This is a genomic window from Polaribacter sp. M10, from assembly GCF_054968445.1.
Genome location: NZ_JBSSBG010000014.1, coordinates 57,672 through 113,453, shown reverse-complemented (window position 1 = coordinate 113,453; position 55,782 = coordinate 57,672). Strand labels below are relative to the sequence as shown.

Below are 55,782 nucleotides of genomic sequence, written 5' to 3'. Positions count from 1 at the left end.
TTTATGGCTTACCCTAACCCATCTAAAGGAAATGTAAACTTATTATTATTCAGTGAAACAGATACAGAAGCAACTGTAACTTTAACAGATATTACTGGTAAAGTAATTTACCAAGGTAAAACACAATTGAATGCAGGTAAAAATGAGTTAGACTATAACTTTAAAGTTAAAACAGGGGTTATGTTATTACAAGTAACATCACCAGAAACGGATTATGGAACGTCTAAAATTATTTTTAGATAATAGAAATTTAGTAATAACAATAGCACTTTAATTAAAAAGTGTTTACAAAAAATCAATAGTTAAAATAATTTTTAGGGGTATTAATTTGAAGCTATTGACTCCAAGAGAGCTGATTTTATCAGCTCTCTTTTTATTTACATCACTCCTACCCTTTTTTAAACCTAAAACTATCAACCAAAAAAAATTAAAGAGAAATACGTTTAATTAGTATTTCTATTTTTCGTTTTATAATTTGGTTTTCGATTCAATTAACATTCGTATTTTTGTAAGAACAACAAAAAGAGGATGTCAAAAGATTTAAGTAACTATAGAAAATCGTACGAAAAACAAGAACTGTTAGAAAATAATTGTCCTGAAAATCCCATGGAATTATTTCAGACTTGGTTTCGAAATGCAGATGAATCTGAAAGTGTAGAAGAAACAAATGCCATGCATATTTCTACAATTGGTTTAGATGGTTTTCCTAAAAGTAGAGTTGTACTTTTAAAAAAAATAACTTGGGAAGGTTTTATTTTTTACACCAACTATACATCAGAAAAAGGAAAAGCAATTGCTAATAATAACAACATATGTTTATCTTTTTTTTGGGCGGGTTTAGAGCAACAAATTATAATTAAAGGAAAAGCTGAAAAGTTAGCCGAAAATTTATCTGATGGTTATTTTGAATCTAGACCAGATGGTAGTAAATTAGGTGCTTGGGCATCGAACCAAAGTACAGTAGTTTTGTCTAGAGAAGAGTTAGATAAAAATTTAAAAATGTTCGAAAGAAATTTTAAAGGCAAAGAAATTTTAAGGCCAAAACATTGGGGAGGTTATTTAGTAAAACCAATTTCCATAGAGTTTTGGCAAGGTAGACCAAATAGAATGCACGATAGAATAAGGTATACTTTACAAAAAGATTTTTCATGGAAATTAGAACGATTAGCGCCTTAATTTTTATATTTACATTCATTAACCAAATTAAATGAAAACACTTTATATAGTTCGTCATGCAAAATCTTCTTGGGAATACTCAGGTATAGATGATATAGACAGACCTCTTAAAAAAAGAGGAATTAATGATGCACATTTAATGTCTAAATATTTATCAAAAAAAATAGAAAGACCAGATGTTTTTGTATCTAGTAGTGCAAATAGAGCTTTGCACACATCCATCATCTTTTGTGAAAATCTTGGTTACCCACTAGCCAACTTGCAAATAAATAGACAATTATACAGTTTTAGCGATGGCTATTTGGTAAAAACGGTATGTGCTTTAGATGATGCTTTTAATTCTGCTATAATTTTTAGTCATGATCATGGAATTAATACTTTTGTTAATAAATTTGGTAACAAACCCATATCTCATGTAACTACTTGTGGTATTATCGGAATTAAATTCGAAGATAAACACTGGAAAAACATTAAAAAAGGGAAAACATTTATGATAGAATTCCCTAAAAATCTAAAATAATTTCGGCTTGTTAGAGATCAAAAAATACGGAGCCATAGATATTGGTTCTAACGCAATAAGACTTTTAGTTGCTAACATAATTATTAAAGAAGATAATGATGTTCAATTTAAAAAATCATCATTAGTGCGTGTGCCAATTCGTTTGGGTGCAGATTCTTTTGTAAAAGGTATTATTAGTGATGAAAACATTGTACGCATGATAGATGCCATGGAAGCCTTTAAACTTTTAATGAAAGTGCATAATGTAGAAAGGTACAAAGCTTGCGCAACTTCTGCAATGAGAGAAGCAAAAAACGGAACTGAAGTTGTAAATCAGATTTTTAATAAAACAGGAGTTCAAATCGATATTATTGGTGGTAAAGAAGAAGCTGCAATTATATCATCTACAGATTTAAACCAACTTATAAGTAAAGATAACGCTTATTTATATGTTGATGTTGGTGGAGGTAGCACTGAATTTACCATTTTTTCTGGTGGAAAAATCACTACATCAAAATCTTTTAAAATGGGAACAGTACGTTTGTTAAACAACAAAAAATCTGTGAACAAAGAAATTTTTGCTGATGTAGAAAAATGGATTAAAAAAAATACCAAAGACTTAAAAAAAATAGCATTAATTGGTTCTGGTGGTAACATTAATAAACTATTTAAAATGTCTGGTAGAACCGAAGGAAAACCCATTTCTTACATCTACTTAAACGCACAATATCAGTTCTTAAAAAAAATGACTTATCAACAAAGAGTTTCTGAGTTAAGTTTAAACCCTGATAGAGCAGATGTTATCATTCCTGCCACAAAAATTTACCTTTCTGCAATGAAATGGAGTGGAGCAAGTAAAATATATGTTCCAAAAATTGGTCTTTCAGACGGAATTATTAAAAGTTTATTTTATAATAATATATAATTTCTCGTTTTTACACTCGGTTTTTAAATGTTTTTAGTACATTTGGCTTAATGTTAATCACTTAATTCGAAGTATTTATTAATGTTAAAAATCATGAAAAAAAAATTACTTAGTATCCTTTTGTTAATGGTAGGTGTTTTGGCTTATGGTCAAGACTTACCAGAAAACCCTGAGCCAGGAAAATGTTATGTTCGTTGTAAAACGCCAGACATCTGGAAAAATGAAACAGTTCAGGTGGCTGTTGCTCCAGAATATAAAAAAATAATTACGTATCCTGCTGAATATAAAACAATTCAAGAAAAAGTTTTAATTAAAGAAGCGGGTCAAGAAATTTTAACTGTACCAGCAGTTTGGGGATCTCAAGAAGTTACTTACTACGAAAAAGAAGATGCTACTAAATTAGAAGCAAAAAAAGCAACTTTTGTACAAGGTTTTGAAACTGTAGAAATTAAAGCAGCTTCTGCTAGTTGGCAAATGAGCGAAAAATTACCAAACTGTACTTCAGATAATCCTGATGATTGTAGATATTGGTGTTACAAGCCTTTACCTGCAGAATTTAAAACAATGCCAGTAGAAAAACTTCAAAGTGATGCATCTGTTGTAGAAATTCCTATTCCTGGGGTTAAAAAAACATACCAAAGAAAAGTAATGGTGAAGCCTCCAACTACTTCTATTGTAAAAACAGAACCTGTTTACAAAACAATTGAAAAAACAGTTTTGGTTAGCCCAGCAAGAAAAGAAGAAGTGATTGTACCTGCAGTATACAGATCTATTACTAAAGAAATTTTAGTTAAAAAAGGAGGTTTAACTTCTTGGAAAGCTGTAGACTGTGAGTTAGTAGACAATACTCCATTACCAATTAATTGGGATTTTTCTAGTGCTGTTTTAAACGAAGGTGCTAAGAAAATTATCGATGCTAGATTATTACCTATTTTAAAACAAGGTATGGCTGTATTTATTGAATCTCATACAGACATGAGAGGTACTAAAAAAGACAACCAAGAATTATCTGATAGAAGAGCAAAAGCGGTTACAGATTATTTAATTTCTAAAGGAATTAACTTAAGCCAGTTATATGCTAAAGGTTTTGGAGAATCTAGATTACTAAACAAATGTTCTGATGGAGTTGTTTGTTCAGAAAATGAACACGCTGTAAATAGAAGAACAACTTTTAGAGTGGTAAATCAAAATTAAGAGATTTTACACATTCATATTTAAAAAAACCGAAGCAAATTTGCTTCGGTTTTTTTGTTTTTAATATTTTCTAATAATAGATTCAAAGTACGGATAATAATACTCTGTCATTATCAATCCTTTTTTTTCTCCTAGTTTTTTTCCTCTATAATTTACCATCATTAAATTAGGAAAAGATTTTACTTTATATTTTTTCTGTAAAATCAAATTTTCTTTCATTTTAGCAGGTGCAACTAAATCTTTTCTTCTTGGTATATCTACCTCTAAAAGCACCAATTCTTTATCTGCTAAAGTTTTAAATTTTTCTGTACTAAACAATTCTTGGTCTAAAGTTTTACATGGCCCACACCAATCTGAGCCTGTAAAATAAATCAAAACAATTTTTCGTTCTTTTTTAGCTTTCTTTAAAGCTTCTTTATAAGTAGGTATCCAATTCAGTTTATCTTTACTAAATTCATTAACTTCTATTGTATTATCCGCTATTTCTTGAGAAAAGCTACTTTGTATAGTTAACAAACCAACAATAAATAATCCTATTATTTTATTCATATTACATTTCGTTTCTTCAAAAATATCAAAAATAATACCATTATTAAATATAAACTGTGACTTACTAAATAAAATAGTGTCAAATAATTGTAAAGTAATCTTTTTAAGAATACTTCTAACAAAAATTCAAAAAAATAAACCGGTGTTTTAGCATCGGTTTTGTTGTATATGACTTAAAATTGTTTGATTAAATTTTTCCTTTTGATTTTCTAAAAAAACAGTTTCAATTTCTATATAATAAAGATTCTCAAACGCGTCAGACAAACGTGTATAATCTTTTTCTGTGGTTAAAATTATTTTTTTGGTTGATGTTATTTCATCAAACTTATTCTTTATATCCTTTATTTCTATGGATGAAAAATGATGATGATCTGCATATTTTAAATGATTAAAATAAATCTGATTATCATCTAAATATTGTAAAAGCGGATTTGGGTTTGCAATTCCTGTAATTAATAAAACTTGATATTTCTTTAAATCATCAACAGCAATAAAATTCTTTTTCGATTGAATTCTACCATAAGATATTGCAGTAAAATAAACTTCTTTTTGGTACTTTTTTAGTTTTTTACGGATGAATTCTTGTTGAGTTATATCTAAATTACTTGGACATTTGGTAACAATAATTACATCAGCTCTTTTTGCTCCACTTCTACTTTCTCGCAAATATCCTGTGGGAAGTAAAAAATCATCCACAAACAAATGCTTGTATTTGGTAAGTAAAATATAAAAACTCCCTTTTATTTTTCTATGTTGATAAGCATCATCTAACAAAATAACTTCTGGTGATTTTTCTTGCATCAAATTTTGTACACCTTCTACCCTATTTGCATCAACAGCCACATTAATATTTGTAAACTTTTTAAAGTATTGCAAAGGCTCATCACCCACATCTAAAGCTGTATGCTTATCATTTAACAGCACAAAACCACTTGTTTTACGTTTATAACCTCTGCTTAAAACAGCCACTTTAAAATTGTCTTTTAGCAACCTTATTAAATATTCAATTTGTGGCGTTTTACCTGTACCACCCACACTTAAATTACCTACAACAATAACTGGCGTTTTAAAAGCAGTTTGTTTAAAAACACCAATATCAAAAAATAAATTTCTGATAGATGTTACCACATCATAAATAATTGCAAAAGGAAATAATAAAAAACGGAGAAATTTCATTAACACGAAAATAAGTCATTTTTATGGATTGATGAATTGAAAATAGTAACTTTGAAACTAGAAACAATTTTGTTTTATGATAATTAGAGAGATTACAAATTACATCGAAAAACTAGCGCCTTTAAACTATGCAGAAGATTTTGATAATGTGGGTTTATTAGTTGGCAACTACCATACACAAGTTTCAGGAATACTAGTTACCTTAGATACTTTAGAAGAAACTGTAGATGAAGCTATTGCAAAAAACTGCAATTTAATTGTTAGCTTTCATCCTATAATTTTTAGCGGATTAAAAAAATTAAATGGCAATTCTTATGTAGAAAGAGTGGTTTTAAAAGCCATACAAAACAACATTGCAATTTACGCCACTCACACTGCCTTAGACAATTCTAAAAACGGAGTTTCTGCAAAAATGTGTGAAGTTTTAGGACTAAAAAACAACAAAATTTTAATTCCTAAAAAGGGAATCATAAAAAAACTGACCACTTTTGTACCTGCTGAAAATAAAGAAGAATTAAAGTCTGCATTATTTGCTGCAGGTGCAGGAAATATTGGCAATTATGATCATTGTTCATTCTCTGTTTCTGGAGAAGGTACTTTTAAAGGCAATGAAGAGTCGAATCCGGTTTTGGGTGCAAAAGGCAAGCTAGAAACTGTAAATGAAATAAAACTATCTCTAACTTTTGAAAGTAAAAATGAGAGGAAAATTTTAAACGCGCTGCAAGAAAATCATCCTTATGAAGAGATTGCTTACGAAATTATAACCACAGAAAATGTACATCAAAATATTGGAATGGGAATGATTGGTGAACTGCAAACTGAAATGGATGAGCAAGAATTTTTACTTTATCTAAAAAAAACGATGCAAACAGATTGTGTTCGTCATTCTGCATTCATCAACAAAAAAATTAAAAAAGTGGCAGTTTTAGGTGGCTCAGGAAGTTTTGCAATAAATAATGCTAAAAATGCTGGAGCTGATGCTTATGTAAGTGCCGATTTTAAATATCACGAATTTTTTAAGGCAGAAAATAGTATTCTTTTGGCAGATATTGGGCATTATGAAAGCGAACAGTTTACAAAAAACCTTTTGGTTGATTATCTTACAAAAAAATTTAGTAATTTTGCAGTCATTTTATCAGAAAAAAGTACAAATCCAATATATTATATATAATCATGGCAAAGAAGAAAGAAATTTCGGTTGAAGCAAAATTAAGAGCTTTATATGACTTACAATTAATAGACTCTAGAATTGACGAAATTAGAAATGTTAGAGGTGAATTACCTTTAGAGGTGGAAGATTTAGAAGATGAAGTTGCTGGGTTAAATACTCGTATTGCGAACTTAAATAAAGATGTTACTAACTTAGAAACAGACATTAGCAATAAAAAATTAGCTATTGATGAATCTAAGGCACTTATGAAAAAGTACGAAGAGCAACAGAAAAAAGTTAGAAATAATAGAGAATTTGATTCTTTATCTAAAGAAATTGAATATCAAGATTTAGAGATTCAATTGGCTGAAAAAAGAATTAACGAGTACAAAGCTAAAATTGCTCAGAAAAATGAAGTAATTGATGCTACTAAAGAAAAATTAGCAAAACAAGAAAAACATTTAGGTCATAAAAAATCTGAATTAGATGCTATTTTACAAGAAACTCAAAAAGAAGAAGAGCTTTTAATTCAAAAATCTAAAGAATTTGGTGAGTCTTTAGACGAGCATTTATATGCAGCTTACAACAGAATTAGAACCAAAGTAAAAAATGGTTTAGCAGTAGTTGCCATAGAACGTGGTGCTTCTGGAGGATCTTATTTTACAATTCCACCACAAGTTCAATTAGAAATTGCGAATAGAAAGAAAATAACTATTGACGAGCATAGTGGTCGTATTTTAGTTGATGCAGCTTTAGCAGCAGAAGAAAAAGAAAAAATGGATAAGTTATTTGCTTAATTCGTTTTTAACAATAAAGTATAAAAAAACTCGAAGCAAATGCTTCGAGTTTTTTTGTTTTTTATAATATTAGATTGATTAATAATCTAACTTTTTTAAGTAAGTTAACTTATGTTTCCAGATAGAAAGATCATCCTTAAAATTATTGATTTGCTTTCTAACATTAATCACCAAAGGATTATCTGCTTTTGCATTAGAGAAAAAGCCTAAATTATTTTCTAATTGTTGAATTTCTCTAACAATTTCATCGATCTTTTTTCTTACAAATAATTGTTCAGAATCTAATTTTCTAACATCTTCTTCTGCATAATAACCATCTACTAAAGTGGTAAACTTAAGCATTTCTACTTCAGTTTTGTCCATAGATAACCCAGTTAACAGCTTATCTATTTGTTTATTAAATTTACCTTCTAAATGACGTGAATTTCTTGGCAATCTTCCTAAACCTCTCCAAGTATTAATAGCTTCTAAAATTGCTTCTTTGGTTATGTTTTCTGCATCTTTTAAAGTATTTAAAAACTCTTTTTTAGCAACAACAATTGCTTGTTCTTCTTTACTTGCAGCATTTTTTTCTTGATGATATCTATCAAAATAATGGTTACAAGCAGCTTTAAAACGTTTCCAAATATCATCAGAAAATTTACGAGGTACGTGTCCTATTTTTTTCCAATCAGATTGTACTTTTTTCATGGCATTTGTAGCCATTTCCCAATCATCGCTATCTTTTAAAGATTCTGCCAACTCAATTAAAGCAATCTTTTTCTTTAAGTTTTCTTGTTGCCCGCTTTTTTCTTCTTTGTAAAAAACATTTTTGGCACTATTAAACTTTTTAGTGGCTGCCTTAAATTTTTGCCAAACTTCTTCGCTTTTAGCATAAGGCAATTTACCAGCACTAAAATATTGTTGTCTTATTTTTTCGAACTCAACAATACTTTTTTGCCAATCGCTATGTGTTTTATTTTTAGAGGTATCATAAGCGTTTATCAACGCTATAACCTCTAATTTTTTATCGATTATTTCTTGATGTTTAGAGCGCATTTCTTTAAAATAGTTATGCCTCTTATCGTGAATTTTTTTGGTAGCTGCACTAAATCTTTGCCAAATTTCTTCTCGCATTTCTTTAGCTACAGGTCCAATATCTTCTTTCCACTTTTTATGTAAATCTTGCAATTCTTTAGAAGCATAATTAATATCACTTTCGTTAGCTAATGCTTCTGCTTGCTGAATTATTTTTAGTTTTTCTTCTAAATTATGTTTAAAATCTAATTCTCTTAAATCGTTATTTAGATGCAATAGATCGTAAAAACGTTCTACATGATGATGGTAAATTTTCCAAGTATCATTATAATAAGATTTTGGAACAGGCCCAATAGTTTGCCAAGTATCTTGAATCTCTTTAAAGTTTTTATACATTGTAGAGGCATCTGCTTCTTCAATTAAATTTTTTAAACTTTCTATAACTTCTACTCTTTTTTCTAAATTTTGCTTTAGCTCTTTTTCTAAATTTTTATAATAAGCATCTCTTTGCTTTTTATAGTCTGCCAATAAGCTATTGTACTCAGATTTAATAGGGCTAGAAAATTGAAAATCTATAGAATTACCACCTTCAGCTAAAAAAGCAGCTTTCTTTTCTGCAAGTAAAGCTCCAAATTTTTGATTAAAAGCACTTTTTATGGCATCAACTTGAGACTTAATTTTCTGAACCGGATTTTCGTTTAAAGTCTTTTTTAAACTTGCTACCAATTCTTCTAGAGAAAGTTTTGTGTAATCTACAACAGGTCTATCCGCTTCTTTAGAATTGTCTTTTTCTGCATCTTCTGCTACAGAGTTTTCTACGGCTTCTACAGCTTTTGTAGTTTCGTCATTCACTTTTTTAGTAGCCTCTTCGTTAATTTCTTCAGCTGTCTCTTTAGCACTATCTACAGTGTTATTCACTTCTTCTGGTTTAGAATCGTTCTTTTGAACGTTTTCATCTTTATTTTCTAACATATCTACAATGTTTAAAGGTCTGCATATAACACTACTGTTATAACATCATCAAAAATACTGACAAGTTATATGAATTCCAAGTGAATACGTAAATTTATGGTTTTAATCATTCCAAATTCTCCAAGACTCTTCTGCTTGCAGTTTTAGCATTTCTAAACCGTTTTTAATTGTAGCTCCTTTCTCTTTTCCTTTAGATAAAAAAGTGGTTTCAGCAGGATTATAAATTAAATCGTATAGAATGTGTTTATTGGTAATAAATTGATACGGAATATTTGGACATTTATCTATTTCTGGTGATGTACCAACAGGAGTAGAATTGATGATTATTGTGTATTTTTCAATAACTTCTTGAGTTAAATCATCATAAGAAATTTCCTTTTTGCTTTTTGGTTTTCTTGATACAAATTTAAATTTAATATCATTTCTTTTTAAAGCATAAGCAATGGCTTTAGATGCACCTCCAGTACCTAAAATTAAAGCTCTTTTATGATGTTTTTTTAATAATGGTGATATGGAGTTTTCAAAACCAACTACATCAGAATTATATCCTTTTAAATCTCCTCTTTTGGTAAATTTTATGGTATTCACAGCTCCAATTTCTTCTGCTGTTTTATCTAATTTACTTAAAAAAGGAATTACAGCTTCTTTATAAGGAATGGTAACATTTATCCCTTTTAAGTTTTCATTTTCATCAATAATTGCAGGAAAATCTTTAATTTCTTGTAAATCGAAGTTTACATATTTGTGTTGATTTAAGTTTAATTCTTTAAACTTTTCTGTAAAATATCCTCTAGAAAATGAGTAGGAAATATTTTTACCTAACAATCCGAATAATTTATCTCTTTCTTCTTCTTTCATAATAATCTATGGCTAAAATTAATCCTATACCTACAAAAATATAAAATATAGCTAATACAGTTTCTAAACTTAAGGTATTCGGAAAAAAGCGTTCGTAATTTTCTATAATTTTATGACCTTCTTTATCATATAAAAAAGCTCCATTTTCTTGTGCATAAATCGATTTTTTCCAAGGCCAAACAATGCCCAAAGAACCTGTAATAAAACCAATAATTATGGCGTTTACAATTTTGTTCCATCGTTTTAAAACATAGCCTAATACATGAGATATAGAAACCAAACCAAAAGCAGAACCTGCTGTAAAAACCGAGATAATTTTTAAATATTTTACCTTAACAGGATCTGATAAAACCTGAAAATTACCTGTTAATATATTGGTTAACACTTGTAGCAAAACGTTTACAGAATCTACCAATAGAAGCACATAATTGCCTAATAATATTAAAATAAATGAGCCAGAAAGCCCAGGTAATGTCATGCCAGAAACTCCAATAATTCCACAAAGAAAAACAAACCAAAGGTTATCATTCTCTTTGGCTGGTGGTAAAAAGCTAATTGCCAAACCTAATGTTACCCCAAATAAAATAAAGATGATATTCTTTCTACTCCAATCTTCAAATCCTTTAACAATATATATGATAGAGCCAATAATCATCCCAAAAAACCAACTCCATACAAACAACTCAAAACGTTGCAAAAAGAAATCTAAAATTAAGGAAACACTAAAATAACTAAAAATGCTACCTCCCATTATTAACAGCAGAAACTGAGCATTTGCATACTTAAAAAAACTCTTGAATTTACCACTAATTAATAATTTAAGCGATGTTAAATTTATTCTCTGAAAAGAATAAATTAATTCTTCATAATAGCCTAAAACAAAAGAAACAGTTCCACCAGAAACACCAGGCACTTTATTGGCAGCACCCATTGCTAAACCTTTTAAAAATAAGGTTAGTTTTTGCACAAATGTCCTTTCTTTATGCATTTAGTGTTTTTTTACTGCCAATTTTTCCATTACTAAAATTAGCACAAAACCAATAATTGCTAAAATTACAGCATTTAGAAGTTGAGCATCTCCATCAAAAGAAAAAGGAGAAATACTTTGTTGGTTAAAAGGAACTTTAATTCCATGAGAATTTGTTCTCCAAGTTAAGGTTTCTTTCCAAGGCCAAATTTTATTTAAAGAGCCAATAATAAACCCAGTTAATGCAGCTAAAGTGTAGTTTTTATAATTTGCAAATAACCATTTTAATACTTTAGAAAAAGATAATAAACCTACAACTGCACCTACCATAAAAATTAATATTGTTTTAAAATCTCTATCATTTACAGCATCTAAAACGGGTTTATACGCCCCTAATAAAACCAAAATAAAAGATCCAGAAATTCCTGGTAAAATCATAGCACAAATAGCAATAGCACCTGCAAATAAAATATATAATGATGATGAACCCTCTGAAACCAAAGGATTTAATGTAGTAATATAATAGGCTAAAAAGGCACCTAAAACCAAAGCTATTATAGAAATAACATTCCATTTAGTTATTTGCTTAGCAATATAAATTATACTAGCTAACACCAAACCAAAAAAGAAAGACCACAATAATATAGGTTGATTTTCTAAAAGGTATTTGATGGCTTTTGCTAAAGAAATTATGCTGATAAAAATTCCGATAAAAAGGGCCAATAAAAAATTACCATTCAATTGTTTCCAAGCTTCTTTAAAACCATCATTTTTTAACGTTTTAAATAAACTAAATTTTACATTGCTAATGGAACCTAATAATTCTTCGTAAATACCAGAAATAAAAGCAATTGTACCTCCAGAAACTCCAGGTACAACATCTGCAGCTCCCATAGCCATTCCTTTTAAACTAATAACAATATAATCTTTAATTGTTCTATTCATTTTTCAGTTATATTTTTAAAAAACGAAGGTAAACTAAATTTTAAAAAAAATTTATTTATATGACTGAAATCATCTAATTCTATGCAATTCGCCAGTATTTTTGTAATGAAATTATATATATAAAACTCATATAATCAAATCAAAATTAATAAAATGAGCACAAATAACAAGTTTAAGAAAATTACAGAAAAAAGAAATTTTATCATAGATTGTTATACTGAAATGCTATTAAGAATTAAAGAAAATGAAGTTGTAGAACTCATTAAAAGTAATACTTTCTCTACTCTTGGCAAAGAGCAGTTATCTGATGATAAAGTAGTACAATCTTTAAGCATTTATTTTCAATTAATGACCTTAGTTGAAGAAAACGCAGCAACACAATATCGTAGAGAAAATGAAAATCAAAAAGAAATATATGGCATAAGAGGTAGTTGGGGCGAAGCTTTTAAAATTTGGAAAGATCAAAATGTTTCAGAAGAAGAAATGATTAAAGCTATTGCAGACACTCGTGTTATTCCTGTTTTAACAGCACATCCAACAGAAGCTAAACGTGTAACTGTTATCGAAATTCATAGAGAATTGTATTTACTCTTAGCAAAAAGAGAAAATACAGCAATGAGCAAATTAGAACAAAATAGCACAAGAGAAGAAATTATTAGTCTTTTAGAGCGTTGGTGGAGAACTGGAGAAATATATTTAGAGAAACCACAAATTCAGGATGAAAGAGCTAATGTGATTTACTATTTCAGTAAAATTTTTCCAAAACTTTTACAACAGAGTGATGCACATTTACAAAACTCTTGGATAGAAATGGGATTAGATCCTTCTAAAATAAAAAATCCAAATATTTTTCCAAAAATAAACTTTGGTAGTTGGGTTGGTGGAGATAGAGATGGACATCCTTTTGTTACTCCTACAATTACCCAAGAAACTCTTGAAATTCACAGAAAAAAAGCATTGGCTTTAATTCTTGAGAAATTAAAAGAGGCTGCTATTAAATTTTCAGTTTCTGCTGTTACGAATCCTATTCCTTTTCAACTTTTAGAAAGTATAGATAAAAAGAAAAATGCATTAGGAGTTGCAGGTAAAAAAGCTGTTGAAAGAAACCCTTATGAACCTTGGAGACAATATATTAATTTGTTAATTGTAAAATTAAACAATACAATTTCTAATAAAGTTGCAGACTCTACTAGCTATTATAAATCTAGCAAAGATTTACAAGATGATTTAAATTTCTTTAGAGATATTCTCGTTGAAAACGGAATGAAAGGTTTGGCAGAAAGCTTACTTTTTTCATTACAAAGAGCTGTGGATTGTTTTGGTTTTCACCTAGCCAAATTAGACATTAGACAAAATAGTGCATTCCATGACAGAGCTATATCTCAAATATTAAAATCTAATGGAGAAAAAGATTACGATTTCGAAAATTGGAGCGAAGAAAAAAGAGTTGCTTATCTAAGCCAATGTTTGGCAAACAACTCTCAAATAACAGATATTTCTGTTTCGTATGGTAAAGAAGCCGACAATGTTTTAGATTGCTATAGAGTGGTTAGAAATCACATTAATTTATATGGTTCTGAAGGTATTGGGTCGTTTATTATTAGTATGACACGTAGCTTGAGTGATTTATTAGTTGTCTATTTATTAATGAAAGAAACACAACTTCTAAACACGCCTATAAAAGTAGTGCCTCTTTTTGAAACTATCGAAGATTTACACAATGGGCCTGCAATACTAGAAGAATACTTACAACATCCTGTATCACAAGAAAGAGCCACAAAAATTAATTACGAACAAGAAGTAATGTTGGGTTACAGTGATAGTAATAAAGATGGTGGAACAATTTCAAGCAAATGGAATTTGTACAAAGCTGAAACTGAACTTGCAAAAACAGCTGCTAAAAACAACTTTAAAGCGTATTTCTTTCATGGTGCTGGAGGTACTATCAGTAGAGGTGGTGGAAAATACCACCGTTTTTTAGAAAGCATGCCTGCAAACACAGTTAATGGCACTATTAAAATTACTGTTCAAGGAGAAACAATTTCTCAATTATTTGGTAATCCTGTTACTGCTACTTATAATTTAAATGCTTTGGCATCTGGTGTGGCTAAACAAACTATTTTAAGCAAATACCAAGCAAAAGATAAAAAATATCCTTTTGATGTGATTGAGTATCTTTCTCAAAAATCTTTCGAGCATTATAGAGATTTTATAGAAACTCCTGGATTTATTAATTTTTATGGTAAAGCTACTTGTATTGATGTTTTAGAAAAAAGTAAAATTGGCTCAAGACCTTCTAGAAGAACAGGTACAAGATCTTTAGACGATTTAAGAGCAATACCTTGGGTTTTTAGTTGGAATCTTTCTCGAATTTCGCTTACAGGTTGGTATGGTTTAGGTAGTGCTTTAAAATCTTTAAAAACAGAAAAACCTGAAGATTTCGAAAACTTAAAATCAAATATTAATGATTGGTCTTTTTTAAAGTTTTTAATCATACAAACCGAAACCAATTTAATCTTATCTCAAAGAGATATCATGAAAGTTTATGCTGATTTAGATGATGATACAGCTGAAAAAGATACTTTTATGACTAAGATTATGAGCGATTTCGATAATGCGTTTCAACTTATAGAAGAACTTTTTAATGAACCTGCATCTAAAAGAAGAATTGGACAGTATGATAATTTTTACTGGAGAAACGATAAATTAAATATTTTACATGATCTGCATATTAGCTATCTAAAAAAATGGAGAACCATGGAAGATAGTGCAGAAAAAGAACAAATATTAACCAAATTATTAAGTATTATTAATGCATTATCTAGTGGATTAAAACATACTGGTTGATCCTTTTTTAAAACTATAAAATCCAAAAGCATCATAAATATTTATGATGCTTTTGTTGTTTTTTAAAAGTAGTTTTCGCTATAAATTATAAAAAATCAACATTCTAAGAAAAAGGATTTAAAATAACGTTAACAATACTTCGCTTACTTAATTCTTATCTTTGAGAAAACTAACATTAATTTTATGAAAACAAACATACTAGCATTGCTAATGGCTTTTGTTCTATTAGCATCATGTAAAACAGAAACAAAAAATAAAGAAAAAAAACTTAATGAAGCAATTGCTCAAGTTTCTAAAGATGATTTATCAGCTAAAATTACACCTATAAGTCACGCAACTGCAGTAATTGAATTCGATAATACAACTATGTATTTAGATCCAACTCTTGGTGCTGCATCTTTTTCTGATTTTAAAAAAGCAAACTATGTTTTAATTACAGATATTCATGGAGATCATATGAATATGAAAACCTTAAAAGAATTAGATTTAGATTCAACCACAATTATAGCTCCAAAAGCGGTTGCTGATAATTTATCAGCATTAAAAGTAAAAGAAATCATCACCATAAATAATGATGAAACCAAAAACTTTACAAACTTTAAAGTTGAAGCGATACCTATGTATAATTTAAGAGAAGAAGCTTTAAAATTCCACAGTAAAGGAAGAGGAAATGGATATATTTTAACCATTGCTGATGAACGCATTTACTTTTCTGGTGATACTGAAGATATACCAGAAATGCGAAATTTAAAAAACATCGATAAAGCTTTTGTTTGCATGAACTTGCCGTATACTATGACTGTAGAAAGTGCTGCTGATGCAGTTTTGGCGTTTAAACCAACCAAAGTGTATCCTTATCATTATAGAGGTACAGAAGGTTTAAGCGATGTTGCAAAGTTTAAAGAAATAGTAAACGAAAAAGACAAAAACATCGAAGTTATTCAGTGGAATTGGTATCCGAAGAAAAAATAACACTTAAACTTTTTTTGTATTTGCTCTTTTAATTTTACTTAAAAATTCATGAGTAATTCCCAAATAACTAGAAACCTGTCTATCTGTAAGTTTAGACACCATATTTGGGTATTTTTTTATAAAATAATGATAGCGTTCTTTAGCTGTTAAAGAATGATTTTGAATAAGCCTTTTTTGCCAAGCAATTAAGGCTTTTTGACTCATAATTCGAAATAATTTTTCTACTATTGGTTGAGTTTCATAAAGCTTTTCTTTATCATTTTTATTGATGATTAATATTTCGCTATCTTCTAAAGCCTGAATATTTAAAGCAGATGGAGTTTGATTCATAAAGCTATCAATATCCATTAACCACCAACCTTTTACAGCAAAATATAGCGTGTTTTCGTTTCCTTTTTGATCTATTGTAAAAATTCGAAAACAGCCTTCATTTACAAAACCTTCGAACTTACACACTTTACCTTGTCTTAGTAAAAAATCACCTTTTTTAACTGAATTCGACTTAAAATTTTTACAAATTTTTTCTAAATCAACATCAGAAACAGCAATAGAGGCGCTTATATTTTGTTTTAATAAGTTGCAGTGCATTATGTAAAAAGTACTATTCTAAGGCTTTTTTATAATCAACTAAAAGTTTTTGCACTTTTTGATTATCATAAACTGTAGGAAACAATTCGTTTAAAATGGTATGATAATCGTAATCTATTTTCATTGCTGCAATTAAATGATTAAAACTATATTTTTCTTTATCCAAAAGAAAAAATAAACCTGCTAATCGATATTCAATTTCAGCAAAATTCTTGTAAGTTTTTTGCGCTTTAAAAAGCAAAGTTACAGCATCGTTAAATTCGCCTAAAAAAGACAAAACATCTGTAAGCGCAATGTAGACTTCAAAAGCATCATCGTTTAAAGCCAAACAATGCTCAAAACCAGTTACAGCCTCTACAAAAAAACCAAGTTTTATATTAATTTCTGCATAACGCCTCCAATACAAAGAATTGTTTTCATCAATTTTTAGGGCTTTAGAAATATAATAAGATGCCTTTTGATAATTTTCTTGATTGTAATATAAATTGGTAAGTAAAATCCAACCTCTATCTAATAACGGATCTTCGTGAACCGCTTTTTTATAAAAGGAAATAGCATCATCAAATTTATTCAACTTTTCGTAGCACTCCCCTATTCTAACATAAGCAAATGCAGTAGGATCATCTAATTCTAAGGTTATTAAATAATTTTCAATAGCTTTATCAAATTCTTGTAATTCTTCTAAAGTTTTGGCTTTTTCTAAATATCCGCCAATAAAATGTTCATCAATTAAAACTGCATAATCGAATGCAGTTAAGGCTTTTTCAAATTTATCTATCATAAAATATTGCCTTCCTAATTGATGCCACGCAACTTCGCAATAAGGATTTTTATCTATGTAATTGTTTAGATATTTAATTGCTTGTTCGTGCTCTTTTTCCATATCAAAACAATACACAATGTTGTAAAGTGCAGAATAATCTTCAAAATCTACATCTATACACTTGGCAAAGTTTAAACGTGCATTTTCAAAATCGTCTAAATACAGATATTCCATGCCCATTAAAGACCAAACATCAACTTTATCATCTGTATAAGAAAGCGCTTTTTTTAGGTTATTAATCGCTTCTTTATGATTGCCTAATTTAGATTTTATAGTGGCTTTTTGAATAAAAAGTTCATCGTTATTTGGGTCTATCAATTCAATTTTTTTCAACAAACTAGAAGCTTTATCTAACTCATTTTCAAAAATATACAACTCAACACTTAAGAATTTTAAATCTATAGACTCTGGATGTTGCTCTAAACCTAATTGAACAGCTTTTTTTGCTAACGAATGTTTACCAGCATCTAAATAATGGATTATAATTTCTTCAAACTCAACCAAATCAAAGAAATAAATTGCGTTGGTTTTAAGCATGGATTCAAATTTTGTCAAAGACATAGCTATCGGATTTGAATTATATCATTAAAAATAACACAACTCTTTAAGTACTTTTTACAAAAATGTTTTTGTTTTCAACAATTTAATTAACAACCCTTAATTTGCAATTAGTTTCTATAAATTTTTGCATATACATTTATTTACATTAATTTTGATTTTCAATAACTATCAACTCAAATTTGATAGGTTTCTTATGAGCAAAAAAACCTTACTTAACTCAAAAGATATTGAAATCATACTTCATAGATTGGCTTGCCAATTAATTGAAAATCATAACGATTTTTCGAACACAGTATTAATTGGTTTACAACCAAGAGGTTCTTATTTAGCCAACAGATTAGCCAATTTACTAAAAACAAAATATCAAATTAAAGATGTAAAATTAGGCTTATTAGACATCACTTTTTATAGAGACGATTTTAGAAGAAGAGATGAACCTTTGGCTGCAACATCAACCAAAATTAACTTTTTAATCGAAGACAAAAAAGTAGTAATTATAGACGATGTTTTGTATTCTGGTAGAAGTGTAAGAGCAGCTTTAACAGCTTTACAATCTTATGGTAGACCCAAAAATATTGAATTGCTTGTTTTAATTGATAGAAGATTTAGCAGACATTTACCTATACAACCTAATTACAGAGGCAGACAAGTAGATGCTATTAATGAAGAAAAAGTAGTGGTTTCTTGGAAAGAAAACAATAAAAAAGACGCAGTTTATATTGAGCAAGCATAGTATGGATAAATTAAGTGTAGAACATTTATTAGGTATAAAATACCTAAACCCAAATGATATTGATTTAATATTTAAAACTGCAGATCATTTTAAAGAAGTAATTAACAGGCCTATTAAAAAAGTACCCTCTTTAAGAGATATTACCATTGCCAATTTATTTTTTGAAAATAGCACAAGAACAAAACTTTCTTTTGAGTTGGCCGAAAAAAGACTTTCTGCAGATGTTATTAATTTTTCTGCAGGCCAATCTTCAGTAAAAAAGGGAGAAACGTTAATAGATACCGTAAACAACATTTTATCTATGAAAGTAGATATTGTTGTAATGCGTCATGGAAATGTTGGTGCTGGTGTTTTTTTATCGAAACATGTAGATGCTAAAATTATAAATGCTGGTGATGGAACCCATGAACACCCAACACAAGCTTTATTAGATTCGTATTCCATTAGAGAAAAATTAGGGACTGTAAAAGGTAAAAAAATTGTAATTATTGGCGATATTTTACATTCTAGAGTTGCATTATCTAACATTTTTGCACTGCAACTACAAGGTGCTCAAGTTAAAGTTTGTGGACCAACAACCTTAATACCAAAATACATTTCTAGTTTAGGTGTAGAAGTAGAAACTAATCTTAAAAAAGCCCTAGAATGGTGCGATGTTGCCAATGTTTTACGTGTGCAACATGAAAGAATGGATATTAAATATTTTCCGTCTACAAGAGAATACACACAACTTTTTGGCATAAATAATCAGATTTTAGATAATCTTGGCAAGAAAATTGTAATAATGCATCCAGGACCAATAAACAGAGGTGTAGAAATTACAAGTGATGTTGCAGATTCTGACCAATCAATTATTTTAAACCAAGTAGAAAATGGTGTTGCTGTAAGAATGGCTGTTATTTATTTATTAGCGCAACAAATTAAGAGATAGAAGTTAGAAGTTGGAAGTTGGAAGTTTAATCTTAAAATAAATCAGAAATGAAAATAGAAAAAAAAGAAAAATATACTCTTATTTCTTCGGATGAAAATTCGTTTTCTAGCTTCTATGAATCGTTTTTAAAAAAACAATCTAGTTTTAAAGATGAACATTTGGTTTTAGAAATTTCTGACAACCTTAACGTTAAAACAGAAGATTTTTTACTATTTTTGAGTATAAGCGAACAAAAAAAGGAGAATAAAACATCATTTGTTATTGTTCAAGAACATATAAATATGGATGATTTTCCTGAAGATTTTAACATCGTTCCTACTTTAATTGAAGCAGAAGACATTATAGAAATGGAAGCTATGGAGAGAGAATTAGGATTTTAACTCCCCCAAACTATGAAAAAAAAACTACTATTTACTTTGTTAATATTGATAACTTGCGTTGCTTTTTCGCAAGAAAAATCAATTTACAAACTTTCTGCAGTACCAAATCCGTTTACAAATTCTACCAAAATTATTTTTAATGCTGATAGTAATTCACAAGCAACATTAACGGTTAAAAATGTTTTAGGAAAAACTGTTTATTCTAAAAAATTAAACACTATTAAAGGCAGAAATTCTGTACCTTTTTACAAAGGCAATTTATCAAAAGGAATTTACATCTATTCTCTGCAAAACAACAAACAGATTACATCTAAACGTTTTGTTATTCAATGAGTATAAAACTTACTATTTTAGGATGTCACTCTGCAACTCCCAGAGCGAACGCTTTTCCTACCTCTCAATATTTAGAAATTAACAATAGACATTTTTTAATAGATTGTGGAGAGGGCACACAAAGACAAATGAGAAAATACAAAGTAGGTTTTACCAAAATAAATCACATTTTTATCTCTCATTTACATGGAGATCATTTTTACGGTTTAATTGGTTTATTATCTACTTATGGCATTTTAAGCAGAGAAAAAGAATTGCATATTTTTGGCCCAAAAGGCATTAAAGAAGTTACCTTATTACAGCTTAAAATTTCGCAATCTCATGCAAAATATCCTATTATTTTTCACGAGTTATCATCAAAAGAAAGTGAACTAATTTTTGAAGATGATAAAGTTTCTGTAAGAACAATTCCGTTAAAACACAGAGTGTATACCAATGGTTATTTATTTACAGAAAAAGAAAAACCAAAAAAATTACATATAGACAACATTAACCATTATCAAGAAATTGATAGGGCAGATTACAATAATATTAAAGCGGGTAGAGATATCGTTTTACCTTCAGGAGAAATTGTACCCAACTCAGAATTAACCTTACCACCAAAAAAGCCTTTAAGTTATGCTTTTTGTAGTGATACTTGTTACAAACCAGATATCGTTCCAATAATAAAAAATGCAGATTTGTTGTATCATGAAGCTACTTTTTTAGCTGATAAAATAGATTTAGCAAAAAAAACCAAACATGCTACCACTAAAGAAGCTGCCCAAATTGCAAAAAACGCCTCTGTAAATGAGTTGATTATAGGTCATTTTTCAGGAAGATACAAAGACATTACTATTTTTAAAGAAGAGGCTCAAGAAATTTTTAAAAACACTAAATTAGCTGAGCCAGGAAAAGTTTTTAAAATTGATTAAGAAATGAATTCTTACAAAATAAATTCAATTTATAATAAAATTTTTGATACCTACCCAAAAGTAGAAATTGAAGAACATATTAAAAAATTAATTGAATTAGATCAATTTTACCCATACAACTCTACATTTTATTGCATTACCAATACTGTAAATCAAAATTTTGAATTTATAAGTAACAATTTTACACCTTGTACAGGTTTATCTAAAGAAAAAATGATGCAAGGTGGTATGGATTATTTTTGGTCGCTTTTTCATCCAGAAGACATTAATCTTTGGTTAAAAAGCTTAACAAATTTAATGACTTTTACCATGACAGAATTGAATGATGAACAGCGTAAAAGAATGTCTTACACTTGGAACTATAGAATTAAAAACGCAAAAGGCATTTATGTAAACATCATACAAAACACTACTCCTCTTCAGTTTGATGAAGCCAACAAACCCATTATTGGCATGGCACATTATACAGTTTTAGATTCTTTTACTCAAATGGATATTTGTGCCTCTGCAAAATATTTAAATTTAGAAAACGAATACGAAACTTTATACTATCAAAATATTTCTAGTTCTCGATTATTAAATTTAATCAGCAATCGAGAAAGAGATATTATTCGCTTAATTATCACTAAAAATACAAGCGATGAAATTGCGAACAAACTAAATATTAGCATCCATACTGTAAACACACACAGAAGAAATATCTTAAAAAAATTAAATATCGACTCTACTTTTGAGTTGATTAGTTATTTTAAAAACAATCCACAATTGATATAAATACTCATTATGAGTATTGCAAGCTATAACCATTACATTTAATTTTGTAGTAAAAGACTTCAGCAACAAAATGGATTGGTTATATCTATTAAGTGAAAATCTTAGTAAGATGCATAAAATATTTTGAGAAAGAATGTTAGTTAAACTACACAAAACCAATCCGTTTTGTTTTTTTTTTAATATTGATTTGTAGATAGTAAAACCAAAGTACAAGCAATTTCAGATTCTATATTATGTTCTTTTAACAACTTTACAAACTCCATGTTTTCTGTACCAGGATTAAAGATTACTCTTCTTGGTGTTAAGCTAATTATGTAATTATAATATTCTACTTGCCTTTTTGGGTTTAAATATAAAGTAACAGTGTCAATCTCTTTATAAGGTAGTTTTTCATCATCAATAATTACATCTAAAACCTCACCTTTTCGTAAACCTAAAGCTCTTACTTTTAAATCTTTACCTCTTAATCTTTTTATAGCAATATTCGAATATCTATTTGGGTTTGTTGATGCTCCTATGACTAAAGTTTCGTTTTTCATACTGTTAAGAATTCGTTAAAGGGTGATAATATAGTAACAAAGATAAACTTTTGATCGTCTTAAAAGCATCAACCAAAATATATAAATCAATCAACAATGAAAAAAATACTATTATTTTTTTTGCTAATTATTGCTGCAAAATCTTCTGCACAAATGGCAAAAAGCGAACTACCCAAACCCGGTATAATTTCTGGTAAGGTTATAGACAATACTACAAAAGAGGCTTTGCCTTATGTAAATATTGTAGTTAGAGATCTTGCTAAAAAAATTATAACTGGAGGAATTACAGACAATAACGGACTTTTTAAAATTAAAGAATTACCAAAAGGTAAAAGTACAGTTGAAGTACAATTTATAGGATACAAAACATATTCTAAAACCATAGAAATTACCAGTAAAAACAAAGAATTTAACTTAGGTACAATTGCTTTAAACGAAGACAGTGCTTCTTTAGATGAAGTAGTTGTAAGAGCAGAAACCTCTACAGTTGTTCAAAAAGTAGACAGAAAAGTAATTAATGTTGGTAAAGATTTAACCTCAGCTGGTGCCACAGCTTCTGAGCTGTTAAACAACGTACAATCTGTAAGTGTAGACAGCCAAACAGGTAATATTAGTTTACGTGGTAACGAAAATGTAAGAGTTTTAGTAGATGGTAAACCAACTAATATTTCTGCAGCTCAATTGTTAAAACAAATACCTTCTACTTCTATAAAAAGTGTGGAGTTAATTACAAATCCTTCAGCAAAATACAACCCAGAAGGTATGAGTGGTATTATTAATATCATTTTAAACAAAAATGCAAATATGGGTTTTAATGGCTCTATAAATTCTGGTGTAGAAGCTGGGCATTATGTGCGTTATAATGCATCAACAAATATGAATTATAAAACTGGTAAAGTAAATTTCTTTGGTAATTATGGTTTTAATGATGGAGACCAATTAAACCAAGGTTATGTAAATAGACCTGGAGTTAATAATCAAGATTTTATTTTTGTAAATGAAAACGAATCTCACTTACTAAAATTTGGTGCAGATGTTTATTTAAATGATAAAAATACATTGTCTTTTTACACTACTCAAAACTGGTTTGATAGCAATGCCATGGGTAGCGCAAAAATAACTTTGAGTGATGGTACTTTGTACGAAAACTCACCAAATTCATCACTTTCGGATAGTAAAAACGAAACTTACAACATAAATTATAAGCACGATTTTGATAAAAAAGGACATAATATAGAGTTTGAAGCTACATACTCAGAAAACAACAATCCTAACTTTTTAGAAAATAAATTCGATTTAAATACTCAGCCAGATTATATAAATGATATTAATAATCTTGGAGAAAATACGCTTATCAATTTAGATTACACAAAACCAATTGCTAAAGATGGTAAATTAGAATTAGGTTTAGAATACAGGCTAAATAAAACAGATAATACAAACTTAACTACCCAGCAAGATTTTGACAATTCATCATTTAGTTATGATAGAGATATTTTTTCTGGATACGTAAATTATGCTCAAAAATTAGGAAAAGTTAGTATGCAATTGGGTGCAAGATTAGAAAATTACGAAATTGAAGGTGTTTTTAATCAAGAAAATCAAGCTACAGAAACAGTTACAGATAAAATATTTTCAGTGTATCCTTCTGCATTTTTTACGTACAATCCTTCTGATAAAAACCAATTTCAATTAAGTTACAGCAGAAGAGTAGACAGACCAAGCATACAACAAGTAAACCCAATAAGAGAATGGAGTACGCCTTTAATTACCTCTGTTGGTAACCCAGATTTAGTTCCGCAATTTACCAACTCTTTTGAGTTAAATTATACCAGACAAATAAAAGGAGGTTCTGTAACTTTTGGTACTTTTTATAGAAGTATAAATGATGTAATTAATAGAGTTACTTATAAAGATCCTGCAGATGCTAATGAAATTAGACAAATTTTAACTTTCGCTAATTTTGATGACACTAATGCTTTTGGTTTTGAGTTTTCTACCAATTATAAAATTGTAAAATGGTGGAGAGCCAATGCAAGTTTAGATTTTTATTCTCAAAAACAATTTGGAATAACAGATTTAAACAATCCTAATGCAGAAAGACAAGAAGTACAAAACGAAGTTTTTAATGCAAGATTGAGCAATAGCTTTACAGTTTCTAAGAATTTACGTTTGCAATTATTTTCTATGTACAGAGGTGCTAGCCAAGATATTCAATGGAATGTTAAACCAATGTGGATGATTAATTTAGGTGCAAATTATGCTGTATTTAAGGGTAAAGGAAACATCACTTTTAGAGTAAATGATATTTTTAGAGGAATGAAATTTGCCTTCGATGCTACAAATCCTTATGTACAAAATGGTCGTTTTCAGTGGGAAAGCAGAAATACTTACTTAGGTTTTAACTACAGATTTGGTAATGGAAAAAACAAAGCAAAAGCTCGTAGACAAAGAGATAATAACGAAAAACAAGGTGGAGCTGGTTTTTAGAATAGAGCTCTAAGTATAATTATTTGAAATTAAACCTCATTTTTTGCATCGCAAATTTTGAGGTTTTTTTTTAAGATAATTTTAACTACTTTTAACATTCTTTTTAAAAACCCTATTGCTAGGTTATTAAATGGTTAAAAAAATATATGAAAAAGATTTTTACAGTAATTGTGGTTGTCATTTGTAATTCATTTAATGCTCAAACACAAAGTACTCCCCCAAAAAATGATGGAATTATCTCTGGTAATGTTATCGATTTTAAAACCAAAAAAAGTTTACAATATGTAAACATTGTGTGTAAAGATAAAACCTCTAAAATTATTTCTGGGGGAATTACAGACAACAAAGGAAGATTTGAAATAGCCAATTTACCCTTAGATTCTATTTTTGTTGATTTTCAATTTATAGGATATAAAACTTTAAAAAAAGGAATTTTTCTCTCTAAAAGTTCACCAAATTTAACCCTGATTAACCTTTCTTTGCAAGAAGAAATTAATCAACTAGAACAAGTAAACTTAGAAGCAGAAACTTCTACTTTCGAAAAAAAAATAGATCGATTAATTGTTAATGTTGGTAAAGATTTAGCTTCTACAGGTTCTAATTCTTTGCAAATGCTAGAAAACATTCCTTTAATACAGGTAGATTATCAATCTGGAAGCATCAGTTTAAGAGGCAATAATAATGTTCGGGTTTTAATAGATGGCAAGCCTTCTAATTTGTCTTCATCAGATTTATTAAAACAAATTCCTTCTTCATCAGTAAAAAAAGTAGAATTAATTACAAATCCTTCTGCAAAATATAATCCTGAAGGTATGAGTGGCATTATTAACATCATCCTTAAAAAAGATAATGTTATTGGCTTTAATGGAACTGTAAATTTTGGTGTAGAACACAGTATAAACACAAGACCTTCTGGTTCATTTGATTTTAATTACAGAGTAAATAAATTTAATTTTTATGGAAATTATGGTATCGATTTTGGTAAATTCGAAACCTTTTCTTTCTTTAACAGATTGGATAAAAACTTAGATCAAGATCTCAATTTTTTAGACAATTCCACAAATCATTTTGCTAAAATTGGTGTTGATTTTTACATTAATGATAAAAACACTTTATCCTTTTACACAAATCAAAGTTTAACAAATACCGATTTTTACGTAGACAATAAAAGTTATTTAGATGGTAATTTAATTTTTGATTCAGAAAATATATCCGTCTTTAAAACAAAAGAAAAAACCTACAATTTAGACTACAAATTAAGTTTATCTGATAATGATGAATACATAGAATTCGAAGTAAATTACACAAAAAGCACAGACCCTCAAGAAGATACAATTTCAGAAAATCTAGACACTACTAATAAAGAATTTAATTACAATAATTTTATTTCTGACAATAACTCCATTTTTCTAGCCAATTTAGATTATTCCAAACCGATTAAAAATGGACTTTTAGAAATCGGTTTAGAATCAAGAATTGTAAAAGCGGATAATGACATAAACACAGATCAAGAAATAAATGCTACCCAAAATTCATCAACAATACCAGTTGGAAACTCTAAACTAAATTACGATAGAGACATTTACTCAGCATACATTAATTTATCTAAAGAATATAAAAAAATCAGTGCGCAAGCTGGTTTACGTTTTGAGGAATTTAATTTAAACGGAACTTTTTCGAACACAGAACAATCAATGCTAGAACCAATTTCTGATAAAATTTTCAGTGTTTATCCATCAGTATTTGTAACCTATGATGCATCAGAAAAAAATCAATTTCAAGTTAGTTATAGCAGAAGGGTTGATAGACCTGGTATAGACCAAGTTACGCCAATTCAAGAATGGACATCTCCTCTATCTGTTTCTATAGGTAATAGAAATTTAGTACCACAATTCACCAATTCTTTTGAGTTTAATTACACAAGAACAATAAAAAATGGGTATTTAAGTTTTGGCACATTTTACAGAAAAACCAACAATATAATTGGTAAAATTATTTCTGTTGATGCTACGAACTTAGACAGACAAATAATTTCTTACGCCAATTACACCAGTGCAGAAAGTTATGGTGTAGAATTCTCATCACGATTTAAACCCTTTAAATGGTGGACATTAAGACCAAGTACAAATCTTTATTTTAGAGACAATCAAGGCTTTATAAATAACAATTTAGAAATTGTTAACAACACCTTTTTTTCAGCTAGAATTAGCAACAGCTTTAGAGCTTCTAAAAAACTTAGATTAAGCTTATCTACCTCTTACAGAGGTGATAATAAAAATATTTTATCAGAAATTGATGATTACTTTTTGGTAAATGTTGCAGCAAGATATACTGTATTTAAAGGTAATGGAGCTATTACAATTAGAGGTACAGACATTTTTGATGGTTATAAATTAGATTTTACAACAGCAAATCCTTTTCCTCAAGTTGGGCAATTTACTTTAGAATATAGTTCTATTTATGTTGGATTTTCTTACAATTTTGGAAAAGGAAAAAACAGAGAAAGAGATCGTAAATACAGAGAAGAAAACGAAACACAAGGAAGTATGGGCGTTTTTTAATTTTTGGAAGTTTTTAATTTTAATGCAAAAAAAAGGTTTTACAAAAATGTAAAACCTTTTCTAATTAATATTTTCAGAGAAAACTTACCAACGAATAATAACTGATCCCCAAGTAAAACCACTACCAAAGGCAGCTAAAACAACTAAATCATTATCTTTTATTTTACCTTTTTCCCAAGCTTCAGTTAAAGCTATAATTACAGATGCAGCTGTAGTATTACCATAGTTCATAATATTATTATAAACATTATCATCTGACAACCTGAACTTTTTTTGTATAAACTGTGCAATTCTTAAATTGGCTTGATGTGGAATTAACATATCTATATCTTCTTTCTGTAAATTATTTGCTTGTAAACCTTCTACAATTGCTTCAGAAAAACGAGTTACAGCGTGTTTAAATACAAACTGCCCATTCATATAAGGAAAATATGAAACATCATCAGGGTCATTAGCTTCCATAATTTCTGGAACCCATCTACCTGTGCTTGGTCCTTCTAACATTAATTCTCTTGCGTGTTTTCCTTCTGAATGTAAATGCGATGATAAAATTCCTTTACCTTCTTCTTCGCATCTAGATAAAACTGCAGCTCCTGCTCCATCACCAAAAATTACTGAAACATTTCTACCTCTTGTAGATTTCTCTAAACCTCCTGAATGATTTTCAGAACCAATTACTAAAATGTTTTTATACATTCCTGTTTTTATAAATTGATCTGCTACAGACATCGAATAAATAAAACCAGAACACTGGTTTCTAACATCTAAAGCACCAATTGTTGGCATGTCTAGTATATCTTGTACACGCACTCCACCTCCAGGAAAATACATATCTGGACTCAGTGTAGCAAACACAATAAAATCGATATCATCTTTAGTTAAACCTGCTCTTTCAATGGCAATTTTGGCTGCTTTTACACCCATTATAGAGGTATCATCACCAGATTTTGGGTCTATCCATCTGCGTTCTTTAATACCAGTTCTTTCTTGAATCCATTCATCAGAAGTATCCATAAATTCTTTTAAATCGTTGTTGGTAACAACATTTTCTGGAACATAATACCCTAAGCCAGTGATTTTTGAATTATACATATTTTATTAACCTGTATTTTAATTATTTGTTTTTTTGCAATAGGCTAAAATAGTAAAAAATCAATATAAATGTCTTTTATGCCAAATTTTAATTATGCTGTCATCTTGTCACAATTAAATCTTTGGTATTTTTTTTGACTACTTGTACATCAGAAAATAATATAAATTAAATATAAATTATGAGCAAAGGAAACATTAATGTATCAGTAGAAAATATTTTTCCGCTGATTAAAAAATTCTTGTATTCTGATCACGAAATCTTTTTACGTGAATTAATTTCAAACGGAACTGATGCAACTACAAAATTAAAACACTTAATTTCTATAGGCGAAGCACAAACGGAATTGGGTGATGCAAAAATTGAAATTAGTATAGATAAAGATGCAAAAACCTTAACCATTAAAGATCAAGGTTTAGGTATGACAATGGATGAAGTTGAAAAATACATCAACCAAATTGCATTTTCTGGGGCTGAAGAATTTTTGGACAAATACAAAGATGATAAAAACGAAACTGGAGTTATTGGACACTTTGGTTTAGGTTTTTATTCTGCATTTATGGTAGCTGATAAAGTTGAAATCTTTACAAAATCTTTTAAAGATGCACCTGCTGCTCATTGGACTTGTGATGGTTCTCCTGAATATACTTTAGTAGAACATGATAAAGTTGACAGAGGTACAGAAATCGTTTTACACATTGCAGAAGATTCTACAGAGTTCTTAGAAGAAGGTAAAATTAGAGGTTTATTAACTAAATACAATCGTTTTAACCAAGTGCCAATTAAATTCGGTACTAAAAAAATTAACGATCCTGAGCACGAACCAAAAACAACTAAAGACGCTGAAGGTAAAGAAACTACTGAACCACACAGACAAATTGAAGTTGATGATATTATCAATAACACAAATCCTGCATGGACCAAAAAACCAGCTGATTTAGAAAAAGAAGATTACGATAATTTCTACAGAGAATTGTATCCAATGCAATTTGAAGAGTCATTATTCCACATCCATTTAAATGTAGATTATCCTTTTAATTTAACAGGTATTTTATTTTTCCCTAAGTTGTCTCAGAACTTAGATATGCAAAAGGATAAAATTCAATTATACCAAAACCAAGTTTTTGTTACGGATAATGTAGAGGGAATTGTACCAGACTTTTTACAGATGTTAAAAGGTGTTATCGATTCTCCAGACATTCCTTTAAACGTTTCTCGTTCTTATTTACAGGCTGATGGTGCTGTAAAAAAGATTTCTGGTTACATTACTAAAAAGGTAGCTGATAAATTATCTTCATTATTCAAAAAAGACAGAGCTGATTTTGAGCAAAAATGGAATGATATCAAAGTAATTATTGAATACGGAATGTTATCCGAAGATAAATTCTTTGACAAAGCTAAAAAGTTTGCTTTATACCCAACAGTTGCAGACACTTACTTTACGTTTGATGAGTTGATCGAAAAAACAAAAGATATACAAACAGATAAAGATGGTAATCATGTAATTTTATATGCTGCAAATAAAGACGCACAACACAGTTACATTCAAGAAGCAACTGCAAAAGGTTATGAAGTATTAATTTTAGATTCGCCAATTATATCGCATTTAATGCAAAAATTAGAAGGTGGTGATGCTAAAGTAAAATTCTCTAGAGTTGATGCAGATCATATTGATAATATAATTAAGAAAGACGACAACGTAATTTCTAAATTATCTGATGAAGAAAAAGAGAAATTAAAGCCAATTATAGAAGCTGCTGTGCCAAAACAAACGTACACAGTTCAATTAGAAGCTATGGATTCTAACTCTTCTCCTTTTATGATTACTGTGCCAGAATTTATGCGTAGAATGAAAGAAATGCAAGCTTCTGGAGGTGGAGGAATGATGGGAATGGGTAATTTCCCAGACATGTATAACTTAATTGTAAATACAAACAACCCATTAGTTTCAGAAATTTTAGCTGCTGATGAAGACAAGCAAAAAGACTTAATATCTCAAGCTTTTGATTTGGCAAAATTATCTCAAAACCTTTTACATGGTGAAGAGTTAACCAACTTTATTAAACGTTCTTACGAGTTGATTAAATAGTATTTAACTATCATTTCTGCTTAGGCAGGAATCTAAAAAACGAAAACCTCTTTGTACAAACAGAGAGGTTTTTCTGTTTTTAGACTTTAATATTTTTGTACATTCGAGTTTATAAATAGGTTACAATGAAACTAGTCCACACAAATCAATTACCAGAAGTTGGTACAAGTCATGATGATGCTATAAAGAAAAAAGTTTTTATCAAAAAAAATGAAGTGCCACAATTAATGATGTTTGGTTCTGCAACTTTTACTCCTGGTCAAGAAGTAGAAACTCACAAACATGATACGATGTACGAAATATTCTACATACAAACAGGCAAAGCCGAATTTATTGTAAACAATCAAAAACTAATTGTAACTCCTGGAGATTGTATTACTATTGAGCAAGGCGAATATCATTCTATGCGTAATCCTTTTCACGAAAATGTTACTTGGGTTTATTTTGGAATTGCCACAGACTAACAATTCTATTTAAACTAACTTTGCCAAAAAATAATACATGCAGTTTTCTGAATTACCTTTACATAAATCCATTTTAAAAGCAGTTGCAGAACAACGCTTTCACACACCAACTTTAGTTCAAGAAAAAGCCATTCCTTTGGTTTTGGCTAAAAAAAATGTAATTATTTCTGCACAAACAGGTACAGGAAAAACAGCCGCTTTTGCTTTGCCAATAATCGATTTATTGTTTGATAAACAAGACGCAGAAAAAGGAGAAAAAAAGATAAAAGCTTTAGTGGTTACTCCTACTCGTGAGTTGGCAATACAGATTTTAGAGAACTTTAAATCTTACAGTAAATATTCTAATTTAAGAACAACAGCTGTTTTTGGTGGAGTTTCTTTAGAACCGCAAAAAGAAATTTTAGCCAAAGGTGTAGATATTTTAGTGGCAACTCCTGGTAGATTAATCGATTTGCAAATGCAAGGAAATATCGATTTAAATCAATTAGAAATTTTGGTTTTAGACGAAGCTGATTTAATGTTAGACATGGGTTTTATTAACGATGTAAAAAAGATTGAAAAACTTTGCCCAAGAAAAAAACAAACCCTTTTATTTTCTGCAACTATTCCTGATAAAATTGATGAATTAGCTCAATCTGTTCTTAAAAACGCGACTAAAGTAGAAATTAATCCAGAAGAAACTACTGCAAAAAACATTGGGCAATTATTGTATTATCTACCAAAAAAGAATAAAACAGATTTATGTTTGCATTTGCTTAGAAATACAATAAATGGTAAAATAATCATTTTTAGACGCACCAAATTTGGTGTTGATAAACTTGAGCAAACTTTAATAAAAAACGGTTATAATGTTGCTAGCATTCATGGAGATAAAACTCAAGGAGTTAGAAACAAGGCTATAGAAGATTTTAAAACCAAAAAAGCGTCAATTTTAATTGCTACTGATGTTGCTGCACGTGGTATTGATATTACAAATGTAGATGCTATCATTAATTTTGATATTCCGAATGTACCTGAAACGTATGTGCATAGAATTGGTAGAACTGGTAGAGCTGGTAAATCTGGAATTGCATTTTCTTTTTGTTCGCCAGATGAAAACAGTTATATCAAAACAATCGAAAATTTAATTGAAAAATCGATTAAGGTAATTGAAGATCATCCTTATCCTATCAACAAACCAAAACATACCAAAAAACAGCCAAATACAGTTAGCAAACACAAAAAAAGTAGAAAATCAGCAGCATCAAAAAAGAAGAAAAAACGCTGGTATTAAGTTTTTAATATAGAAAAATACAATTCTATTTATAAAACTTTAGGCTAAGAATAATTTATAGCATATAAATTTCAGAAAACCGAATCTTTTTAAGATATTGTGTTCGTAATTTTTACAAAAAAATGGCTATAAAATTAAAAGTAGGCTACACCTTTTTTTATAAAAATAGACTTTGGAGGGTAACTGAGGTTTATAAAATAAAATGGGAAGATGGCACAAAATCTGAAGAATTTAAGATAAAACCGAAATCAGGAAACATCAACTATCTAGAAATAGAAACAAGTAAAGATGGTAAAAAAAGTTACTCTTTTTGGTCTAAGCATAATGATAAGAGTTTCCTTAGAAAAAGTCAGAAATTAGTTAAAGATTTTGTTGCTTTGGGTTCTGCAAAATTCCCAACAAACTTAACTTACAGAGGTGTAAATTATACTTTTGATGAAAAAACGGACGGCATTTGCGATTATGGGTATGAAAAAGAGAAGGTAAATGCTTTAGATTATATTGATAAAACTAAAACTAAGTTTTTAGCCATTGAATTATGGGATGATGAAATTGAGGTTTCTACAGGAATCCAAATCCAAGAAAATGCAATTTCTAAAATTGAAAAAGGTAATCCACCTTTATTAGATTCGCCTATTTTAAAATTTATTGGCAAATATATTGCAATTATACTCGTTTTTGGTTTTGTAGTTTTATCTAACCTTTTAAATCGATGCTCGAGAAACAATTCTTGGAATAGCGATTCTAATTATAACAAAAACGATTCTACTAAAGTTTACAGAAATAATAACTACTACAGAAGTAGAAGTAGTGGCTTTGGAAAATAAATAATTATGGAAAAATCTACACTACTTTGGGTTGGAGAAACCTTTTTTTACATTCTCTTGTTTTTTATTCTCTTTATAATTTCTAAAATAATTTTTAAATTTAGAAATAGAAAAATTAATCTTGATAACGAATTAACAACAAAAGACAATGTTGCTTTTTCAATTTTAACTACGGGTTATTTTATTGGTATTCTTATAATTTTTTTAGGAGTTATACAAGGAGAATCTTATGGCTATATTAATGATGCGCTCCTTGTTTTAAGTTATGGCTTATTTGGAAACCTACTTTTAGTAATTTCATCAATTTTTAATGAAAAGGTTGTTTTTGCAAAAAAATTTAAGCTTTATAAAGAAATTATTAAAGACGAAAATAATGGAACAGGTTTTATAGAAGCTGCAAACTTTATTGGTTCATCTTTAATTATTTACGGTGCTATAAACGGAAAAGCAATTAACATGTTTCCGAGTTTAGAAAAAGTTGGTTTGTATATTTCTGGTTTTATTAGTTTATCAATTTTTTGGCTTATTGGGCAATTTATTCTTTTTATCTTTTTAAAGATTTATAAAAAAATATCAAAATATAATATTTTAGAAGAAATAGAAAAAGACAATGTAGCAGTTGGTATTGTGTACGCTAGTATTTTTGTTTCTATCTCTTATTTGTATTCACAAGCCATAAAAGGAGATATAAATTCTTGGTTTTTAACTTTAGAAAACGTATTTTATTATATGAGCTTAGGTGTTATTTTATTACCAATATCTAGAGTTTTTGTCGATAAAATTATTCTACCTAACAGTAGCTTAACAGATGAAATTGTTAATCAAAAAAATCCAAATCAAGGAGCAGCTTTAATAGAAGCATTTGCTTATTTAGGCAGCGCAATTTTAATAAGTTATTGTATTTAAATGCCAACTAACAAGCAAAAAAGGAACTTATTATTTTCTGCATTATTTGCCACAGGTTTATCTGGCATTGTAGCAGAATATTGTTTTGCAACTTTATCTACCTATTTTGTAGGCGATTCTGTAAAGCAATGGTCTATTATAATTTCTTTAATGCTTTTTAGCATGGGTATTGGTAGTAGAATTACAAAAACCTTTAATGGTAATGTTTTTAAATTGTTTATAATTACTGAGTTTACACTTTCTATTGTTGTCTCTTTTTCTGCTGTATTTACATATTATTTAGCATCGCAAGTAGAATACATAGGTGTTTTTATTTATGCTTTATCCATAATTACAGGTACTTTAATAGGTATGGAACTACCTTTGGCAATGCGTTTAAATGATGAATTTCAATCTCTAAAATTTAATGTAGCCAACGTTTTAGAAAAAGATTATTATGGTAGTTTAATTGGTGGTTTATTCTTTGTTTTTATAGGATTACCTTATTTAGGACTAACATATACCCCATTTATTTTAGGTTTTATCAACTTATTTGTTGCCTTACTTTTATTAATCTTTTTTAAAGATAGTATTCAAAAACAACAACAAAAAATATTTTTTTCTGTAGCTGCTTTTTTAATTATCATTCTTATTTCTGGTGGCTTTTTTTCTGATAAAATTATCATGTATGGAGAGCAGATTAAATACAAAGACAAAATTGTATTTAAAGAACAATCTATCTATCAAAAAATAGTAGTTACAAAGTGGAAAAATGATTATTGGCTATATTTAAATGATAATTTACAGTTCTCTACTTTTGATGAACCTTTGTATCATGAAGTTTTAGTGCATCCAATAATGCAAGTTTTACAACAACCTCAAAAAATCTTAATTCTTGGTGGTGGAGATGGTTGTGCTGCAAGAGAACTTCTAAAATACAAAACCACAGAAAAAATAACTTTAGTAGATTTAGATAAAAAGTTAACAGATTTATTTATTAATGAACCTGTTTTAGCTTCTATTAACAAAAATGCTCTTACAGACAATAAGTTAAACATTGTCAACAAAGATGGATTTACTTTTTTAGAAGAAACCAACGATTTTTACGACTTGATAATTATAGATTTACCAGATCCAAGAAATGTAGAATTATCTCGATTATATTCTAAAGAATTTTATGAATTGTGTAATATTAAATTGACGCCAAATGGAGGAATTATTACCCAAGCAGGCAGTCCTTATTATACACCTTACGCTTATCAATGCATAAAAAAAACAATGGATAGTGCAAATTTTACAACTCTAGCTTTGCATAATCAAATTCTTACAATGGGAGAATGGGGTTGGATTGCTGGTATTAAAAGAAAAATCTCGAAAGAAGAAATTAATAAATCATTACTAAAATTTAACAATGCTAAGATTGCTACAAAATGGTTAAATAAAGAATCTATGCATTTAATAACCTCTTTTGGTAAAAATTTTTATGAGAAAAACACTATAGATTCCATAAAAGTAAATCAAATTAGTAACCCTGTTTTATATCATTATTACAACAAAGGAAACTGGGACACTTATTAACCTTATTTAAATGAAAGAAAAATATGTATCTCTAAAAGCAGAAATGTTTCATTTTGAAAAATGGATATCAATTACAAATCCAGAAACTTTAAAATCAACTTTTAATGATTTTCTTACAGAGTCTAGTTTTACAATCGTAAATTTTACAGAACATTATTTCCCTGTTAAAGGTTATACTTGCGTTTGGGTTTTAGCAGAAAGCCATTTGGCCATTCATACTTTTCCTCAAAAAAACACTTCTTACGTTCAAATTAGTAGTTGCAATTTCGAAAAATTAGAACATTTTAAAACTATTTTAAAAAGCATTTAAATCTGGTAGATTTTGTTTTTAACAATTCAAATTTTCAATTTCACTAAATAAAAAGTAACTTTAACCCTTAAAAAAGAATCAGTTACTAAATATCATTTTTAAAGCCAAGCCTTCTAGACTAATTTTGAAATGAATTTAAAATATATTATTATGAAAACTATTCCAACATTTACTTCAAAGAAATCTACATTTATTTTATTAGGATTATTTTTATCACTTTTCTTTTTTTCAACAGAATTAAAAGCCCAAGAACTTCTAGTTAAAGGTATTGTAAAAGGACAAACTTACGAAGAAACCGAGGTTTTAAACGGTGCAAACATCTTTTTAAAAGGAACAAATATAGGAACGAGTTCAAACAAAAAAGGTGAATTTACTTTTCCTCAAAAATTAAAAGTTGGAGATATTTTAGAAGTTTCTTACTTGGGTTTTATTACCAAAAGAATTAAAATTGGTGCAAATTCAACGTATTTAAAAATTATTTTACAAGAAGACGATAACCAAATGTTAGGTGCATTAAACAGCAACAAACGTTTTAAATCTAAAAGAAATAAAGAATAGGTTTTATGCCAAAAACTACATTCTTTTTATTTTTATTTTACGCAAGTTTTTGTTTTTCGCAACAATCAGATTTTAAACACATCAACTTTAGTAAAGCTGATAAAATTGCCAACGCAACCAAATCTAAAAGGTTGTACGAACTAAATAAACTTACCTATAATTTAACCAACAATCTAGAGACAGACGTAGAAAAGCTAAGGGCTATTTACATTTGGATTTGCAATAATATTGCTAATGATTTTAGATTGTATGCATCAAACGAAAGAAAAAGAAATCGTTTTGAAAAAGATTCTCTAAAACTAGAAAATTGGAATTCTAAATTTAAAAAAACACTCTTTAAAAAATTATTAAAAAAGAAAAAAACCATTTGCACTGGTTACGCTTATTTACTAAAAGAAATGTGTAAAATAGTAGGTATAGAATCTTATATGGTTAATGGTTTTGCAAGAACTGCTACTGTAGATTTTTCTAAACTTACTATGCCAAATCATACTTGGAATGTAGTAAAACTAAATAACAAATGGTATTTATGCGACCCAACTTGGTCTACAGGAATTTCTTTTCCAGAAGAAGGTAGGTTTCAATTTATTTACAATGATGGTTATTTTTTAGCAGATCCTAAATTGTTTTTCTATAACCATTTTCCTGTTGATTTACAATTTTCTTTATTAGGTGAAACTACTCCAAATTTTACAGAATATACTGAGTTACCTTTAATTTATGGTGATGCTTTTACAACTATTAAAGAGCATGTTTTACCAAAAAAAATGCATCATAACTTAACAAAAAATTCAGATTTTACTTTTCAATATGTTTTAAAGAACAAAGTTGATTTACAAAAAATTAAATTTATTGTTGATAATGGCATATCAGAAAAAATGATTATTCCAAAAATAGAAGTAGAAAATAACATTTTAACCTTAAAACACACTTTTAAAAACAGAGGTTTTTTTGATGTTCATTTATACATAGAAGAAAGATTAATAGCCACATACACTTTTAAAATTGCAAAATAAATTCTAAAATAATTAGTACTTTTAAAGCCTAACAACAAAAAAATCAAAAACATCAATGAAGTGGAGAGGCAGACGTAAAAGTTCTAATATAGACGATAGAAGAGGACAAAGTTCTAGCAGAGGATTTAGTGGTAGTTCTGGAGGTGGTATTAATACCATGTTAATCGGTTTACTACTTAAAGTAATTACAACAAAAAAAGGCTTAATTATTGTAGCTATTATTTTTGGAATCATGTATTTTACAGGCAATAACCCATTAAACTTTATAATGGGCACCCCAAATAACCAAATTCAAAATACAACGTATAAAGGTACTGCAGCAGAAAATGAATTGGCAGAATTTAGTGCCACAGTTTTAGCTGACACAGAAGACGTTTGGAACGATATTTTAAGAAATTATAGAGAACCAACTTTGGTGCTTTTTACAAATTCTGTAACCTCAGCATGTGGTTCTGCATCTAGTGCAACTGGCCCTTTTTATTGTCCTGGAGACGAAAAATTGTACATCGATTTAAGTTTTTTTCAAGAAATGGAAAGCAAATTAAATGCTCCTGGAGATTTTGCTCAGGCATACGTAATTGCGCATGAAGTTGGGCATCATATTCAAAATTTAATGGGCACTACAGATAAAATGCAACAACTTCGAGGACGAGTAAGTCAGAAAGAATACAATAAATTTTCTGTAAAACTAGAATTGCAAGCCGATTTTTTAGCTGGTGTTTGGGCACATCATTCCCAAAAAATGAATCAAATTATGGATAAAGGTGATTTAGAAGAGGCTTTGGGTGCTGCTTTTGCCACTGGCGATGATCTTTTGCAAAAAAAATATACAGGTACAGTTGTACCAGATTCATTTACTCATGGTACTTCTGAACAAAGAATGCGTTGGTTTAAAAAAGGTTTTGATACTGGTGATATAAATCAAGGTAACACTTTTAATGCAACTTCTTTATAATTTAATTTTGTATTATAAATGCACAAAATTGTAAAAGCGCAGCCTAAAGATGCAGAACTTTTATCTAAAATAGGAGCCGAAAGTTTTTTAACTGCTCACGGACATTCTGCTCCTAAAAAAGATATCGACAATTATGTAACCCATAATTTTAACGAAAACACTTTTAAATCTGATGTATTAGACGATAACAATTTGTATTATCTAATTTATTACAATAATAAAATTGCTGGGTACTCTAAAATCATCTTTAATAAAGCCAATAAAAACATACCTGCTCAAAACATTACAAACTTGAGCAGGTTGTATTTATTAGAAGAATTTTACAATTTGGGTTTGGGTAAAATTCTTTTCGACTTTAATCTACAACTTTGCAAAAAAAACAATCAGATTGGTATTTGGTTGGCAGTTTGGGTAGAAAACCAAAAAGCCATAAAATTTTACAATAAAGTTGGTTTTAAAAAAGTTGGTGATTATAATTTTAAAATATCAGAAAGGCATAGCAACCCAAATCATATTATGTATTTAGAATTTTAAATTTTTCTTTTGCTATCTTTGAGAAAAAAGATAATAAATGAAAAAATTAGCGGTTCTCCTATTTTTTGTATCCAAGGTAATTATTGCTCAAGTTGATACAGAAATTCATCTTTTTGATATTGAAATTTCTGGAGAAGATTATCACTTAAAAAACGGAAAAAACATTTCTAATAATAAAGGTTATGACAGTCAGCCCTATTTTTATAATGATAATCTTGTTTTGTTTGCATCAGCAAGAAATGGACAAACAGATATTGCAAAATACAACATAAGAAATCAAGAAATATCCTTTATTAATAACACAGAAAATGGTGGTGAATATTCGCCTCAGAAAATTCCGAATTCTAAAAATGTTTCTGCTGTAAGATTAGATAATGATGGTTTGCAACGCTTCTATACCTATAATTTTAAAACAGGTAAAGATTCTGAATTAATACCAAATGTAAAAGTCGCTTATCCTTATTGGTATAATCAAAATACGCTTGTTGCTTCTGTAATTGTTAACGATAGTTTACACCTTGTTATTTCTGATTTAAAAAAGAAAACCAACACCACAGTTGCCAAAATGGTTGGACGTTCGATACATAAAATACCGAATACAAAATTGGTGAGTTTTATAAGCAAAGCTGACAAAGAAAACTGGATTTTAAAATCTTTAAATCTAGAAAATAAAGAAATTAAAACCATCTGCTCTCTGGGTAAATCTGAAGATGTAACTTGGTTACTTAATGGTACTTTACTCATTTCTAAAGGGAATTCTATTTATAAATTCAATCCGAAGAAAGATAAAAATCTTAGTTTATTTTTCAATTTTACTGATGAAAATATTAATAATATATCAAGAATTGCGGTAAATGCTACAAGTACAAAATTGGCTATTGTTGCAGAAGTTTCGCCTGCCTATTTAGCCGAAGAACAATTACAAGGTTATAATAAAAGAGACATTGATGCATTTTTAAAACCGTATGCTAAAAATGTAAAAGTATACAGATTTCCAAATCAATTAAGTTATGAAGGCATAGCACAAATGAGAGAAAACTATGCTTCATTTTTTAAAAATACGCCAGATTTACATTGTAAAATCTTAAAAAGAATTGTTTTTAAGGATAAAATAATAGACCACGAATTGGTAACTGTAAATGGCAAAACCTTTAAAGCAGTTGCTATTTACACCACAAAAAACGGAAAAATTACAAGTGTAACTTTTATGTAAATTAAAAATGAAATTCATTCACTCAAAAGACAGATTAGAAAGTGTTTCAGATGGTGTTTTTGCTTTTGCAGCCACATTAATGGTTGTGAATATTGGTATAAACACTTCCATAACTTCTTTTACACAAGAACTGCCCAATTTTATAAGTTTTGCGGTTAGTTTTTTTGTGATGATGGCCATCTGGAAAGTACATTACAATTTTTTTAGAAGAACAAATTATATTGATAATTGGATTATTAGCCTAAATATGATTTTACTTTTTACTGTACTTTTTTACATATTTCCTATCCGTTCTTTATTAAATACAGGTATGGGAGGCGAAAAAATTAGTATCGATAATTTTTCGAATATTTTTCAGCTTTACAGTATTGGCTTTACTTTAATTTTTACCTGTTTTCTTTTTCTATATTTAAGAGCTTTTAAAAAGGATACAGAAAATGGCAAAAACCTAAAATTACTGTTTTATTCCAGACACTTTTTAATTTTTGTAATTGTGGGTGTTGTCTCTTTTATGTTAGCAAAATTTAAAGTAGGCTTACTATTTGGAGTTCCTGGGTTTGTGTATGCTTTTTTAGGTCCTCTATGTTATTTTCATTCTGTAAAATTTCATAAAAAACACAACTTAAAGTTTTAGTCAAAACGTTTGTTAAAATGCTTTTTTAAAAATACAACTTGTGCTAAAATCATTAATCCGAAGAAAAATATAGCATATAAAACCGTATTTGATAAACTTACTGCTGATAAAAATTCTGGAATTTGAATTTTATCTAAAAATGAAAAATTAAATTCTGGAGTTTGTATTAAACTTTCTTTTGATGTTTTAAGCGAAACCAAAACAATTGCTAACATACAGCCAACAATAATTGCCCAACCCTTTTTAGAAATTAAAGCTTTTGTTTTAAAAACTTTAGATTTACTTTCAGCCAAAATAGTTTTCATTAAAGAAGCTGTAAAATCTGCTGATGGTTTTTCTTGCTCAATTTCTTTTACATACTTTTTTGCAAAAGCATCTAATTCTTCTATGTGTTTATTTTCTCCCATAATTTTCTATAATTTCTGGTGATACATTTTCTTTAACAATAGTCAGTAATTTTTTTCTAGCTCTGTGTAATTTTACTTTTAAATTGGCTTCAGACAAAGAAGTAACTTCTGTAATTTCTTTTAAAGATAATTCATCATAATAAAACATCCAAATTATAGAACGTTGTTCGTTTGGTAATTTTTGCAAACAATTATCCATAATTTTAGAGCGCTCTTTTCTTTCAATTCCTTCTAAAATAGTTTCTACATCTTGTATTTGGTTGAATGTAATTTCATTAATTTCAAAAGTTGAACTATTTTTTTTATGCTTTTTAATTGCATCTAAACTTGTATGATATGCAATTCTGTACAACCAAGTAGAAAATTTAGAATCGCCTTTAAAATTGCTTAAATTTTTATAGGCTTTTATAAATGTATCTTGACTTATTTCTTCTGCCTCTTCCCTACTCTTTGTTATTTTAAACGCCAAACTAAACACCATATTTTTATAATTATCAACAAGATGTGCAAAAGCATTTGCATCTCCGTTAATAATTTTTGTAATATAAAGTTGGTCGTTGTTGTTGGTCATTTCTATTATGACTGTGTTTTATCATTTTAGGTTACACTTTTATTCCATTTTTTTAAAATTAAGATTTTAAATCCTAAAAAATTAAATAGAACAAAAACATAAAAAACTCAATCACAGAAATTTAAACAAACAAAACATCAAAAAAAGATAAAAAAATAAATTTTAGTGTAACCTAAACATAAAACTTGTCGTCAAAGCTACAAACACACAAAAATTAATCATTTAAACTTTAAAATTATAAATTATGGAAATCGCAGTTTTAGCAATAATATTTGGAAGCATCTTTGGAGTATTTTATTTGTTCTTTTCTACCAGAAACAAAGAAAGATTGGCATTAATAGAAAAAGGTGTAGAAGCATCAATTTTTATGAAAGGCCATCAAAAAACCTCATCATCTACAGGTAAAGTAATCGTTTTAAACTTAGCTGTTTTATTAATGGGAATTGGGCTTGGCGTATTTTTAGCACTACTTTTAGACACTTACACAACTATGGATAGTGATGGTATTTACCCTGCTTGTATTTTCTTTATGGCTGGTGTTGGTTTGTTTACTGGCTTTACTTTAACTAAAAAATTAGATCAAGAGTAAAATTTTATCAAAATTTAGCTTAAAACCACTTTATTTAACATAAAGTGGTTTTTCTATTTTTAAAAAGCGAAGTATCTTTAGCTATATTTTTTTTGATGGAACAAAATTATCAAAATTCAAAATTCAGAGAATTATTAGACAAACTACAACAAGAAAGTTGGCAACTAGAATTACTAATCTCTGGTTTTGCCATTTTCGGGCTTTTTTCTGCCATAGAACCTATAGGAATTCGATACGATATTGCAGAAAATGAACAAGATTTAGTAAGCACAATTTTATGGTATGCAGCCTTAGTTTCTAGTTGGATTTTAGTCTCTAACCTACTAATACACGTAATTTTAAGAGGTTTATGGATTGGTGCTTTGGGCTTACGTTATATTTCTGGAGATATCGATTATGATGAACTGAATTACTCAGAAAAATTTACCAAATTTTTACAAAAAAGAATTGGTTCTTTTGATAAGTATATTGCCAATTTAGAAAACTATTGTAGTGTACTTTTTGCAGTTTCTTTCCTGTTTATTTTCTATTTCTTAGCTTGTTTATTATGCTTAATTGCTATAATGTTAACGGTTTTTATTTTTTTAGATAACGATTTAAATGGCTTTTGGGAAACCATGTTTTTGGTAATAGGCATATCATTAATAGTATTTATTTGTTTTGGTGCTTTTTTAACTTTTATCGATTTTATTAGTCAAGGTTTTTTAAAAAGAAAAAAATGGATTTCTAAGTTCTATTTCCCTATTTATAAAATATTCAGTTTTATAACTTTATCCTTTTTATACAGACCTTTAGTTTACAACTTTTTAGACAATAAATTTGGTAAAAAACTCAGCTGGATTTTAATCCCTATTTATGTGGGCATCATTTTCTTAACTACATTTAGCAACCATAAATCGAATTATTTAAACAAAGAAAACAGATCATCTAAATACTATTCTAATGCCAATAATTACGATGATCAAATAGTACATGAAAACGATTTTATTAAAACCGCCTCAATTCCATCAAAAGTAATAACAGATAATTACTTAAAAGTATTTCTGATTCATAATGAAAATTTAGAGGATAGATTATATGAATTGAATAAAGGTCTAGAACCAAAAGAAGACAGAAGAGGCTTGCGTTCTAGTGCAGTTTCTTTTGGCAGTTTTCCTAAAAAAAGAGATAGTTTAACCAAAGAATATTACAAAACGCTTAATGATACTTATAAAATTTATATTGATAAAAAGAAATATAAATCCGATTTTATAGCAACCACAAATAAATATAAAAGACTGGGGTTTGAAACTTTTTTAGACATAGAAACATTATCTTATGGCAAGCATTTTTTAGAAATTACTAGAAAAAGAATTCGAAAAAAAGATACTGTAAACCCAATAATTGTAACCATTCCTTTTTGGAAATTTAAAAAGTAATACATGAAAAAAATTACATTCTTACTAATATTATTAACAACAATAATATCAGCACAAACAGATCAAAAAATTTATGACATAATAGATGCTGTTTCTGCGGATAGAATTAAAGCTGATGTAAAAAAATTAACCGATTTTGGTACAAGAAATACTTTTTCTGACACCATTTCTGAAACCAGAGGAATAGGAGCTGCAAGAAGATGGATAAAGTCTGAATTTGAAAGCATTTCTACAAATTGTGATAATTGTTTAAATGTATTTTATCAAAAAGATTTTGTAACCAAAGAAGGCAACAGAAGAGTACCTCATGATGCTTGGGTTGTTAATGTTGTAGCCATACAAAAAGGCACAAAATACCCAAACAGATACATTATTATGAGTGGAGATATCGATTCTAGAGCAAGCAATACTATGGATTTTACCACAGATGCTCCAGGTGCCAATGATAATGCATCAGGAATGGCAGGTACTATAGAAGCTGCAAGAGTTTTAAGCAAATATAAATTTGAAAGTAGCATTGTGTATGTTGGACTTTCTGGCGAAGAACAAGGACTTTTTGGTGGTGCTGGTTTAGCAAAACATGCCAAAGAAAAAGGATGGGAAATTATCGGTATTTTAAATAATGATATGATTGGTAACATAACTGGTGTAGATGGTGTTACAGACAATAGAGCGTTTAGAATTTTTTCTGAACCTATTACTACTGATGAAAAAGATGCTAAAAAATTGGCAAGACAAGCAACTGCTCGTCGTTTTTATGGTGGCGAAGTTGATGGAATTTCTAGACAACTAGCAAGATATGTGCACAAAACAACCAAAACGTATATGCCAGAAATGAATCCGATGATGATTTATAGATTAGATCGTTTTGGACGTGGAGGACATCACAGACCTTTTAACGACTTGGGTTTTGCAGGCATTAGAATTATGGAAGCTCATGAAAATTATACCCAACAACATCAAGATATTAGAACCGAAAACGGAATTCATTATGGTGATACTTTTGAGCACGTAAATTTTCCGTATGCAAAAAATTTAACTGCTGTAAACGCCATTAATTTAGCTTCTTTAGCTTGGGCTCCAAAAGCTCCTGAAGTTGTAGAAATTGGAGGTATTGTAAAACCATCAGCCAAATTAAGATGGAGCAAAGTTGAAGGCGCAAAAGGGTACAAGATTTATTGGAGAGACACAACTTCGCCTACTTGGGATTATTCTAGATATGTAGAAACTACAGAATTTACTTTAGACGGAATTGTAATTGATAATTTCTTTTTTGGTGTAGCTGCTGTTGGCGAAAATGGGCACGAAAGCGTAGTTGTTTTTCCGAATAAAATTTGGCGATAAAAGTGCGTTTATTTTACTTGTTTTTTTTAATAGTTTTTGCTTCTTGCGCTAAGAATGAAATAAAAACAAAACCAAAATTTATAAAATTTCAAGAGTTTGGCGATTCTATTTTCGTGGTTTTAAAGAATCCTGTTTTAGGAAATACTTTTCTTAAAATTAAAAATTTAGAGCTACAACAAGAAAAGTATATCGATTTTAAGAAACCAGATTCTATAAAAATTTTACAATTTTCTAAAAATGAATTCGATTCTATAAAAGTATTAGAAAAATACGAATTTACCTTTTTATATGGTCCTTCTAATTTAAAAAGATATGATACTTTGTACAATTATGCTTTGCCTTTTTTAAAAGGAAAACGTTATAAAATTTTACAAGGTCAAAATACCAGTTTTACACATAAAGGTAATTTCTCTAAATATGCAATTGACTTTAAAATGAAGGTCGGCGAAACTGTTTGTGCTATTAGAGACGGTTTGGTTGTTAATGTAAAAGAAGACTCCAATATTGGTGGTGGACTAAGAAAATACTTAAAATACGCCAATTATATAGTAGTTGCACACAATGATGGCACTTATGCACAATATGTACATTTAAAAAAAGAAGGGGCAATTGCAAAAATTGGAGACACCGTAAAACAAGGAGAACCTATTGGTTATTCTGGAAACACAGGTTTTAGTACACAACCACATTTACATTTTGCAGTTTATAAACCAACTCCAAATGGCTTTGCATCAATCCCCTTTGTTTTAAATGGTTCTTCTTCATCAAAATATAAAAAAGGAAAATTTGCTAAACATTAAGAATTCTATTTTAAATATTCATAAATTTTTTAATTTCTAATTGGCTTATTTCAGGATTTGCGCCTTCTTTTTGAGCCACCAAAGCTCCAATTGCACAAGCGAAATCAATCGCTTGTTGCGGTAAATAACCATTTAACAATTTACTGGTTAAAGTACCTAAAAAAGAATCTCCTGCACCCACAGTATCTTTAACTTTTATTTTATAACCACTATTGTAAAATAACTGATTATTGTATAGTAAAACTGCACCATGTTCCCCTTTAGTTACACAGATATGTTTTGTATTTGTTTTTTCTGATATAAAATGAATATTTTGTTCCAAATTTTTGAATTCAGAACCTAAATACTCACTTATTTCATACAGCTCATCATCATTAAATTTAATAAAATCGGCTTTATTCATAAAATCTATTAAAAGTTCTTTGGTATAAAATGGTGCTCTTAAATTCACATCAAAAATGGCATATTTAGCCACTTCTAAAAATTGATACAGTGTATTTTTAGAAACCTCATCTCTGCCAATTAAACTCCCAAAAACAAAAGCATCTGCCTGTTTTACAATTTCTGCTGCTGCTTCTTTAAACTCTATTTTATCCCAAGCTTTTGGATGCACTATTTGATAAGTTGCTCCACCTTTTTTATCTAAAGTTACAGTAACTTCTCCTGTAGAGAAATCTTCTAAAACCTGAATAAATTTTGTGTCTATTCCTTTTTGGTTGATAAAATCTAGAATTCTTTTTCCTAAATCATCATTACCAACAGCACTAATCATGGTAACCTGATTATTAAAAGAGCTTTGTCGAATGGCAACATTTAATGGTGCTCCTCCAATTTTTTTATGTGTAGGAAATACATCCCATAAAACTTCACCAAAACAAACAATTTTAGCCATATATTTTTATAATTTCTTTATTGATAAAAATGAAAAATAAAATGAGCAAATCGTATTTAAAATAATTATATACCATCTACTCATTTTACTTTGTACTTAATTTTTTAATAAATATTAGATTCTGATGTTCGTTGATTTATAGAACTCGCAAAAATACTTAACATGCGTTTTGCAATTCCTGTCCAACCAAAATTACGTCTTGCAAAACGAGCACCTTCTACAGACATTTCGTTTCTTAAATTTGGATATAAAAGTGGCATTGCCATCATTGCACCAAACTCTTTAGGCCTATGTGGATCTGCAAATAATGCTTGATTACCAAAATCTATCAAATCGCACAAACCTCCATGAACAGTAACCACACTTGGTGTACCACATGCCATGGCTTCTATGGCTACCATACCAAATGGTTCGTATCTAGAAGGCATTGCAAAAATACTTGCAGATCGATACACATTTGCTAAATCTTCATCTGCAATGTAATTTTTCCATTTTATTTTATCCATCACTCCAATTTCTGAAGCTACTTTTTTTAATTTTTCAATTCCTTCTCTATCTTGATTAGAATCTCCACCAATTGCAGCAACTAATCTCGCTTCTGGACAAAGTTCAAAAAGAGTTGGTAAAGAATTAATCAGCAAATCATACCCTTTGTTATGTGCCATTCTTCCTAAAGCAAGTACATCTGTAGGTTGTATATCGTATTTTGCTCTAATCTTATCATTTTCTTTAGATGGTACTGGAAAAAATCGATTTTCATCAATTCCTGGAGGAATCATGCTACAATTTTTTGGCAATACATCATACTGTTGTGTTAACAAGTCTACCTGAGGTAAAGTCGTGGCAATTACAAAATTACACATTTGATAAACGAAATATTCTTTTCTAATACGTTCTTTAAAACGATAGGTTTTTTCCATTTCTTGTTCATCCATATCACTACCCATTGTATGCTGTTTCCACCAACCCAAAGAGTGAGGTGTATGCACGTGACAAATACCTAATTCTTCTGCAATTTTTTGGCCTGCCCAACCTGCATCCCAATAATGAGAATAAACTACATCATATTTTTTATTCTCCTTTTTAATGGCAGCTAAAGTATTGGTTACAAACTTTTTTAAGTGATCGTGCATATCTTCTTTTCGGATAAACTTTTTACCGCCAAAAGGAATTCTCCATACTTTGCAATTTTCATTTACATCATCATATTCTGGCTGATCTTCAAACTGTCTTGTAACTAAATCTACGGTTTTACCTAATCTGCTAAAACGTTCTGCTAATTCTAAAACGTAGACAACTTGTCCTCCTGTATCTGGTTTTCCTAATTCTGCATTTGCCCCTACATATCCATGTAAAGAAATCATTAATATCGATTTCATCTTTCTATTTTTTAGTTTTAATTTTAGTTTTTGTTAATTTTAAATCGTGATAAGCAGAAATGTACTGAGCAGCAGACCAAGCTTGGTAAGCTTTACCCATTGGTTTACCTGTAACACCATGTGCCCATTCTGTAAATTCCCACTCGTGATTGATCCCTTCTTTATTGATTAATGCTAGTTTGTGTAATTCTGCAATAGCCACATCTCTAAAGCCTAATTTGTTTACAAATTTTACCCAAAAGCCACCAACAAAAGGCCATATACCTCCATTATGATAATGATTAGGCAAATTGAGCAGGTTTACAGTGTAATAAGGCCTCCAATCTGGATCTCCAGGACTTACTACTGGGTATACATTAGCTACAGGGAAAGGATCATTTACACCTACACCTAACATAAATTTAAAAGTTTGATGTGCTTTTTCTGCATCTATAGTACCATGTAAAAAGGCCAAAATATTTCCAAGTGTATCACATCTCCAAGAAAAATCGAAAGGTGTGGTTTGTGCAATTAAATAAGATGTATCTCCTAGAGTAAATTGTTTTTCTGCAAAAGACACTGAGCTAAATAATTGTTGTTGTGTAGATGGCCAAAAATTAGTAACAATCTCTTTTTTAATTACTTGAGACCATCTAATATACTCCCCAGCTTCTTCGTGGTTTCCTAACATTTCTAACATTCTACCAAAACAAACGTTAGATCTGTACCATAGAATTTCATCGTATAAAATATTATAACTTCTACCAAATAAGTCTGTCCAATCTCCAGCTTCTGGTATTTCTAAAAGCGCATCATTATTACTATCGTGTGCACCCAACCAACGCATGGTTTCTTTAATATCACCAATATATTTTCTTAAAAAATCGATGTCTTTGGTAACATTTATATATTCATAAAATGCAATGATTACCCAAATTCCACTATCAATAGAACAAATACCACCTACTCCAGAATAATCTGGTGTGTTGTCTTTTATCCTTACGTTTGATGGAATTTGACCACTTCTTGAAATGTGTTCTAATAAAGTTAATAAAGTTTGACGCTGACAATCGTGAATTTCTTTATCATGAATTAAAGATAAAGATCCTATAACAGTAATTGCACCATCTCTAGCCCAAACACTGTAATAATTTTCATCTGTTCCATGAGCCACATTGTCTTTTATAGAACAAGCAGAAAAACCTAATGGAGTTATATTTTTCTTTAAAGCTTCTACTGCTTTTACGTACCCTTCTTGTATTAAAGCCAATTGCTCATCACCATCTTCAAGAGCGATGTTGTCTAGTTCTTTCTGAATAAAAAATTCATCTGAATGGTCTATGTTATTTTCTTTACTAGCTTCTATTGGTAATACTTTATAATAGATTAAACCCTCTATAATACCACCTCCTTTTTCTTTTTCTGTGTGATAAACTTTTTTATGTTTTGTGTAATTATAAAGTTCTTCGTGGGCATTGGAAACAACAATTCCGTTTACATTTTTTAAATCGAACATTGCAGAATCGTTTCCACTATCTCCAGCTACTAAAACTTGATTGGTTTTTAGTTTTAACCTTCTTAAGAGCCACTCTAATGCGTTTCCTTTATTTGCCCATTTTGGTAAAATGTCTAAAAATTTATTACCAGAATACACCACATTTACATTCATATCTGCATCCCAAAACCTTTGAGAAACGCTTTCAATTAAATCATCGCTGGCATCATGAAAAAAGTAACTTCTTTTATAGCTGTGTTGAAATTTACTTGGTTGTTCGCTTATAGGATGATCTAAACTATACATAATAGTTTCTACAGAATCTAGATTCCAACCATCATCTAATACATCGTTAAATTCTTTTACTGTTGCACCTTTTTTGTAATCGTAAATATGAGTACCTACACCAGAAATTATGTAATCTGGTTTTGGCAATACGCCTTTATCTATTAAACCTAAAACATCATCTATTAATCTACCTGTATTATATGTTAAAATAATGTCTAAATCGTCTGCATACTTTATCCAAGTTTTGGTAAAGTTGCTTTTAAAAGTGTGGAAATCGATTAGGGTATTATCGATATCAAAAGATAATAATTTTATATGGTTCTCTAAATCTGAGTTGTTCGAAATCATAAAATATTTTTATAAAGTTTAAGTTTCAATATTTGTTAAATTAAAAAAAACAAAAATCAAATCCAAGTAGAAGACCGGTTTTAGCTTTTTAGAATTGCATTTTTATGATTATGATAATTATAGGTATTAATTAATCTGATTGCTGTATTTTGAAAACCATTATTTTCAAAAATTTTATCCGTAAAAAACTAATTAATTGGTGCTTTTTTTGTTTGAAACATTAAACTTTGCATCTGCTTTACGAGTACTTTTTCTGTATTATTGTATCTTTAGGCTATGTCAGAAAAACCAGAACTTTATTTTAAAAATGACTTAGAATGGAGAAATTGGCTCTCTAAAAATTATGCAACATCTAAAGGAGTATATTTAATTTTTTACAAAGTAGCAAACGAAGAAGAGTCTATGAGATGGGAAGAAGCAGTAAAAGTGGCTTTATGCTATGGCTGGATAGATGCTACCGTAAAAAGTTTAGGAAATGGCAAACGCAGACAATATTTTTGCCCTAGAAATACCAAAAGTATTTGGAGCGCTTTAAACAAAAAATACATTAAAGAACTTACCGCAAATAATTTAATGCACAAAAGCGGACTAGAAATTATTGCAATTGGCAAAAAAAATGGTTCTTGGGCTGCTTTAGATGATGTTGAGAAAGGTATAATACCTACTGATTTACAAGCTGAATTCAATAAAAACGAGATTGCTTTTACCAACTTTAAAAACTTTGCACCTAGTTATAGAAAAAGTTATTTGTATTGGATTCATCAAGCAAAAAGACCAGCTACTAGACAAAAAAGAATAGCTGAAATTATTTCTTTTTGCGAGCAAAATATTAAATCTAGGGATACTCGCTAAAAATAAAAAGCTATCTAGACCAAAGTCTAAATAGCTTTAAAAAAAATAAACAAAAAGAAAATTATTGAAGTAAGCTGTATACAAATTCTGGATGACCACGCTCACCATCTGCATTTGTTAATGCTAAAAATTTTAATTTGTATAGATTACCATCTGTATCATTAACCACATAAAAAACATTGTCTTTTAAAGAAGGTAAACTACCTGGCCCTCCTCCATTTCTCCAGCTACTTCCTATACTTCTTTGATCTGTTACAAAATTTGCTGTTACAACATCTGTTAAAGTAAAAGTATCGTAAGTAAGAGCGTCTACATCTGTATCAATCATGTATACTTGTGCGTCTGCTTTTGTATTATTTGTAATAAAATCAGAATATCCGTAAGAACCATAACCTTCTATTTCATTTGTAAAAACAGTAAAGTTTAAATCCCAGTTTTGTTTTTCTGGTTCTACACTCGCTTCTCCATCAGAATTAAAACTAAAGAAAGTAAAATTATAAGTTGCGTTTTTAGCAATAGTTACTTCGTTATAAGTTGTAGCATCTAAATCTGCATATTGTAAAACATAATCAGAACCGCTTTTTAGAATTCTAATTTTTTTCCAACCTCTAGTATCGCCTGTAATAGCCACACTTCCTGTTTCTGGAGTTTCAGTGCCAACTTCATATCCTAAGTTTAGTAAATACACATTATTATTTGCATCTGTATCTGAAATTTCTGCAATTGCTGTTTCTGTAATTGTACCAATTGGGGCATCTACATAAGCTGTATTTGCTGCATCAAAAGTACCAACTGCAACTTTTGGTAATAATTCTTGTACTTCTGCTGTTGTTGAATTTACTGCATTTATATCTGTAGAAGATAATTGAGCAGTTGCCATATACAGTGATCCATTAAGTGCTACTCTAAACTCAGAACCAGAATAAAAACCAAGATCCCAAGCATCTCTTTTAACAACGGTTGTTGTGTTTGTGCTTAAATCTATATAAACTTGGTTTGGTTGGTTTGCACCACCAACTTCTGGTGCTATAGATGCTCCATCAATTACAATAATTATGGGTTCTGTGGGTGTATCATCATCATTACAGCTTATAAAAGAAAACACTGTAACACATAAAATAAAAGTTAAGAATTTGTTTATCATGATTATTTAAATTAAAAATTAAGATTATATAATAGTTTTAAGTAATAAGATTTGCCATAACCCAATAATAAAGCACTGTTGTTGGCGGAATGAATACCTTCTGAATTCGTGCCACTAACATTTACGTTAACAACATCAAAAAGATTTCTACCTCCCAGAGTTACTTGGATTTTGTTGTTTAAAAATGATTTTTTCATTGAAGCATCTAACCAGTTATAGGCAGCTGTAGTAGATTTTGTGAAAATTGAATTCCCATCTGTATCTACATCAGTAGACACGTAATTTTGTTGTTTACCATTATGTTTTAGCAAAACTGTTAAGGCTGTTTGCCACTTTTTTATATTGAAAGTTGCACTTGTGTTTAATTGAAAAGAATACAAAAAATCATCTTCTACATTGGCTTCATTTTCTGATATTCTAGATATTCCTTGTAAGGTAGCTCCTATATTAAATGTCCACACATCTTTTTTAAAGCTGTTAGTTGTGGTAATACCCCAAAGTTTATAACTATCAATATTTATGTATTGATATTGTAATGGAATTGTATTTACAATGGCTAAATCTATTTTATCAGAAACATCTAAATAGCTAACTTTTATACTATTTAGCACAGAAATATTATTTATATAACTGTATTTTTTTAGATTGATAAAAGCTGTAAATCCATTTTCAGGATTCAAGTTTTCATTACCTCTCACATCATGATTAGAATCTACAAAATAATAATAGAGTTCTTCAAAATTAGGTGTTCTGTAAGATGTACCAATATTACCACGTAATTCAAATCCATTTTTTATTAAGTAACGTGCACTTAAAGAACCCAAAACTTTAGATTTAAATAATGAATTGTATTCGTATCTAATTCCTGGTCTTAACGTAAACCTCTCAGAAAATTTATATTCAGAAGAACCAAAAACAGCAAAATTATTTTGTGATTGTTCCTTATCTTTTCCTGTAATTTCTCCAGAAGATTCTGTATCAAAACCCGTTATAAAACGAGTTTCATAGCCTAATTGAAAATTAAATTTATCGCTTTTTACAAGGTTATTAATATTACCTTTAGAAAAGAATACTTTACTAGATTGATACGTTTCATCGGTTTCATTACTTCGTTCTTTACTTAAAATAAAGTAGTTAAACTCATTTAAATTTCTTTTTTGTTCTTGATAAGAAAGAGCAACATTATAATTAGCTCCAGAATTTAATTGCCCTAAAAAATTTAAATTATTTACAAATCTGTTAGTTGTAAAAATTCTATCTGTAGCAGAAGGGTTACTTGTTTGTGCTGCAACATCTATATTTGCTCTTACAGTAGCATCGTAATAATTAATTAACTCATTAAAATATTCGAACTTATAAAAAAATTGAAATTTTTCTTTACGATATTGAACAAAAGCATTGGTATTTAATTGTTCTTTTGGCAACCAATCATAACCTCTTAAACCATCGTTTTCGTAATAATTTGCACCTTGTTTGCCATTATAAAAACCAGCAAAATCATTTCTATTTACACCTAATCTTACTAACCAATTATCAGTAACATGATTCGCTATATTTAAAGATTGTATATGCCTACCTTCATCAAACAAAGCATATTCTTTACTTACAGTTTCTTCTTGTATAGAAGCTCTAATTTGCCAATTGTTGTCTATATTTTTTTTAGTGATAATATTTATAACTCCAGAAACGGCATTGGCTCCATACTCTACACCCATTGCTCCTTCTACAATTTCAATACGCTCTATATCATCTAAATTTATTTGGGTTAAATCGATGTTGTTTCCTAAACCATTATCACTTACTAACGGAATATTATCAACCAAAATATTAAAGTATTGCGCATCTAATCCAAAGAAAGAAATGCTAGACTTACCTGTTTGTGAACTTGGTATAATTGTTAAGTTCAAATTAAAATTCAATAAATCTGCTAAATTATTCGCTGCCTGATTTTCTATTTGCTCTCTCTTTATAACAATTACATTGTGTACCGATTTTTTAATAGACCTTGGGTTATACTGCCCAGTAATTACAACCTCCTCTAATTCAGTAATTTTAGTAGAATCTTTTTGTTGCTCTTGGCTAAATGCAACCAAGTTTATCAATAAGAAAAAAACAATACATTTGTTATTTAGAAACATTCTTAATAATTTTCGACAAATATATATCTTATTTTTAATCAATCTAAATTAATTTTATATTTTTGTCAAAAAATAAATACTACCTAAATAAATCATAAATGAAAAAACTAGTACTAACAAGCTTTTTACTTATTGTTGCGTTTATAACAAATGCACAAAGCAAAAAAGCAAAAGACAAAGAAGCTATTAAAGAAATGTGCGGCTGTTTTGAGGTAACTTTCAATTTTGCTGAAACTTTTAATTATAGCGAAGATGAAAATTATAAACCTTCTAAAACCAAAGTAGACAAAGGTTTAGAATGGGCTGGTTTGGTTGTAGATGATAACAATAAAATATCTATTCAGCATCTTTTACAAGTTGGTAACCCTGCTAAACCTATGATTATTAAACATTGGAGACAAGATTGGCTGTATGAAAACACAGATTTTTACATGTTTAATGGCGATAACAATTGGACCTATAGTCGAAAAGACAAAAAAGAGGTAAAGAAACAATGGACACAAAAAGTATATCAAGTAGATGACAGTCCTAGATATGAAGGTTCTGGTTCTTGGGTACATGTAGATGGAAAAAGTTATTGGGAAAATACAACAACTGCTCCTTTACCTAGAAGAGAATATACAAAAAGAAGCGATTATAATATTACTTTAAGAACAAACAGACACGAAATTACAGATTATGGTTGGGTACATGACCAAGATAATAGCAAATTAATTCGCGAAACTGGTAAAGACGATGTAATTTTGGCCAAAGAAAAAGGATACAATACTTATAAAAGAGTTGATGATAGCAGATGTAAAGCCGCTGCAGATTGGTGGGCTGCACATAATGAAAAATGGCAACTAGTTAGAAACAAATGGGCAGAAGTTTATGGTAGAAATACCAATTTAACTTTAGCAACTAAAGTAGATAACAAGCCACTTTACAAACATTTATTTGCTGATGAAATAAGTGAAGAACAAGAAATGAATACAATAATCGAATCATTTGTAAAAAAATAAATAAAAATGAAAAATTCTCAAAAAATATCAATCTTATTAT

The 55,782-nt window shown here is 29.1% G+C and carries 54 protein-coding genes (1 of these 54 cut by a window edge); 37 read left to right on the top strand and 17 right to left on the bottom strand.

Annotated features, from left to right (window positions below; genetic code table 11):
• From ACWYN7_RS12840 to ACWYN7_RS12820, 5 genes are all read left to right on the top strand, one after another.
• A partial coding sequence (locus tag ACWYN7_RS12840; RefSeq protein ID WP_462860381.1) for a T9SS type A sorting domain-containing protein occupies positions 1-243 on the top strand: 243 nt, incomplete at its 5' end.
• 285 nt (positions 244-528) lie between these two features.
• Positions 529-1,176 carry a pyridoxamine 5'-phosphate oxidase gene (gene pdxH, locus ACWYN7_RS12835; protein ID WP_462860380.1) on the top strand — a complete coding sequence of 216 codons (648 nt, stop codon included), beginning with the start codon at positions 529-531 and terminating at the stop codon, positions 1,174-1,176.
• Between the two features lie 31 nt (positions 1,177-1,207).
• The gene (locus tag ACWYN7_RS12830; protein ID WP_462860379.1) at positions 1,208-1,696 is read left to right on the top strand and encodes a SixA phosphatase family protein; all 489 of its coding nucleotides are present in this window, start codon (positions 1,208-1,210) and stop codon (positions 1,694-1,696) included.
• A 7-nt stretch (positions 1,697-1,703) separates the two neighbouring features.
• Complete coding sequence (locus ACWYN7_RS12825) at positions 1,704-2,600, top strand: Ppx/GppA phosphatase family protein (RefSeq protein WP_462860378.1); 897 nt, start codon at positions 1,704-1,706, stop codon at positions 2,598-2,600.
• Between the two features lie 93 nt (positions 2,601-2,693).
• On the top strand, positions 2,694-3,794 hold the full coding sequence (locus ACWYN7_RS12820) for an OmpA family protein (protein ID WP_462860377.1): 1,101 nt from the start codon (positions 2,694-2,696) through the stop codon (positions 3,792-3,794).
• A 60-nt stretch (positions 3,795-3,854) separates the two neighbouring features.
• Here ACWYN7_RS12820 and ACWYN7_RS12815 read toward each other — a convergent pair whose 3' ends face one another.
• Positions 3,855-4,343: a thioredoxin family protein gene (locus ACWYN7_RS12815; protein WP_462860376.1), complete on the bottom strand. Its 489-nt coding sequence runs from the start codon at positions 4,341-4,343 to the stop codon at positions 3,855-3,857.
• A 147-nt stretch (positions 4,344-4,490) separates the two neighbouring features.
• Entirely contained in the window at positions 4,491-5,519 is a 1,029-nt protein-coding gene (lpxK, locus tag ACWYN7_RS12810; RefSeq protein WP_462860375.1) for a tetraacyldisaccharide 4'-kinase, read from the bottom strand.
• A 76-nt stretch (positions 5,520-5,595) separates the two neighbouring features.
• Here lpxK and ACWYN7_RS12805 point away from each other — a divergent pair, with 76 nt between their 5' ends.
• Together ACWYN7_RS12805 and ACWYN7_RS12800 are read left to right on the top strand one after the other, a co-directional pair.
• Positions 5,596-6,690 (top strand): Nif3-like dinuclear metal center hexameric protein, encoded by a 1,095-nt coding sequence (locus tag ACWYN7_RS12805; protein WP_462860374.1) that lies wholly within the window; start codon positions 5,596-5,598, stop codon positions 6,688-6,690.
• A 2-nt stretch (positions 6,691-6,692) separates the two neighbouring features.
• Positions 6,693-7,466 carry a zinc ribbon domain-containing protein gene (locus tag ACWYN7_RS12800; RefSeq protein WP_462860373.1) on the top strand — a complete coding sequence of 258 codons (774 nt, stop codon included), beginning with the start codon at positions 6,693-6,695 and terminating at the stop codon, positions 7,464-7,466.
• A 78-nt stretch (positions 7,467-7,544) separates the two neighbouring features.
• Here the strand turns inward: ACWYN7_RS12800 and ACWYN7_RS12795 are convergent, their stop codons facing one another.
• From ACWYN7_RS12795 to ACWYN7_RS12780, 4 genes are all read right to left on the bottom strand, one after another.
• On the bottom strand, positions 7,545-9,455 hold the full coding sequence (locus tag ACWYN7_RS12795) for a DUF349 domain-containing protein (protein WP_462860372.1): 1,911 nt from the start codon (positions 9,453-9,455) through the stop codon (positions 7,545-7,547).
• A gap of 102 nt (positions 9,456-9,557) precedes the next feature.
• Positions 9,558-10,313: a shikimate dehydrogenase family protein gene (locus ACWYN7_RS12790; protein ID WP_462860371.1), complete on the bottom strand. Its 756-nt coding sequence runs from the start codon at positions 10,311-10,313 to the stop codon at positions 9,558-9,560.
• Positions 10,291-11,301 (bottom strand): DUF368 domain-containing protein, encoded by a 1,011-nt coding sequence (locus ACWYN7_RS12785; RefSeq protein ID WP_462860370.1) that lies wholly within the window; start codon positions 11,299-11,301, stop codon positions 10,291-10,293. The genes ACWYN7_RS12790 and ACWYN7_RS12785 overlap by 23 nt, the downstream gene beginning before the upstream one ends.
• Positions 11,302-12,225 (bottom strand): polyprenyl-phosphate transporter, encoded by a 924-nt coding sequence (locus ACWYN7_RS12780; RefSeq protein ID WP_462860369.1) that lies wholly within the window; start codon positions 12,223-12,225, stop codon positions 11,302-11,304.
• Positions 12,226-12,378: 153 nt separating this feature from the next.
• On the opposite strand from ACWYN7_RS12780, the gene ACWYN7_RS12775 reads away from it, so the two are divergent.
• A complete protein-coding gene (locus ACWYN7_RS12775; RefSeq protein WP_462860368.1) occupies positions 12,379-15,072 on the top strand; it encodes a phosphoenolpyruvate carboxylase in 2,694 nt (897 codons plus the stop codon).
• Between the two features lie 183 nt (positions 15,073-15,255).
• The gene (locus ACWYN7_RS12770) at positions 15,256-16,044 is read left to right on the top strand and encodes an MBL fold metallo-hydrolase (protein WP_462860367.1); all 789 of its coding nucleotides are present in this window, start codon (positions 15,256-15,258) and stop codon (positions 16,042-16,044) included.
• Between the two features lie 3 nt (positions 16,045-16,047).
• On the opposite strand, the gene ACWYN7_RS12765 is transcribed toward ACWYN7_RS12770, so the two are convergent.
• Together ACWYN7_RS12765 and ACWYN7_RS12760 are read right to left on the bottom strand one after the other, a co-directional pair.
• Positions 16,048-16,632, bottom strand: a complete 585-nt coding sequence (locus ACWYN7_RS12765; RefSeq protein ID WP_462860366.1) for a Crp/Fnr family transcriptional regulator — start codon at positions 16,630-16,632, stop codon at positions 16,048-16,050.
• 13 nt (positions 16,633-16,645) lie between these two features.
• Positions 16,646-18,016 carry a tetratricopeptide repeat protein gene (locus ACWYN7_RS12760; protein WP_462860365.1) on the bottom strand — a complete coding sequence of 457 codons (1,371 nt, stop codon included), beginning with the start codon at positions 18,014-18,016 and terminating at the stop codon, positions 16,646-16,648.
• Between the two features lie 193 nt (positions 18,017-18,209).
• Between ACWYN7_RS12760 and pyrR the strand changes: the two genes are divergently transcribed.
• Genes pyrR through ACWYN7_RS12730 form a run of 6 tightly spaced genes read left to right on the top strand, consistent with a single transcriptional unit; the run spans position 18,210 to position 22,081 of the window.
• The gene (pyrR, locus tag ACWYN7_RS12755) at positions 18,210-18,749 is read left to right on the top strand and encodes a bifunctional pyr operon transcriptional regulator/uracil phosphoribosyltransferase PyrR (RefSeq protein ID WP_462860364.1); all 540 of its coding nucleotides are present in this window, start codon (positions 18,210-18,212) and stop codon (positions 18,747-18,749) included.
• Position 18,750: 1 nt separating this feature from the next.
• Positions 18,751-19,680 (top strand): aspartate carbamoyltransferase catalytic subunit, encoded by a 930-nt coding sequence (locus ACWYN7_RS12750; protein WP_462860363.1) that lies wholly within the window; start codon positions 18,751-18,753, stop codon positions 19,678-19,680.
• A gap of 47 nt (positions 19,681-19,727) precedes the next feature.
• The gene (locus tag ACWYN7_RS12745) at positions 19,728-20,060 is read left to right on the top strand and encodes a hypothetical protein (protein ID WP_462860362.1); all 333 of its coding nucleotides are present in this window, start codon (positions 19,728-19,730) and stop codon (positions 20,058-20,060) included.
• Between the two features lie 12 nt (positions 20,061-20,072).
• Positions 20,073-20,393 carry a T9SS type A sorting domain-containing protein gene (locus ACWYN7_RS12740; RefSeq protein WP_462860361.1) on the top strand — a complete coding sequence of 107 codons (321 nt, stop codon included), beginning with the start codon at positions 20,073-20,075 and terminating at the stop codon, positions 20,391-20,393.
• Complete coding sequence (locus tag ACWYN7_RS12735; protein ID WP_462860360.1) at positions 20,390-21,307, top strand: ribonuclease Z; 918 nt, start codon at positions 20,390-20,392, stop codon at positions 21,305-21,307. Before ACWYN7_RS12740 ends, ACWYN7_RS12735 begins: the two co-directional genes overlap by 4 nt.
• Positions 21,308-21,310: 3 nt before the next feature.
• Positions 21,311-22,081 (top strand): response regulator transcription factor, encoded by a 771-nt coding sequence (locus tag ACWYN7_RS12730; protein ID WP_462860359.1) that lies wholly within the window; start codon positions 21,311-21,313, stop codon positions 22,079-22,081.
• Positions 22,082-22,257: 176 nt separating this feature from the next.
• On the opposite strand, the gene ACWYN7_RS12725 is transcribed toward ACWYN7_RS12730, so the two are convergent.
• On the bottom strand, positions 22,258-22,620 hold the full coding sequence (locus ACWYN7_RS12725) for a CoA-binding protein (RefSeq protein ID WP_462860358.1): 363 nt from the start codon (positions 22,618-22,620) through the stop codon (positions 22,258-22,260).
• Between the two features lie 96 nt (positions 22,621-22,716).
• On the opposite strand from ACWYN7_RS12725, the gene ACWYN7_RS12720 reads away from it, so the two are divergent.
• Together ACWYN7_RS12720 and ACWYN7_RS12715 are read left to right on the top strand one after the other, a co-directional pair.
• Positions 22,717-25,110 carry a TonB-dependent receptor gene (locus tag ACWYN7_RS12720; protein WP_462860357.1) on the top strand — a complete coding sequence of 798 codons (2,394 nt, stop codon included), beginning with the start codon at positions 22,717-22,719 and terminating at the stop codon, positions 25,108-25,110.
• 146 nt (positions 25,111-25,256) lie between these two features.
• The gene (locus ACWYN7_RS12715; RefSeq protein ID WP_462860356.1) at positions 25,257-27,671 is read left to right on the top strand and encodes a TonB-dependent receptor; all 2,415 of its coding nucleotides are present in this window, start codon (positions 25,257-25,259) and stop codon (positions 27,669-27,671) included.
• An 84-nt stretch (positions 27,672-27,755) separates the two neighbouring features.
• Here ACWYN7_RS12715 and ACWYN7_RS12710 read toward each other — a convergent pair whose 3' ends face one another.
• Positions 27,756-28,763: a 3-oxoacyl-ACP synthase III family protein gene (locus ACWYN7_RS12710; RefSeq protein WP_462860355.1), complete on the bottom strand. Its 1,008-nt coding sequence runs from the start codon at positions 28,761-28,763 to the stop codon at positions 27,756-27,758.
• Between the two features lie 179 nt (positions 28,764-28,942).
• On the opposite strand from ACWYN7_RS12710, the gene htpG reads away from it, so the two are divergent.
• The 13 genes from htpG (at position 28,943) to ACWYN7_RS12645 (ending at position 41,097) form a co-directional block, all read left to right on the top strand.
• Positions 28,943-30,850 carry a molecular chaperone HtpG gene (gene htpG / locus ACWYN7_RS12705; protein WP_462860354.1) on the top strand — a complete coding sequence of 636 codons (1,908 nt, stop codon included), beginning with the start codon at positions 28,943-28,945 and terminating at the stop codon, positions 30,848-30,850.
• A gap of 125 nt (positions 30,851-30,975) precedes the next feature.
• Positions 30,976-31,314: a cupin domain-containing protein gene (locus ACWYN7_RS12700; protein WP_462860353.1), complete on the top strand. Its 339-nt coding sequence runs from the start codon at positions 30,976-30,978 to the stop codon at positions 31,312-31,314.
• A gap of 37 nt (positions 31,315-31,351) precedes the next feature.
• Positions 31,352-32,587: a DEAD/DEAH box helicase gene (locus tag ACWYN7_RS12695; RefSeq protein ID WP_462860352.1), complete on the top strand. Its 1,236-nt coding sequence runs from the start codon at positions 31,352-31,354 to the stop codon at positions 32,585-32,587.
• A gap of 122 nt (positions 32,588-32,709) precedes the next feature.
• Positions 32,710-33,414, top strand: coding sequence for a DUF4178 domain-containing protein (locus tag ACWYN7_RS12690; protein ID WP_462860351.1), 705 nt, complete (start codon positions 32,710-32,712; stop codon positions 33,412-33,414).
• 6 nt (positions 33,415-33,420) lie between these two features.
• Positions 33,421-34,320 carry a DUF350 domain-containing protein gene (locus tag ACWYN7_RS12685; protein ID WP_462860350.1) on the top strand — a complete coding sequence of 300 codons (900 nt, stop codon included), beginning with the start codon at positions 33,421-33,423 and terminating at the stop codon, positions 34,318-34,320.
• Positions 34,321-35,877 (top strand): polyamine aminopropyltransferase, encoded by a 1,557-nt coding sequence (locus ACWYN7_RS12680; protein WP_462860349.1) that lies wholly within the window; start codon positions 34,321-34,323, stop codon positions 35,875-35,877.
• 10 nt (positions 35,878-35,887) lie between these two features.
• The gene (locus ACWYN7_RS12675; protein ID WP_462860348.1) at positions 35,888-36,187 is read left to right on the top strand and encodes an S-adenosylmethionine decarboxylase; all 300 of its coding nucleotides are present in this window, start codon (positions 35,888-35,890) and stop codon (positions 36,185-36,187) included.
• 150 nt (positions 36,188-36,337) lie between these two features.
• Positions 36,338-36,745 (top strand): carboxypeptidase-like regulatory domain-containing protein, encoded by a 408-nt coding sequence (locus ACWYN7_RS12670; RefSeq protein ID WP_462860347.1) that lies wholly within the window; start codon positions 36,338-36,340, stop codon positions 36,743-36,745.
• A gap of 5 nt (positions 36,746-36,750) precedes the next feature.
• Complete coding sequence (locus ACWYN7_RS12665) at positions 36,751-37,761, top strand: transglutaminase domain-containing protein (protein ID WP_462860346.1); 1,011 nt, start codon at positions 36,751-36,753, stop codon at positions 37,759-37,761.
• A gap of 55 nt (positions 37,762-37,816) precedes the next feature.
• Entirely contained in the window at positions 37,817-38,716 is a 900-nt protein-coding gene (gene ypfJ, locus ACWYN7_RS12660; protein WP_462860345.1) for a KPN_02809 family neutral zinc metallopeptidase, read from the top strand.
• Between the two features lie 18 nt (positions 38,717-38,734).
• Complete coding sequence (locus ACWYN7_RS12655; RefSeq protein WP_462860344.1) at positions 38,735-39,250, top strand: GNAT family N-acetyltransferase; 516 nt, start codon at positions 38,735-38,737, stop codon at positions 39,248-39,250.
• 37 nt (positions 39,251-39,287) lie between these two features.
• On the top strand, positions 39,288-40,463 hold the full coding sequence (locus ACWYN7_RS12650; protein WP_462860343.1) for a nuclear transport factor 2 family protein: 1,176 nt from the start codon (positions 39,288-39,290) through the stop codon (positions 40,461-40,463).
• 7 nt (positions 40,464-40,470) lie between these two features.
• A complete protein-coding gene (locus tag ACWYN7_RS12645; protein WP_462860342.1) occupies positions 40,471-41,097 on the top strand; it encodes a TMEM175 family protein in 627 nt (208 codons plus the stop codon).
• Here the strand turns inward: ACWYN7_RS12645 and ACWYN7_RS12640 are convergent.
• Both ACWYN7_RS12640 and ACWYN7_RS12635 read right to left on the bottom strand, forming a co-directional pair.
• Positions 41,094-41,504 (bottom strand): hypothetical protein, encoded by a 411-nt coding sequence (locus tag ACWYN7_RS12640; RefSeq protein ID WP_462860341.1) that lies wholly within the window; start codon positions 41,502-41,504, stop codon positions 41,094-41,096. The two genes, ACWYN7_RS12645 and ACWYN7_RS12640, sit on opposite strands and share 4 nt — an antisense overlap.
• Positions 41,491-42,075, bottom strand: coding sequence for an RNA polymerase sigma factor (locus ACWYN7_RS12635; RefSeq protein WP_462860340.1), 585 nt, complete (start codon positions 42,073-42,075; stop codon positions 41,491-41,493). The genes ACWYN7_RS12640 and ACWYN7_RS12635 overlap by 14 nt, the downstream gene beginning before the upstream one ends.
• Positions 42,076-42,319: 244 nt before the next feature.
• On the opposite strand from ACWYN7_RS12635, the gene ACWYN7_RS12630 reads away from it, so the two are divergent.
• From ACWYN7_RS12630 to ACWYN7_RS12615, 4 genes are all read left to right on the top strand, one after another.
• Positions 42,320-42,664, top strand: coding sequence for a DUF6249 domain-containing protein (locus ACWYN7_RS12630; protein WP_462860339.1), 345 nt, complete (start codon positions 42,320-42,322; stop codon positions 42,662-42,664).
• Positions 42,665-42,759: 95 nt separating this feature from the next.
• Positions 42,760-44,082 carry a hypothetical protein gene (locus ACWYN7_RS12625; RefSeq protein ID WP_462860338.1) on the top strand — a complete coding sequence of 441 codons (1,323 nt, stop codon included), beginning with the start codon at positions 42,760-42,762 and terminating at the stop codon, positions 44,080-44,082.
• Positions 44,083-44,085: 3 nt separating this feature from the next.
• Positions 44,086-45,426 carry a M28 family metallopeptidase gene (locus tag ACWYN7_RS12620; protein WP_462860337.1) on the top strand — a complete coding sequence of 447 codons (1,341 nt, stop codon included), beginning with the start codon at positions 44,086-44,088 and terminating at the stop codon, positions 45,424-45,426.
• 2 nt (positions 45,427-45,428) lie between these two features.
• Positions 45,429-46,226, top strand: coding sequence for a M23 family metallopeptidase (locus tag ACWYN7_RS12615; RefSeq protein WP_462860336.1), 798 nt, complete (start codon positions 45,429-45,431; stop codon positions 46,224-46,226).
• 10 nt (positions 46,227-46,236) lie between these two features.
• Here ACWYN7_RS12615 and ACWYN7_RS12610 read toward each other — a convergent pair whose 3' ends face one another.
• The 3 genes from ACWYN7_RS12610 to ACWYN7_RS12600 form a co-directional block, all read right to left on the bottom strand.
• Positions 46,237-47,118, bottom strand: coding sequence for a carbohydrate kinase family protein (locus ACWYN7_RS12610; RefSeq protein ID WP_462860335.1), 882 nt, complete (start codon positions 47,116-47,118; stop codon positions 46,237-46,239).
• 104 nt (positions 47,119-47,222) lie between these two features.
• Positions 47,223-48,497, bottom strand: a complete 1,275-nt coding sequence (locus ACWYN7_RS12605) for a glycosyltransferase (RefSeq protein WP_462860334.1) — start codon at positions 48,495-48,497, stop codon at positions 47,223-47,225.
• 4 nt (positions 48,498-48,501) lie between these two features.
• Positions 48,502-50,607, bottom strand: coding sequence for an HAD-IIB family hydrolase (locus tag ACWYN7_RS12600; protein ID WP_462860333.1), 2,106 nt, complete (start codon positions 50,605-50,607; stop codon positions 48,502-48,504).
• Positions 50,608-50,883: 276 nt separating this feature from the next.
• On the opposite strand from ACWYN7_RS12600, the gene ACWYN7_RS12595 reads away from it, so the two are divergent.
• The gene (locus ACWYN7_RS12595) at positions 50,884-51,459 is read left to right on the top strand and encodes a YdeI/OmpD-associated family protein (protein ID WP_462860332.1); all 576 of its coding nucleotides are present in this window, start codon (positions 50,884-50,886) and stop codon (positions 51,457-51,459) included.
• A gap of 61 nt (positions 51,460-51,520) precedes the next feature.
• On the opposite strand, the gene ACWYN7_RS12590 is transcribed toward ACWYN7_RS12595, so the two are convergent.
• Positions 51,521-52,603: an HmuY family protein gene (locus ACWYN7_RS12590; RefSeq protein WP_462860331.1), complete on the bottom strand. Its 1,083-nt coding sequence runs from the start codon at positions 52,601-52,603 to the stop codon at positions 51,521-51,523.
• A gap of 11 nt (positions 52,604-52,614) precedes the next feature.
• Positions 52,615-54,741, bottom strand: coding sequence for a TonB-dependent receptor plug domain-containing protein (locus tag ACWYN7_RS12585; protein WP_462860330.1), 2,127 nt, complete (start codon positions 54,739-54,741; stop codon positions 52,615-52,617).
• A gap of 98 nt (positions 54,742-54,839) precedes the next feature.
• Between ACWYN7_RS12585 and ACWYN7_RS12580 the strand changes: the two genes are divergently transcribed.
• On the top strand, positions 54,840-55,742 hold the full coding sequence (locus ACWYN7_RS12580; protein ID WP_462860329.1) for a DUF6607 family protein: 903 nt from the start codon (positions 54,840-54,842) through the stop codon (positions 55,740-55,742).
• 6 nt (positions 55,743-55,748) lie between these two features.
• Positions 55,749-55,782, top strand: the beginning of a protein-coding gene (locus ACWYN7_RS12575; RefSeq protein WP_462860328.1) for an ankyrin repeat domain-containing protein. 1,445 nt of this gene lie beyond the right edge of the window; only the first 34 of its 1,479 coding nucleotides appear in the window; its start codon is at positions 55,749-55,751; its stop codon lies off the right edge, out of view.

Bases quoted from the DNA above. Each gene is read 5' to 3' on its own strand.
- ACWYN7_RS12750 (WP_462860363.1), top strand. From the start codon at position 18,751: ATGGATAAATTAAGTGTAGAACATTTATTAGGTATAAAATACCTAAAC.
- pdxH (WP_462860380.1), top strand. From the start codon at position 529: ATGTCAAAAGATTTAAGTAACTATAGAAAATCGTACGAAAAACAAGAA.
- ACWYN7_RS12775 (WP_462860368.1), top strand. From the start codon at position 12,379: ATGAGCACAAATAACAAGTTTAAGAAAATTACAGAAAAAAGAAATTTT.
- ACWYN7_RS12675 (WP_462860348.1), top strand. From the start codon at position 35,888: ATGAAAGAAAAATATGTATCTCTAAAAGCAGAAATGTTTCATTTTGAA.
- ACWYN7_RS12725 (WP_462860358.1), bottom strand. From the start codon at position 22,620: ATGAAAAACGAAACTTTAGTCATAGGAGCATCAACAAACCCAAATAGA.
- ACWYN7_RS12665 (WP_462860346.1), top strand. From the start codon at position 36,751: ATGCCAAAAACTACATTCTTTTTATTTTTATTTTACGCAAGTTTTTGT.
- ACWYN7_RS12710 (WP_462860355.1), bottom strand. From the start codon at position 28,763: ATGTATAATTCAAAAATCACTGGCTTAGGGTATTATGTTCCAGAAAAT.
- ACWYN7_RS12720 (WP_462860357.1), top strand. From the start codon at position 22,717: ATGAAAAAAATACTATTATTTTTTTTGCTAATTATTGCTGCAAAATCT.
- ACWYN7_RS12780 (WP_462860369.1), bottom strand. From the start codon at position 12,225: ATGAATAGAACAATTAAAGATTATATTGTTATTAGTTTAAAAGGAATG.
- ACWYN7_RS12730 (WP_462860359.1), top strand. From the start codon at position 21,311: ATGAATTCTTACAAAATAAATTCAATTTATAATAAAATTTTTGATACC.
- ACWYN7_RS12760 (WP_462860365.1), bottom strand. From the start codon at position 18,016: ATGTCTTTGACAAAATTTGAATCCATGCTTAAAACCAACGCAATTTAT.
- ACWYN7_RS12700 (WP_462860353.1), top strand. From the start codon at position 30,976: ATGAAACTAGTCCACACAAATCAATTACCAGAAGTTGGTACAAGTCAT.
- ACWYN7_RS12800 (WP_462860373.1), top strand. From the start codon at position 6,693: ATGGCAAAGAAGAAAGAAATTTCGGTTGAAGCAAAATTAAGAGCTTTA.
- ACWYN7_RS12765 (WP_462860366.1), bottom strand. From the start codon at position 16,632: ATGCACTGCAACTTATTAAAACAAAATATAAGCGCCTCTATTGCTGTT.
- ACWYN7_RS12595 (WP_462860332.1), top strand. From the start codon at position 50,884: ATGTCAGAAAAACCAGAACTTTATTTTAAAAATGACTTAGAATGGAGA.
- ACWYN7_RS12655 (WP_462860344.1), top strand. From the start codon at position 38,735: ATGCACAAAATTGTAAAAGCGCAGCCTAAAGATGCAGAACTTTTATCT.
- ACWYN7_RS12690 (WP_462860351.1), top strand. From the start codon at position 32,710: ATGGCTATAAAATTAAAAGTAGGCTACACCTTTTTTTATAAAAATAGA.
- ACWYN7_RS12715 (WP_462860356.1), top strand. From the start codon at position 25,257: ATGAAAAAGATTTTTACAGTAATTGTGGTTGTCATTTGTAATTCATTT.
- pyrR (WP_462860364.1), top strand. From the start codon at position 18,210: ATGAGCAAAAAAACCTTACTTAACTCAAAAGATATTGAAATCATACTT.
- ACWYN7_RS12830 (WP_462860379.1), top strand. From the start codon at position 1,208: ATGAAAACACTTTATATAGTTCGTCATGCAAAATCTTCTTGGGAATAC.
- ACWYN7_RS12805 (WP_462860374.1), top strand. From the start codon at position 5,596: ATGATAATTAGAGAGATTACAAATTACATCGAAAAACTAGCGCCTTTA.
- ACWYN7_RS12685 (WP_462860350.1), top strand. From the start codon at position 33,421: ATGGAAAAATCTACACTACTTTGGGTTGGAGAAACCTTTTTTTACATT.
- ACWYN7_RS12605 (WP_462860334.1), bottom strand. From the start codon at position 48,497: ATGAAATCGATATTAATGATTTCTTTACATGGATATGTAGGGGCAAAT.
- ACWYN7_RS12740 (WP_462860361.1), top strand. From the start codon at position 20,073: ATGAAAAAAAAACTACTATTTACTTTGTTAATATTGATAACTTGCGTT.
- ACWYN7_RS12745 (WP_462860362.1), top strand. From the start codon at position 19,728: ATGAAAATAGAAAAAAAAGAAAAATATACTCTTATTTCTTCGGATGAA.
- ACWYN7_RS12770 (WP_462860367.1), top strand. From the start codon at position 15,256: ATGAAAACAAACATACTAGCATTGCTAATGGCTTTTGTTCTATTAGCA.
- ACWYN7_RS12630 (WP_462860339.1), top strand. From the start codon at position 42,320: ATGGAAATCGCAGTTTTAGCAATAATATTTGGAAGCATCTTTGGAGTA.
- ACWYN7_RS12650 (WP_462860343.1), top strand. From the start codon at position 39,288: ATGAAAAAATTAGCGGTTCTCCTATTTTTTGTATCCAAGGTAATTATT.
- ACWYN7_RS12640 (WP_462860341.1), bottom strand. From the start codon at position 41,504: ATGGGAGAAAATAAACACATAGAAGAATTAGATGCTTTTGCAAAAAAG.
- ACWYN7_RS12815 (WP_462860376.1), bottom strand. From the start codon at position 4,343: ATGAATAAAATAATAGGATTATTTATTGTTGGTTTGTTAACTATACAA.
- ypfJ (WP_462860345.1), top strand. From the start codon at position 37,817: ATGAAGTGGAGAGGCAGACGTAAAAGTTCTAATATAGACGATAGAAGA.
- ACWYN7_RS12590 (WP_462860331.1), bottom strand. From the start codon at position 52,603: ATGATAAACAAATTCTTAACTTTTATTTTATGTGTTACAGTGTTTTCT.
- ACWYN7_RS12680 (WP_462860349.1), top strand. From the start codon at position 34,321: ATGCCAACTAACAAGCAAAAAAGGAACTTATTATTTTCTGCATTATTT.
- ACWYN7_RS12795 (WP_462860372.1), bottom strand. From the start codon at position 9,455: ATGTTAGAAAATAAAGATGAAAACGTTCAAAAGAACGATTCTAAACCA.
- ACWYN7_RS12820 (WP_462860377.1), top strand. From the start codon at position 2,694: ATGAAAAAAAAATTACTTAGTATCCTTTTGTTAATGGTAGGTGTTTTG.
- ACWYN7_RS12670 (WP_462860347.1), top strand. From the start codon at position 36,338: ATGAAAACTATTCCAACATTTACTTCAAAGAAATCTACATTTATTTTA.
- ACWYN7_RS12610 (WP_462860335.1), bottom strand. From the start codon at position 47,118: ATGGCTAAAATTGTTTGTTTTGGTGAAGTTTTATGGGATGTATTTCCT.
- ACWYN7_RS12635 (WP_462860340.1), bottom strand. From the start codon at position 42,075: ATGACCAACAACAACGACCAACTTTATATTACAAAAATTATTAACGGA.
- ACWYN7_RS12785 (WP_462860370.1), bottom strand. From the start codon at position 11,301: ATGCATAAAGAAAGGACATTTGTGCAAAAACTAACCTTATTTTTAAAA.
- htpG (WP_462860354.1), top strand. From the start codon at position 28,943: ATGAGCAAAGGAAACATTAATGTATCAGTAGAAAATATTTTTCCGCTG.
- ACWYN7_RS12585 (WP_462860330.1), bottom strand. From the start codon at position 54,741: ATGTTTCTAAATAACAAATGTATTGTTTTTTTCTTATTGATAAACTTG.
- ACWYN7_RS12625 (WP_462860338.1), top strand. From the start codon at position 42,760: ATGGAACAAAATTATCAAAATTCAAAATTCAGAGAATTATTAGACAAA.
- ACWYN7_RS12735 (WP_462860360.1), top strand. From the start codon at position 20,390: ATGAGTATAAAACTTACTATTTTAGGATGTCACTCTGCAACTCCCAGA.
- ACWYN7_RS12600 (WP_462860333.1), bottom strand. From the start codon at position 50,607: ATGATTTCGAACAACTCAGATTTAGAGAACCATATAAAATTATTATCT.
- ACWYN7_RS12695 (WP_462860352.1), top strand. From the start codon at position 31,352: ATGCAGTTTTCTGAATTACCTTTACATAAATCCATTTTAAAAGCAGTT.
- lpxK (WP_462860375.1), bottom strand. From the start codon at position 5,519: ATGAAATTTCTCCGTTTTTTATTATTTCCTTTTGCAATTATTTATGAT.
- ACWYN7_RS12620 (WP_462860337.1), top strand. From the start codon at position 44,086: ATGAAAAAAATTACATTCTTACTAATATTATTAACAACAATAATATCA.
- ACWYN7_RS12580 (WP_462860329.1), top strand. From the start codon at position 54,840: ATGAAAAAACTAGTACTAACAAGCTTTTTACTTATTGTTGCGTTTATA.
- ACWYN7_RS12645 (WP_462860342.1), top strand. From the start codon at position 40,471: ATGAAATTCATTCACTCAAAAGACAGATTAGAAAGTGTTTCAGATGGT.
- ACWYN7_RS12790 (WP_462860371.1), bottom strand. From the start codon at position 10,313: ATGAAAGAAGAAGAAAGAGATAAATTATTCGGATTGTTAGGTAAAAAT.